This window comes from Gardnerella sp. c23Ub_4 (assembly GCF_055804115.1).
The window spans coordinates 56,794-114,464 of record NZ_JANUYO010000001.1 but is presented as its reverse complement, the minus strand read 5'-3'; the positions used below and the strand labels follow the sequence as shown (position 1 = coordinate 114,464).

The window sequence follows — 57,671 nt, the reverse complement described above, 5'->3', positions numbered from 1 at the left end:
TTAGGATTTGCAAAGAAAAAGCCCACTGCGGTGGAATGAATGCAGTGGGCTTAGTGGAGCTAATGGTAATCGAAACCACGACCTCTTCGATGCGAACGAAGCGCTCTACCAACTGAGCTATAGCCCCAATGTTTTACACAACTCTGCACACTGTACTACAAAATGCGTAAAAGTACAACGCTAGAAGTGATGGAGTGTTGTAAAACACGATTAATTTTGCTTAAGTTATTTTGCTTAAGTTATTTTGTTAAGCTAATTCTGGTGCGCTTCGTTTTCTAAGCGTTTTTTGGCTTTGTTGGCAGCGTGAGCTTTGTAAAGCCCAATAAAAGTTGGAACAAGAGAAATAAGCAAAATCGCCACTATAACAAGCTCAAAATTCTTTTGAACAAAAGGAATATTGCCAAAGAAGTAGCCGAGAAGAGTAAAAAGCGATGACCACACTATTCCGCCAAGAACAGAAAAAGGAGTAAAACGAGTCCAGCGCATGCCAGAAATGCCAGAAATAAATGGCATAAATGTGCGTATAAATGGGAAGAATCTGCCTAAGAACACGGCAATTGGTCCCCACTTATCAATCATTTGCTCTGTTTTAGCAATGCGTTCTGGTGTTAAGGCCTTAACTTTGCCTGATTCAACGATTCGCCTGCCAAAAAAGTGGCCAATAAAGTAGTTGCATTGGTCACCAATAATGGGCGCAATCCAAACAACGGCGAGCAAAATCGCAAGTGGAAGCGAGCTTTTACCTGTTTGTGCATCTGGTGCTGCAAAGAATCCAGCAGCAAAAAGCAAGGAATCGCCAGGCAAGAATGGGAAGAACACAACGCCTGTTTCAATAAAGATGATTAGAAAAATCAATCCTAGTGCGGGTGCAGTTCCCATAGCAATCCAGCCAGCTATAGCAGAGCGCGGATCTTTAAGAAGGTTAAGAATAAAATGAATAAAACCCATGTGTGTACCTAAATCTGTTTGTGATTGCGCATTTTGTTGCAATCGCGTGGAGTATCATTATATTGCACGCTTTAGATAGGGGAATGTGGCTGGTAAGGTATTCACTAAGATTTGCCGTTACTAGATTTGTTGTAACAAATTTAATCTAGTCTAATCAGCACTAAGAGTTTAGCACGTTAAAGGAGAGTGCAAGAGATGGATCAGCGTAAAGCAAACGCTAATGCTGCTAATGCTAACGCAGATGAAACCCTTGAGTCGCCTGGCGAATTGGAGTCGGAGCTTTCTATAGCAGATATCTCCAAGCGCCACTCAAATCCTAAGCGTTGGGTGCTTTATTTTGCGATTCTTCTTGTAGCGGTTGTTGTTCCTTATTGGGCAGGTAGAACTTTGGCAGTTCAACACACTGCTTGGGTTGTTAAGAATTTTTCTGGATTATCTGCGCAGGGAGTTGTGTTTATTGCTTGGGTTACAACAGTTGCAACCGCTACAGCTTTGGCAATGGCGCTAATTGAGTCTAGTAGATGGCTTTGGCGATTCTTGTTTGTTGTTTTTCTAACGATTGAACAATTTATTAGCGGATTATGCTTGTTGCGCTTAAGTTTTTGGTATTCAACATACGTTGTTTATGGGTCAGCAAGTGGACTTGCAAATGCTGCAAATCTTGGAATAATCTCTGCTGGATTTGGCGTTGCTGTTTATGCGATTTTATTTGTTGGATTGCTTGTAATGGTTCCTAAAAAGTCGCGATTAAACGTTTTGACTTGCAGCTGGGCTTCGTTAATAATGTTTTACGCTATTGAAGTTCTTGCGATTCTTGTTGTGATTTTTGGTGGATTTATTACTGCTATGTAGGCTTTATAAGCTTGTTTGGGCATAGTTGTAACATTGAAACTCGGCGTGTAACGCCCGCGGATTTGCAAGCGCTGTATTAAAGGATGCGGCACCGCGCAGTAACTACATAAGGAGGACGCCGTGGCATTAACGGCTGAAGATAAGAAGAACATTATCAACGAATACGCAACGCACGAGGGTGACACGGGTTCCCCAGAGGTTCAGGTTGCTTTGCTCAGCAAGCGCATCTCCGACCTTACCGATCACTTGAAGGAGCACAAGCATGATCACCACTCTCGTCGTGGTATGATGCTCATGATTGGTGACCGTCGTCGTCTTCTTGATTACTTGAAGCGCGTAGACATTAATCGCTATCGTTCTTTGATTGATCGACTCGGATTGCGTCGATAAGTCTTTTTGCCCGAGCATAAGCTCGGGCTTTTGTATTTATGCATCTGTATTTATGCGTATTGTTTATGCAATTCTAGTGAATTTAGTGTGTTTGAAGTAGAATTAAAAAGCTTGATTAAATGGCTGAATTTGAGGTTTGAAGATTTAAGTTTGAAGATTTAGGATTAACGATTTAGATTCTAAGCTAAATAATTTAAGAATAATTGATTTAAGGTTAAATGATTTAGTATTTAAGCGATTTAAGATTTAAGTGATTTAGTTTTAGCAAGTTCTTAAGTTTGTGGGATTTATAACTGAAGAATAAAACATAATTGAATATGGATGATTGAAGTAACCGAAACAAAAAACTACGAAATGTTGGTTATGCATTTTGCAAAGATTCGCGCGGATGTTAGGTAAAGGTAACAAAAAAGCGAGTCTGCCAATGACGACGCATGTTGGTTGATTAGGTAAGTTAAGAAAAGGAGGAACCCGTGGAGGGTCCCGAAATTAAGGCTGTAGAAGCCGTTATTGATAATGGTTCATTTGGAAAGCGTACGCTACGCTTTGAAACTGGTCGCCTCGCTCAGCAGGCTGACGGTGCTGTTGCCGCATACTTGGATGATGATTCCATGATTTTGTCGACGACGACTGCAGGATCTAGTCCAAAAGAAAACTACGATTTCTTCCCACTGACTGTGGATGTGGAAGAAAAAATGTACGCTGCTGGTAAGATTCCAGGATCTTTCTTCCGCAGAGAAGGACGCCCGTCAAATGAGGCAACGCTTGCGTGCCGTATTATTGACCGCCCATTGCGCCCGCTTTTCCCACACACTTTGCGTAACGAAGTGCAAGTTGTAGAAACGATTTTGGCAATTAATCCAGATGATGCTTACGACGTTATTGCTTTGAACGCTGCATCTGCTTCTACTATGATTTCTGGTTTGCCATTTGAAGGTCCAGTTTCTGGTGTGCGTTTGGCTTTGATTGATGGCCAGTGGGTTGCATTCCCTCGTTGGAGTGAGCGTGAGCGTGCTGTATTTGAGATTGTTGTTGCTGGTCGCGTTATTGAAAATGGCGATGTTGCGATTGCAATGATTGAAGCTGGCGCTGGTAAGAATGCTTGGAATTTGATTTATAATGAGGGTCAAATTAAGCCAGATGAGGAAGTTGTAGCTGGAGGCTTAGAAGCCGCAAAGCCGTTCATTAAGGTTATTTGCGAAGCGCAAAATGAGTTGAAGCGAATTGCGTCTAAGGAAACCAAGGAATTCCAGCTGTTCCCAGAGTATACGGATGAGCTTTATGCAAGAATCGATGAGATTGCTCATGCTGATTTGAACGAGGCTCTTTCTATTGCAGAAAAGCTTCCACGCCAAGACCGCATTGCGGAAATTAAAGAAGGCGTGCGCGAGGCGATTGCGCAAGAGTTTACTGATATGGACGAAGCCGAGAAAGAAAAGGAACTCGGCAATGCGTTCAAGGAGTTGCAGCGCCAGATTGTTCGTCGTCGTATTTTGACGGAAGATTACCGTATTGACGGCCGCGGCTTGCGCGATATTCGTACGCTTAGTGCAGAAGTTGATATTGTTCCTCGCGTTCATGGTTCGGCGCTCTTCCAGCGCGGCGAAACCCAGATTTTGGGCGTAACTACTTTGAACATGCTTAAGATGGAGCAGCAAGTGGATGCGCTTTCTGGCCCACAAACCAAGCGCTACATGCACAACTACGAGATGCCTCCATACTCCACTGGCGAAACGGGTCGCGTTGGTTCTCCAAAGCGCCGCGAGATTGGTCATGGTGCTTTGGCAGAGAAGGCTTTAGTGCCAGTTTTGCCAAGCCGCGAAGAGTTCCCATATGCTATTCGTCAAGTATCGGAAGCTATTGGTTCCAACGGTTCTACGTCTATGGGCTCCGTGTGCGCTTCTACGCTTTCTTTGCTCGCTGCTGGCGTTCCTTTGAAGGCTCCAGTTGCTGGCATTGCTATGGGCTTGGTTTCCGGAGACGTTGATGGCAAGCACATCTTTAAGACTTTGACCGATATTCTTGGCGCAGAAGATGCGTTTGGAGATATGGACTTTAAGGTTGCTGGTACGTCTGAATTTATTACTGCTTTGCAGCTTGATACTAAGCTTGATGGCATTCCAGCAGACATTTTGGCTGCTGCTTTGCAGCAAGCTCACGAGGCGCGCACGACTATTCTTGAAGTGATTAACGAGTGCATTGATTGCCCGGCGGAGATGAGCCCATTTGCTCCACGCATTATTACAACTACGATTCCTGTAGATAAGATTGGCGAAGTTATTGGCCCTAAGGGCAAGATGATTAACCAAATTCAAGAAGAAACTGGCGCTGAGATTGCTATTGAAGATGATGGTACTGTTTACATCTCTTCCGAAGGCGGCGAAGCTGCCGAGAAAGCAAAAGAAATCATCGATTCTATTGCAAATCCGCGCATTCCAAAGGCTGGTGAGACTTTTACTGGCAAGGTTGTTAAGACTACGAGCTTTGGTGCTTTCGTAAACTTGACTCCTGGAAGCGACGGCTTGTTGCATATTTCCCAGATTCGTAATCTTGCTAACGGTGAGCGCATTGACACTGTTGAAGATGTGCTTAAAGAGGGAGATACCGTAGAAGTAATCGTGCAAAGCGTAGATGAGCGCGGTAAGATTTCTTTGGCAATCCCAGGTTTTGAGAATCAGGAATCTTCTGCTCCAGCGCCTCGCGAAAACCGTGGTCGCGGATCTCGCGAAGATCGAGAAGATAGGGATGATCGCAGAAGTGATCGTAGGCGTGCTCCACGCGACGATAGGGATGATCGTGGAGACAGAGGAGATAGAGATGATCGTCCTCGCCGCCGTAGCGTTCGCGATGATCGCGATTCGCGCTATGACGATAGGGAAAATCGTTCTGATCGTTCCAGCCGCTACGATGAACGCTCTTCTAGAAGGGATGATCGCAGAAGCGATCGCTACGATAACAACGATTATGAAGACCGTCCTCGCCGCCGTAGCGTTCGCGACGATCGCTATGACGACCGAGATGATAGCTCAAGCGAGCGCGCAGAGCGTTCCGATCGTTCCGACGACCGCGCAGAGCGTCCTCGTCGCGGATCGGATCGCAGAGTGAGCGACCGCAATTTGCGCTACGCTGCAGACGACGATCACTACGATGAGTACCGCGCTGCTCGCGAGGAGCGCTCTGAGCGCCCTCGTCGCAGAATCCGCCGCGATTTTGACCCATTTGACGAGGATTAATCGCAAGATAAAGACGCAAGCGCATAAGCGCCTAGTCGTATAAAATAAAAAATCTAAATGCCTTCAAGTTGCTTTTTGCGCTTGGGGGCATTTTGAAACATTTGAAGTATTTGAACAGGAGCAAAATGGCCATGAATCGCACTATAGGATCGTTTAACACTACAGCTATCGGCTTTGGTGAGATGCCATTAACGATTGAAAACAATCTTGGACACAGTATGGGCATTGAAACAATCCATGCGGCTCTAAACGCTGGATGCACGCATATAGATACGGCATGGGCGTATTATTGCTCGGGCGGCGAGGAGCAAACTGGCGAAAAGCTTGTGCGCGAGGCATTGGATAGCTGGAATGGAGACAAGTCTTCGATTCTTGTTGCAACAAAAGTCGGTCACTTCCGCAACTTTACAGATGGCAAGCCAACGTGGGGTAAAGATGGAAAGCCAGAGCATTTGATTGCGCACGCTAAAGAGTCGGCAATGGCTCTTGGCGTAGATACGATTGATTTGCTTTACTTCCACAGGCCAGATCCAGAAGTTCCATACAACGAGTCGATTGAAGCAATGCAACAGCTGCTTGATGAGGGAGTCGCGCGAGAAATCGGCATTTCTAACGCATCTGTTGAGCAGATTGACATTGCGCGTGAGATTTTGGGAGAAAATCTTGTTGCTGTTCAAAATCAGTATTCGCCAGTGCATTTAGAAAACGAAGACACGTTGCAATATTGCAAGAAGCTTGGAATTGCGTTTGTTTGCTGGAGTCCGCTTGGAGGGTTCCGTCACCCGTATGACGAACATCTTTTTGACCCATTCCGCAAAGTGGCAAATGATCACAACGTTAGCTATCAGCAGGTTGTTTTGGCTTGGGAGCTTGCCAAGGGCAGCAATGTTTTTGTTATTCCAGGCGCGCATAGGCCAGCTACGATTTTAGATAGCTTAAAGGCTGCAGATTTGCAATTAAGCGACGAAGAATTAGCTTATTTGGGTTAACTTAATTTTGATTAACTTATTACAGCGAATAAGTTGTTATTGCAAATAATTTGTTACATAAAATAAGACAAAACGAAAGCGAATAATATGCAAGAAACTAGCGTAGCAGGAATGCCACTTGCGCACGAAGACGAAGATGGCTTGCCAATTCCAGTGACGATTCCAGTGCCACTGGGCGCACGCGCTCATGCCGTTTTTACAACGCGATTAGGTGGAATTTCCGAAGGTGCGTTTGCTTCGCTTAATTTAGGAGGCAAAGCTGGCGACGATTCTAAATCTGTGTTTAGCAACCGTTGTGCTTTGCAACGCGCGCTTAAATCTGACTTGTGCCTTGTTAGCCAAGTTCACGGAAATAGCGTATTTGATGCAGATCCAATAGTTGATTCGTGGAACACTCCGTACGGTTTTGATGCTACAGGTTTTGCAGATTCACACGCTAGAATCGAAGCAGACGCGCAAGTTTCAACTGCTTGCTCGCTTGCTTTAGGAATGTTTGCTGCAGATTGCTTGCCAGTTTTGCTTGCAGATAGTGAATCTGGCGTAATTGCTGCAGCGCATTGTGGCAGAAAAGGCTTAATGGCTGGAGTGCTTGATTCTGTTATTGAGGCAATGTGCGAAAAGGGAGCCGAACGCTCGAATATAACGGCTGTTTTAGGGCCATGCATTTGTGGTGATTGCTATGAAGTTGGCGAAGAAATCGCGCGTGACTTTGAACGCCGATACCCACAAACTGTAACGCAAACGCGTTTTGGTGGACTTGGAATTGATATTGCAGAAGCTGCTCGCATTGATTTAGCGCTTGCAGGAGTTGCAAATATTGTTGAAGCTTTGCCACGCGTTACTGCTGCCACACAATATTTGGCTAAAGATGAAGAGTTGCAAACGATTTGTAAGGTAGACGGCGAAGGCGAAGCGCTGGAAAGTCGCCTTAAGGCGTTGCAAAACCCAATGTGTACGCTGGAAAATCCATTATGGTATTCTCACAGGCGCGCTGGTCTTGCAGGAAAATCTCACGAAGGACGATTGCTTGCGCTTGTAGTTAAAGACAAGTAAAAGCTATTGTTAGAAAGCTATAGAAAGCTATTGTTATGAATCAAATTAACGTAGTGATTTCTGGGTTTGGGCCATACGAGGATTTAAGCATAAATCCTTCGCACGAAGTGCCGCTAGTTCTTGAACACGCCAAAAATGGCGATTTGCTTGCGGATTTTGATCTTCCAGAAGATGTTAGCGTAAAAATCACGTCTGTAATGTTGCCAATCAGCTTTGCAAATGCTTGGCCGCATCTTTTAGAAACGATTAACGCGCAAGACGCGGATATTGTAATTGCAACAGGCGTAAAACACGCGGCTCGTGGAGTGCAACTAGAACGATGCGCTACAAACATAATGGATGCAAATAAGCCAGACGTAGATAACCACACTCCTCAAAGCGTACCAATCGTTGAAAATGGGCCTGCTGCGTACTGGACTAGGCTGCCGCTAAGAATGATTCTAAACGATTTTGCTCATAGTGGGATTGCTTCCACGCTAAGCTCGGATGCAGGAACATATGTTTGCAATTCGCTGTTTTATAGATTGCTAGATTGGGCGTCGAATAATTCTAAAAAGCGCATAATTGCAGGGTTTGTAAGTTTTCCGCCAGTGGTTGCGTTGCATGATGCACGCCACGGGCTGCCATTAGACGCGCAAATAAAAGCTGGAAAAAGCATAATTTGCGAAGCTGTAAATTACTATATGAAACCTTCGTCTTCGGGAATATTACTCAAGTAGTTTGCGCGACACGCTCGAGTGTTTTAGCAACTAAAGTGATAGCGTTATTGCTGATGGAGTGTGCACGATAAGTAGTAGTCGTGCGGGGGTTTGTGAAAGGAATAAACATGGTGCCAGATCGTTTCCCAACTGCTTTGCGAGGGTACGACAAAGATAAAGTCAACGAAGCCTTTACCAACTATGAGCGCACAATATCACGTTTGCGTGAACAAGTGCGATCTAGTGACGAATCTATTCTTCAATTGCAAGCACAGTTGCAAGAAGAAAAAAATAATGTAAAACGCGCAAAAAGCGGAAATACTTTTGCATCTTTGGGCGCAAATGCGCAACAATTACTTGCTTCGGCAGAACAGACGAGTGCGCAATTAATTGAGCGTGCAAAGCAAGACGCTGCGTCTATTAAAAAGACGGCTCAAGCTCAGGCAGGAACTTTACTGAATAATGCAAAATTAGACGCGGAACATTTGCTTCAAGAAGCGCAAACTAAGGCAGATACGCTGCTTTCTACGGCAAGCAATAAGGCAAATCAGATGACAAGCGCTGCGAAAGAGGATTCAGAGCGTTTGCGCGAAACAACGAGTAAAGATGTTAATGCACAAAAAGATGCTGCAACGCTAGAAATCAACAATGCGCGTGAAGAGCACACGAAGCGAATGGCATCCGAAAAATCCGAGCAAGAACGTGCAATTGCACAGCTAAAGGCGGATGCAGCGCAAAAAATCGCGGAACAAAGGTCGGCTGCAAACGCGGAAATCGCACATGCTAAAGCAGAAACGAATGATCAAATTGAATCGGCTTTAGCAGAAGCGAATAAGAAGCTTGCAGATATGCAAGAGCGCGCAACAAAGATGATGGCGGATGCTCAGCGCAAGGCTGGAGAAATCACGGATGCTGCAGCTGCAAAGGCTCAGGAGATTGCAGACGAAGCGCAAGTTGAGCGTACGCGTACACTGAGCCAAGTTAGTGCAGAAGTTGAGCAAATTAGAAACGATATTGCTGCTCAACAAGAAGAGGCCACAAAAAAGGTGAATGAGCTTATTTCTGGTCTAAAAGAGCGTGAGCGTGCTGCGCAAGAAGAGGCGGATGCGCTTGTTGCGAGAGCAAAAACTGTGCATCAAGATGCGGATGATTATGCTGCTCAAGCTCATAAAGATGCGGATGCTCAAGCTGCGCAAATCGTTCGCAAAGCTATGCAAGACGCTACTGCTCAAGTGGAAGAGCGTAGGGCGGCAGCTCAGAAGGAGCTTGACGGTATGACGGCGCGCTTAACGCAATTGCAGCATAGGGAAGCGCAAATCACGCAGCGCGTTACTGAGCTTAGGTCGCTTTTTGCAAACGCATTCTCGGGATTTGATTTTGGAGATGCTGCTTCTGGACAGGGGCATTCTGGCGATTCTGCAGATGCGGATGCTTCGGAGCGTAGAGATGCGGATGCTCAAAAGCAGGCTAGAAAAGATGCTCAAGCTCAAGTGGAAGAGGCAATTGCGCAGGAGTCGTGATTTTCTGGCGTAGATGCGCGCTGAGTGATTTGGATGCGTGATTTGGATGCGTGATTTGCGCGGAAAAATCGCAAGCAAGCCGCAAGATTTACGAAAAAGCTAAAATAAACTATAAAAAATAAACATAAAACAAGGAAAACAAGAAAGGTTATACAGTGACTGAGATCTCTGAATTAAGTGCCGAAGCTTTGCAAGGTTTGCGTGACGATTTTGACGCAAATCCATTGAATCGTTTGGCAATGAACGGCGTTACGGCTGCTGGAATCGATAAAGTGGCGCGAAACTACGACCGCGCTCGCTTGCTGCAGCGCCGATTCTCAACGGTTGTGGATAATGGCGATGCAAGGCATCAAGATCATTCTGGTCGCTGCTGGTTATTTAGCTCTTTGAATGTTGCGCGATTTGTTGCTAAAAAATCGCTTAAAGTTAAGGATTTTGAGTTCTCGCAGAACTACGCAATGTACTTCGACAAGCTTGAGCGAATCAACTACTTCTTAAATGACGTTGCGGCTCTTGTTCGCTCTGGCGAGCCTTCTGATTCGCGTTTGCTGCAGCATTTGCTCAGTGACGTTATGGGTGACGGCGGCCAGTGGACTATGGCTATGAACGTCTACAAGAAGTATGGTGCTGTTCCTAAGGATTTGTATCCAGAAACAGAGTCTTCTAAAGACACTGGAGATATGAATACTCAGCTTAAAAAGCTTTTGCACACGGCTGTGGCTCATATGTATGCCAACGCTGCCGACATTGACAATATTATTGAGACGACTATGGCTGCGGGTCATAGGATTCTTACAATTCACTTGGGTGAGCCACCAAAGAGCTTCGATTGGGAGTGGACAGACGAGGACGGAAAGTTCCATCGCGATGGCGAAATTACGCCAGTTGAGTTTTGGAAGAAGTATGTTACTGCTGGTTTGGAAGACTACGTTTGCTTGGTGGACGATCCACGTGCGGAGCATCCAAAGGGCAAGAAGATTGCGATTGAGCACTTGGGCAATGTTGCTGGCGGAGACGCTACGGAATATTTGAACGTGCCAAACCAGTTTATGAAGGATTGCGTGCGTAAGATTCTTGTTGAGCAGGGCATTCCAGTTTGGTTTGGTGCGGATTGCCACCCTATGATGGATCGCGATAACGGCGCGTGGGCTACGGATTTGTTTGAGTACGATCGCGTTTATGGCGTTGATTTTGACTTGAACAAGGAGCAGCGCGTGCGTTTTGCTGATTCTGCTATGAATCATGCTATGGCGTTTGCTGGAGTTGATGTTGCGGATGACGGCACGACTACTCGCCGCTGGCGCGTGGAGAACTCTTGGGGGCCAGAGATTGCGGACAAGGGTTACTTTACGATGAGTGACGATTGGTTTACTGAGTACGTGTACGAGGTGGCTGTACCTAAGGCGCTTTTGCCAGAAGAATATAAGAAAGCACTGGAAGAACCAGCAATTGTTTTACCAGCGTGGGACCCAATGGGCGCGCTCGCCTAGGCTAATTTCACTAGGAAATTAGCCTAGGCGAGCGCGCCCGAGCTGCTTAGAGCAGAAGCATTGCTTCTGCTGCAGCGAGGACATTCGCGCGCGTAGACCGCGCGAATGCAGTGGCTTAACGCGAAGCTGCATAGCGCGCTTCGCGTTACTCCAAAGCGCCCGAGCCACTTAAGGCAGAAGCATTGCTTCTGCTGCGCTTTGACTGAGCTTGAAATTGCAAAGCGCGTTTCAAGCTCCTTCAAAGCGTGATTTGGCATGTAAAGTCCACTGGACTTTACATGCCAAATCAGCCGAGCGGCTACTAATAGCCGCGAGGAATAGCGTGCGGCTAATCCGCGCGAACGCAGTAGGCATCACGTCAAGCGCATCATTTTCCGCTTTTTGTTGTTCAACACGCCGTTTTGAACAACAAAATCGGGAGTCTTGTAGTGTGTTTGTATCTAAAATACGGCGTGTCGCGGTACAAACGCACTACAAGAAATGAACAAAAGATAACATAAGCACAAAGGTAAATCGGAGCGACTACATAAACTTGTAGTGCTTTGTAATTGCGTCAAATCTTGCCGCATTGAGCGCAGTTTATTCTATAGGATGGTGACAAATGGAATCTACGCCTGATCAGCGCATTTCAAGCGCAGTCAAGCAAGCTGTTGAAAACGGCATGAATCCGCTTGACTCGTCTAAATTCGAGCGCTGGGAAGACCAGGTTGGCGTAGATCGCATAATCAACCGTCGCGTGTTGGAGTTGGAGCCGCTTCCCACTCCTGCTCAAGTTCTTGGCGAGTTGCCACTTCCTCCGTATGCGCAAGATATTGTTGCCGAGTCACGCGATGAGATTCGCGAATGCCTTAACGGAGATGACGATCGCTTGCTTGTAATCGTTGGGCCTTGCTCGGTTCACGACCCCGCTGCAGCTCTTGACTACGCGTCTCGTTTGGCTGATTTGCGCGCAAAGCTCGAAGGCGAGCTTTTGATTGTTATGCGCGTTTACTTTGAAAAGCCGCGCACAACAGTTGGCTGGAAGGGCTTGATTAACGACCCAGATATTGACGGCACGCACGATATTCACAAGGGTTTGCTTTTGGCGCGTCGCACGCTTCTTGGCGTGCTAGACGCTGGTTTGGCTGCAGCAACCGAGTTTTTGGAGCCGACTAGCCCGCAGTTTATTGCGGATGCGGTTAGCTGGGGGGCGATTGGCGCGCGCAACACGGAATCGCAGATTCATCGCCAGCTTGCTAGCGGTCTTTCTATGCCAGTCGGATTTAAGAACGCTACGGATGGCTCTGTTACAGCCGCCGTCAATGGTTGCCTAGCTGCCAGCCAGCATCACACTTTCTTTGGAATTGACCATCTTGGACGCGCGTGCGCTGTGCAAACGCTTGGAAACCCTGATTGTCATGTTGTTTTGCGCGGCTCTAGCAAGGGGCCAAACTACGATGCGGCTTCTGTTGCGGCGGCCGTTGCGTCGGTTCGTTTGAGGCTCGGCGCGGATTGCGTGGCGTCTAATGGCGTTGTAATCGACTGCTCGCACGGAAATTCAGGCAAAGATGAAAATCGCCAGATTCAAGTTGTGCAAGATATTGCGGATCGATTTGCGCACGGCGAAAAGGGCATTAAAGGCGTTATGATGGAGAGCTTCTTGCAAGGCGGAAACCAAGATCCTGCGCCTTTGAGCGAGCTTGAATACGGAAAGTCGATTACGGATCGATGCATTTCTTGGGAAGATACCGAGCGCTTGCTTAACACTCTTGCGCAGTCTGTTTCTGCTCGCCGACTTAAGTCTTGATTATCGCGCGCGACGACCTACCTTTTCGCTTAGACCGCGCTAACGGCGCGACACGCCGTGTTTTTTTTTAGTTGTAAACAATTACAATAAATCCTCAAATAGTCAGCATTTTTGAACAAAGGAGTGCAAAATGTGCGAATCGCCAGCCACCAATCGCAACAGTCTTCCTAAAGATAAAGATGGCGCTTTAAGCCGCGCTCTTCCAATCGCGCGATACGCGATTTTTGCGCTTCTGCTTGCTGGTGCGTTTCTTCTTGCGTTTGCGTGGTATCGCGGCACTCACAGCAAAGGCTACACTGTTGTTGCCTGTTCTGCACTATGGTTTAGTGTTATTGTTCCGTTTATTACGCTGATTGTACTTTGCATTTTTGTGCGCGGATGGCGTCTTGTTGTTGGCTCTATAATTTGCGTTTTGCTAATAGCGTCTTTCTTTGGATTTATTGCGCTTCAAGATCAAATCATGGAGTTTCTAAATATCCCCGCTACAAATCCTTGGTTTGAATTCACGTGCAGCGCTTTGCTAAAAATTGCAACCGCGTCTTTTGTTATTATGTGTTGTGTAAGCGTATTTTTGATTAGACGCAATTCAATGCACAAGATTAAAGGATGATTTGACGAATGCCTAAGTTTACAAAAATTGCCATTATTGGCGCTATGGAAGAAGAAGTTGCGCACATTGCTGCCTCGCTTAGCAATGTTAAGCACGATAAGGCGGCCAGCTTAGACGTATCTTGCGGCGTGCTTGAATGCGAAGATGGCGGAAAAATCGAAGTTGCTGCAACAGTTGGCGGAATGGGACTTGTAAATGCTGCTGCAACTGCGCAGTATTTAATTGATACGTACAAGCCGCAGGCTGTAATCTTTTCGGGAATTGCAGGAAATCTCAATAAAAATTTGCATACGAATGATGTTGTTCTTGGAAAAACATTAAGATATTTAGACACCGACATGCGCATGATTAGTCAGTGGAAACCGTTTACAAACGAGTACCATTCAGACGATTATCTTCTTAAAACAGCAGACAGTGTTTTAACAAAGATGGGCATTAATCACATTTTGGGAACAATCGCATCTGGTGGATATTTTGTAGACACGCCCGAAAAAGTGGCGGAAGTAATTGAGGCAACTCAAGCGGATGCTGTAGAAATGGAAGGCGCTGCGATTCTTCACGTTGCTGCAAGAAACGACGTTCCAGCGTTAGTTGTGCGCGCAATGAGCGACAATGCAGACACAAAATACGAGGAGTTTCACACTTTCGACATATCCGAATACGCGGATACGGCTGCAAAAATGACGGTAAATATTGCTAGAAATTTGTAGAATTCAACACGCCGATGTGGTCGCCGACGCGTTGCACCGTCAATCAAAAGGCGAGTAGCGCTAAATGCCGCCATTTTCTAAGCTCAATCAGATTTTGGCGGCAAGGTTTTTACCCCCCTCTTAATATTGGCATCGTTAATAGAAGAAAAAGGTAATAAGAAATAAAAGATGCCAGTTTTGAACATTAGTTTAATTAATTTAAGAGGAAAATTTGCGGTAGGTTATACGAGAAACGCAGATTGGCTGGCATAATGGCAATTCTTCTTGAAAGGAATGAAGAATATGCGTAAAAATGCAGTAAAAAATGCAGTAGAAAATAGTGCAGTAAAAAATCGATCAATCAAATTGAACACAAAGTGGAATATGCGCGCGATTGCAGCAGGATTGTTAGCGTCCGCAACTTTAGTAAGCTTTGCGGCTTGTGGCGACAATATTCCTGCAAGCAGTTCGCAACCGTCCACAAATTCTTCCGCAAAAATCGTAGGAAACTTCCAAGGATCTGGTGCATCTTCCCAGCAGGTTGCTGTAGAAGCGTGGATTGCAGGATTCCAATCCAAAAATCCTGGCGCTAAAATCGCCTATAATCCAACTGGCTCAGGCGCAGGAGTTACAACATTTATGACGGGAGCCACAGCTTGGGCTGGGTCCGATAAATCGCTAAGCGACGACGAAGTTGAAAAGTCTAAGTCGGTTTGCGCTAATGGCACTACAGCTTTCGACGTTCCAGTATACGTTTCTCCAATCGCAGTAATCTTTAATCTAAAAGGCGTTTCGGATGCTGGAAAGCACATAAATATGGACGCTTCTACAATCGCAAAAATCTTCGACGGCAAGATTACGCGTTGGAACGACGATGCAATTAAATCGCAAAATCCAAAGCTAAAGCTTCCAGATAAGCCGATTACAGTTGTTCACAGGTCCGACAAGTCTGGCACAACGCAGAACTTCTTAAGCTACATAAAAGACGTTGCTCCAAGCGATTGGGCGTACGATCTTAGCGAAAATTGGCCAAATAGCGTAGGCCAGGGCGCAAAAGGCACGTCTGGCGTTGTTTCCACAATCCGCATGGCAGACGGAGCGATTGGATACGCGGACTTCTCGCAAGTTGGAAAGCTTGGAACTGTTGCAGTAAAAGTGGGAGATTCTTACAACCAGATTAGCCCAGAAGGTGGCTCTATAACCGTTAACGATTCAAAGGTTGACGAAGATGCTGCAGCAAAAGCAAAGCACCGCGTTGTTGTTAAAATAAACCACAAAACGGAAGAAAAAGGCGCTTATCCGATTGTGCTAGTTTCTTACGATATTGTGTGCAATGCGTACAAAGATGCTGCGACTGCGCGATTTGCAAAGTCGTGGCTTTCGTACGTTGTTAGCAAAGATGGCCAGGCTGCGGCTCAAGGTGCTGCTGGAACTGCGCCTTTGCCAGAAAAGCTTATGGGCAGGATTAACAAGTCGATTCAGTCAATTCAGTCGATTGGCAAGTAAAAATAGCATTTTGCAAAGATTTTAGAGTAGTTAATATAGTAGTCAATATATTGCTGCTGATAGCATTTATATAATGACTACAAAAGGAGCATGAGTGAGTTCTAAACAAAGAACTGAAATCAGTAAAGATGCGCACAAAAGTGGCCATTTTGCAGGTGGTTTTGCAGGTGGTTTTGCAGACCGCTTGTTCAAAAGCGTAGCTCTTGCTTGCGGATTGCTGATTTTAATGGTGCTTACAGCTGTTGCATTGTTCCTGCTGTTTCAAGCGTGGCCTATTATAGGCGCAAACAAAAACCAAGTAAGTCAAGTATTTTTGGACTTTACGGGTGGCAAAGCGCACGATTTTCTAGGCTACGTAGCGCCAATGGTTTTTGGAACTGTTCTTATGTCTGCGCTCGCTCTGCTCCTTGCTTTCTTTGTTTCGATTGGAATCGCGCTGTTTATAAGCCACTATGCTCCGCCAAAAATCGTGCCACTTTTAAGCGGTGTTGTTGATTTGCTTGCTGCAATTCCGTCCGTAATCTACGGTCTTTGGGGCGGATTGGTGCTCGTGCCAGCAATATACCCGTTCTGGAAGTTTATCTCTCACATCTTTGGCTGGATTCCGCTTTTTGCAGGCCCTGCTGCAAGCCCTTCTCGTAGTGCTGCAACCGTTAGCATTGTTCTGGCAGTTATGATTTTGCCGATTATAACTTCTATGGCGCGAGACATTTTCCAGCAAGCGCCGCGATTGCAACAAGAAGGCGCACTTGCGCTTGGTGCCACAAAGTGGGAGATGATAAAGCTAGCGGTTTTGCCGTTTGCAAAGTCGGGAATCGTCTCCGCATCTATGCTTGGTCTTGGCCGCGCGCTTGGCGAGACAATGGCAGTTCTTATGATTTTGTCTCCAGGATTCACCTTTAAATTCAACATTTTGCAAGCTTCACAAAACCAAACGATTGCAGCAAACATAGCAGCGCAATACCCAGAAGCAAACGGATTGGGTGTTAGTGCGCTTATTGCTACAGGTTTGGTGCTGTTTGTTATTTCATTCGCTGTAAACCTTATTGCTCGCAAAATCACAGGAAAGGCGAGTGCATGATGCAAAATTCGCAATCGTTACAAGCTGGGGTTGTTGGGGTTGATCAGACTATTGAAGACAGCCTCGAATCTCCAAAAATCGACTTTAACAAGTTCCGCCCAACGCGCTCTAGAATCGCAAGTCGCAAGCGAAAAGACGCGTTTATGCGTGTTCTAATCTTTTTGTCTTTTATAGTTGCGCTAATTCCGCTTCTTTCTTTGCTTTTTACGACTATTGCAAACGGCATTAAGCGATTAAACCTTGACTTTTTAACGCATAATATGACTTATGTTGTTGGCGGCGCAGCCACTGGCACAGGCGGTTACGGCGGTATTTTGCACGCCATTATTGGAACGTTGGAGATTACTCTTGGAGCAATGCTGATTTCGATTCCGATTGGAATTATGTGCTCCGTGTATTTGATTGAGTATGCGCGTGGCAGCCGCCTTGCTAGAGTGATTAATCTTGTTGTAGACGTTATGAGCGGAATCCCTTCGATTGTAGCTGGTTTGTTTGCGTTTTCTAGCTTTACGATTTTTGTGGGTCCTGGAACAATCAACGGTTTTGAAGGGTCGGTTGCGCTTTCGCTGCTTATGCTGCCAACTGTTGTTAAGTCGTGTCAAGAAATGTTAAAAATTGTGCCGAACGATTTGCGAGAAGCGGCGCTTGCTCTAGGCGTTACAAAGCAGCGCATGATTACAAAAATCGTGTTGCGAACCGCTTTGCCTGGCATTGTTTCTGGCTGCATTCTTGCTGTTGCGCGAGTGATTGGCGAGACGGCTCCGCTTTTAATGGCAGCTGGGTTTATTGCATCCACGAATTTCAATCTTTTTGACGGGCAAATGACCACTTTGCCAGTGTACGTTTACCAGGAATATTCCAAGCTTTCGGCGAATTGCCCAGCTAACGCGCTATCTTCGTGCGTTACTACGATTCCGATGGAGCGTGCGTGGGCGGCGGCGCTTGCTTTGATTGTGGTTGTTTTGCTGCTGAATATTATTGGGCGAGTTGTAGCGCGCGTGTTCTCAGTAAAGGCGAAATAAAGCGAAGTGAATCAAGGTAAATCAAAGTAAAGCGAAGTAAGACGAAGTAAGACGAAGGATTTTAGAAAGTGAGGCGCAAATGGGTCAGCGCATTGATGTTAAGCATTTGAACATTTACTATGGTGATTTTCTAGCAGTAGAAGACGTTAACATAAGCATTGAGCCAAACAAGGTTACGGCTTTTATTGGGCCTTCGGGATGTGGAAAATCAACGGTTTTGCGCACTTTAGACCGCATGCACGAGATTACTCCAGGCGCTCGCGTGGAAGGTCAAGTGTTGCTTGAAGGCCGCGATTTGTATGGCAAAGATGTGGACCCTGTGGCTGTTCGCCGAGATGTTGGAATGGTGTTCCAGCGCCCAAATCCTTTCCCAACAATGTCTATTCGAGAAAACGTTCTTGCAGGAGTTCGCTTAAACAATCGCCATATTTCAAAGCAAGATGCCGACGACCTAGTTGAGTGGGCTTTGCGTGGCGCGAATTTGTGGAACGAGGTTAAAGATAGACTCGATAAGCCAGGAATCGGGCTTTCTGGCGGCCAGCAGCAACGACTTTGTATTGCACGAGCCGTGGCTGTGCATCCGCAAGTGCTTCTTATGGACGAGCCTTGCTCTGCTCTTGACCCGATTTCTACTCTTGCTGTAGAAGATTTGATTAACGAGCTTAAGCGCGATTACACGATTGTGATTGTAACGCACAACATGCAACAGGCGGCGCGCGTTGCCGATTACACTGCGTTCTTTAACCTTAAGGCGGTTGGAAAACCAGGGCATCTTGAGTATTTTGCAGATACCACCACTATGTTCAACAATCCGCGCAATGCGGAGGCGGAGCGCTACATTTCTGGCCGCTTTGGGTGATTTTTGCAGCGATTTCTGTGTGTTTTCTGCGCGATTTTTAGGCGATTTTTGCATAATTTTTGCGCGATTTTTCTTTGGTCAGCACGTGCGCGTAAGGTCGAACCTGTTCGGTTGTTCAAAGTTCTATAAGTCGTTTCTAATTCTCGCGAGTTTTCTAGAGTGTTTATTCGGCTTGTGCTTTGCGCGCCGAGCGAGTCGCAGTAACCTCTGCGTGAATGCCCAAATGTAATTGCGTCCGCGATTGCTCAAGTGCTCTCGCCACGCTTTTTATGGTCTTTTGCGCTGTAAAACCAAGGAACAGAGAGTTTATGGAAAAGTTCTTCCATCTCAAAGAAAACGGCACGAATGTATCAACGGAGATCACTGCAGGTCTCACTACATTCTTTGCAATGTCGTACATTATTGTTGTAAACCCAATGATTTTAAGCCAAACTGGCATGCCTAAGGGTGGCGTTTTCCTCGCTACAATCATCGCAGCAATTATTGGCACGCTCGTTATGGGCTTGTTTGCTAACGTGCCTTACGCTCAAGCTGCTGGCATGGGTCTTAACGCATTCTTCACATACACAGTGTGCTTTGGCTTGCATTTTACGTGGCAAGAAGCCATGTGTATGGTGTTCTTGTGCGGTTTAATTAACATTATTATTACCGTTACCAAGATTCGTAAGATGATTATTCGTGCCATCCCAACTTCGCTGCAACAAGCGATTGGTGGTGGCATTGGTTTATTCGTTGCATACGTTGGCATTATGAGCGTTGGCTTAATCACTTTTACTTCTAAAGATCCTGCCGCCGCTGCTAAGAGTAAGCCAACCGCTGCTATTCCAGGCCTTGCTGTTATTAACAATCCTATTTTGTGGCTATTCCTTATTGGACTTGTTTTGGCTATTGTTCTTACCGTTCTTAAGGTTCGCGCAAGCTTGCTTATTACGATTATTGCAACCTCTTTGATTGGTATTCCGCTTGGCTTAACTTCGTTAAATAATGCCGTTTCTGTTACGGATGCTTTTGCTCAGCTTCCAACCACCTTTGGTGCTATTTTTGGCCCGCAAGGTTTCCCTGCTCTCTTCTCTAATCCAGCACGCATTCCGCTTGTTTTGGTAACTATTTTTGCCTTCTCTATGTCGGATACTTTCGACACTCTTGGCACGTTTATTGGTACAGGCCGCAGAACTGGCATTTTCTCGGAGGCAGATGAGAAGGCTTTGGAAAACGGCTCTGGCTTTAGCTCCAAGATGGATCGCGCGCTGTTTGCTGATTCGATTGCAACTTCGGTTGGCGCAATTTGCGGTACTTCTAACACAACTACTTACGTTGAGTCTGCTGCTGGTATTGGTGCTGGTGGTCGCACTGGTTTGACTTCTGTAGTTGTTTCCGTGTGCTTTGCGCTTTCGATTGTTCTTGCGCCATTTGCTAGCGCTGTTCCTGCTGCTGCTACGGCTGGCGTGCTTGTAGTTGTAGGCTGCATGATGGCAAGCTCGCTAAAGGAGATTGCTTGGGATGATATTTCCGAAGCAATTCCTGCGTTCTTCGCTGCCGTGTTTATGGCGTTCTCTTACTCGATTTCTTACGGCATTGCCGCTGGATTCATCATGTACTGCTTAGTTATGACTTGCAAGAAGCGTGCTAAAGACGTTCATCCAATGCTTTGGATTGTTTCGCTTTTGTTCATTCTTGACTTTGTTGCTAACGCAGTTTTGTAAATCGAATAGTTAGATATTAGTTAAGTTAGATATTAGTTAGATATTAATTTAATTAATTATTTTAAGAGCGTATTTGATGCGTACGGCTGCTTGCGATTTTTCCCTTGCGATTTTTCCGCGTTAGTTTGGGATAAGTCGCCAGCAACCGCGCGTGTTGAGTGCGCTCTTAAATAATCCTAGATAAATAATCCTAAATAAAAATAAATTATAAAGTTTGCGAAAAAATATTGACATTGTCGCGCGTGGGTATTAAACTTGCCCAACGTAAACCACAGACCGTTGGTGGAGTCGCAAGATTCCTGAAAATGATGTGTCATGCCAGCACAGGTTGAGCAGTGATTGTTGCAGTTGATTTGCGATTTTTCACAAACTTTTTAACACTATGTGTTTTTTTGGATGCTCTGCCGTGCGCAGGGCTTTTTTGATATGTTATTTCCATTCCAGCGGCCAATTTAGGAAGGAACGCCATGAAGAGGCCCGAAAAGGAAGCGGTAGTTGCAGAGCTTACGGATTTGTTCCGTAACGCCGACGCTGTCTACCTTACCGAGTACCGCGGGCTTACAGTTCCGCAGATTTCTTCTCTGCGCGAAAAGCTAGGCCGCGATACTTCCTACTCTGTGGCTAAGAATACGCTTGCTCGCATTGCCGCTAAGGAAGCGGGCATTGAAGGTCTTGATGAGCTTCTTGCTGGCCCAACTGCAATCACCTTTGTAAAGGGCGATTTCATTGAGGCTGCTAAGACCTTGCGTGATTTTGCCAAAGAGAATAAGACCCTCGTCATTAAGGGCGGTTTCGCAGATGGAACCGTTTACGATGCCGAAGGCGCCAAGCAGCTGGCAGACCTCAAGTCTCGCCCAGAATTGCTTTCCGAGATGGCTGGCGCGCTCAAGGGCACCATGTCCAAGGCCGCCTACCTGTTCAACGCTTTGCCAACCAAGGCAGTGCGTACTATCGACGCTTTGCGCGAGAAGCAGGAAAAGGCCGCTTGATTCCCTTGCAGCTTGCTGCATGAGACCAAAAAATAATAAAAATGTTATGGCTCTAAGGCACAAGGTGTGTCTGGCCAAGTAAGAAAGGAAGCCATTATGGCTAAGCTCACTAGCGAAGAGCTTCTTGAAGCTTTCGGTGAAATGACCCTCGTCGAGCTTTCTGAGTTCGTCAAGGCCTTTGAAGAGAAGTTCGATGTTGAGGCTGCTGCTCCTGTAGCTGCTGTTGCTGCTGCTCCAGCCGCTGCCGCTGGCGCTGCTGAGGAAGAGAAGGACGAGTTTGACGTTGTCCTCGCTTCTGCAGGCGCTCAGAAGGTTGCCGTCATCAAGGCTGTTAAGGCTTTGACTGGCCTCGGCTTGAAGGAAGCTAAGGACATTGTTGACAATGCTCCAAAGCCAGTCCTCGAGAAGGCTAAGAAGGAAGATGCCGACAAGGCTAAGGCTGCTCTTGAAGAAGCCGGCGCAACTGTTGAACTTAAGTAGTTCTAGGCTCTTTTGTTAACTTTATTAACGCATGCGGCTGGTTGCTAGCGTGATTTGCTGGTTAGCGATTTGCTAGCGCATTAGTCGCGGATGCGTTTTGAATGCGGCAAGGTTTTTGTGATTATCACGAATTCCTTGCCGCTTTTGCTTTTGTTGCCAAAATCGTCGCGGCAAAGTGGCATAATAGGAAAGCTTGTGACTGGAGGAGTAATCCGCTAGCACAGCACAGCAATATAAGTTGCGGGAGGATCCTTAAAACGGCTTAATATCAACGTTTTAGGGCGCCGATTTAACCGCTTCAAAAGAAAGAAGAACCATATTATGGCTCCAAAAAAGAAAGTCTCTGCGCTTATTAAGCTCGAGATTCAGGCTGGTAAAGCAAATCCAGCCCCACCACTGGGTCCTGCATTAGGCTCCCACGGCGTAAACATCATGGACTTCTGCAAGGCCTATAACGACCAGACGAAGGACAAGATGGGTCAGATCGTTCCAGTAGAAATTACTGTTTACGAAGATCGTTCCTTTACATTTATTCTTAAGACTCCACCAGCTGCTGCTTTGTTGCTTAAGGCTGCTGGCATTCCTAAGGGCACCGAGAACCCATTGACCCACAAGGTTGGTTCTGTAACCAAGGCTCAGGTGCGCGAAATCGCCGAAATCAAGATGCCAGATCTTTCTGCACGAGATGTTGAAGCTGGTATGAAGATTATCGCGGGCACTGCTCGCTCGATGGGTATTACCGTTACCGACTGAAAGTGAGTGGAAAAAATGGTGAAGCGTTCTAAGAAGTATCGTGAAGCGGCTGAGAAGATTGACCGCAACAACCTTTATACCCCAGCTGAGGCTATTGCTTTGCTTAAGAGCATGCCAAAGTACGCTTTTGACGAGTCTGCTGAGGCTGTTATGCGCCTTAATGTGGATCCTCGCAAGGCAGATCAGTTGGTTCGTGGCGTTGTAAACTTGCCTAATGGCACTGGTAAAACCGCTAAGGTTTTGGTGTTTGCTCGTGGCCCAAAGGCTACTGAGGCTCAAGAAGCTGGCGCAGACATTGTTGGCGATGACGAGCTTATCGAGAAGGTTGCCGGTGGCTTCCTTGACTTCGATGCCGTTGTTGCAACCCCAGACATGATGGGCAAGGTTGGTCGCCTTGGTCGTGTGCTTGGTCCTCGTAGCTTGATGCCAAATCCTAAGACTGGCACCGTTACAATGGATGTTGCAAAGGCTGTTGCCGATATTAAGGGCGGTAAGATTGAGTTCCGCGTTGATCGTCAGGGCAATCTTTCCTTCCTGTTTGGCAAGCTTTCCTTCGACGATAAGGCTCTTGAAGAGAACTTCAAGGCTGTTGCCGATGAGATTCGCCGCTTGAAGCCTACAACCATCAAGGGTCGTTACATCACTAAGGTAACGATTACCTCTACAATGGCTCCTGGCGTTCCAGTGGATATTGCAAGCATTGCTGCGTGATTTTAGCCAAGCATAGCTGAGTAATTTTTTAGCGCTGAAAATAGTGTGTTCTTTTTTAGAGCACATTGTTTTCGGCGCTTTTGCTTTAGAGCGCAGAATCGCGAATGCGCCCAATCGTAATCGCAGTTTGCAAAACGTATGCTTCTCGTGGATCGGTGGCGTCCCATCCTGTTGTTTGCGCAACTTTGCGCAAGCGGTATCGTATTGTGTTTGGATGCACGTTAAGATTGTGCGAAGTTTGATCCAGCGCGCCGCCAAATCGCAAGAAAGCGTCTACTGTTTGCAAAGTCGGGTCATCTGGGTTGTACGGCGCCAAGCTTTGATACACCTTGGTGTACAAGGTTTCTACGGCAGTTTCGTCGCCTATAAGTGCGCGCTCTGGAAGAACGTCGTCGCAGCGGATTATTTGCGGTAAATGCGTTACAGATGGCGCAACGGCAAGCGCTGCTAGGGTTGCTGTGATTTCTTTGCATATTTTTTGCGCGCCGACTACAACTTCGCTTATGCAAACGGGTTTTCCCGACTTTGCAAACACTTCGCACATCTTGTTTAATGCTGTTGGATTTGGGTTTTCTCTTAGCGCAAGAATGATTATGTGCGAAGGCGCTGCATCTTTGCGCGAGACGCTTTCTTGCGATTTTCCGCCGATTTTCCACGTTTTTGCACGCGCGCTAATGGCGTCTAGCTGCACTCTGTCAACTATTGCATCGTATGCGCCGCATGCGCCAAGTTGCGTCCATATTGCGCGTCTTAAAGAGTCTGTGTTGTTCTGCGCCGCATGCGCGCCTGCGTTTTGCGGTGTTGGATTTGGGTTGTCGTCGTTTGAGTTCAATTCCGTTTTATACGTGCCTGCAATCGCCACGAATCGCGTATTTTCTTGCCATTGCAAGAGGTGCATTAGCGCGCTTACGCGACTATCTGCAATGCCGTTCATAAGGCACGTTCCGATTAGCGCGTGCAATCGCAAGCGCGTTGCCGCGTCAAAAATTTTGCCGTCTCGAATGTCAAAAATTCCGAGTGCATCTTCGCTTTTTGGAGCGCATGGCATTGGCGTAAAGTTTGGTGTGGAACTTGGTGTAAAGCCTTGTGCGCTAGATTCTTCGGCAGATTCGCATGCTTCACTGCGTTCGTCATCTGGCTTTACGCTTGTAAGAATTGTAAGAAAGTCAGCGTTTTCGTCCATTCACTCCCTCAATTCTTGTGCGAATCCTCGTGTGTCTTGTAGTGTGTATTGTTGTGCGAATCCTCGCGCGTACTATCATTCACCAAATCGCAATTTATTTTATCACTTTGACGGCATGTGTTATCGCACGTATTACGGCATGAGCTGCAAGCGCTATCCCTTATAAACATTAGAACCGTAAAGAAGAACACAAACGCAATCGGCAGCATGTGTCGCTCAAAATTGTTTGCAGGAGCTAGCACCATTACGCCCATCAAAAGCGCAAGAGGCGCGTGCAAAACCAGCGTTTTCCACCTGCGCAATGCTATTTCGGCAACGCCAATCAGCAGCGTTGCAACAACATACAAGTTTCCGTGAATAATCCACCCAAGAATCGGCGTATTACTCCACGATTCGGCGCTGCTCGATACAGTGCCACGCCACTCTGGCAGCCAGTAGCGAATCCACTCGGAATTCTTTATATTCTCGGTGTTTACGTAGTATTCTGGTCCAACATAAGGCACGTCTAGAATGTCGAAGTAGCCGTACGACTTTGCTAGCAGCGCATCCGTTGCAACAATCGGGCTGTGTGTAATCATAAGCAACCATGCGTGGTTAAACTTTTTCATGTCGTCTTTTGTAATATAACGCCAACGGTAGCTCACTTTTTTAGACTGCAAGCCAGAAGATTTTACAGGATCCGCGTCTTGAGGAGTGTACGCTTCTGCAGTTTGACTAAGATTAAAAATTGGCGATATTGCGCGCTTTGCTGCATGCGGTATGCTTTTTGGATCTAGCTTTGCGATTCTTGCGATTTGCTGAAGTTGCACTCCGCGGCTTTCGATTGGGTCGCCATTTATAATCGCGCCGCTAGAAATGGCAAGCATAATTGCGCCGTGTATAAGAATTGTTGGGAGCAGAATGCATAAAACCCATATTTTCCAACGTTTTCTGTTAGATATAATCAGCAACACAAATTGAATCGCAAGAATGTACCACGCGTATTTTGCGGCAATTAGCATAATGCACACGCTGATTATTAATTCGACGATTGTGTGTGCGGCTGGTTTTTGCTTGAATTCCAGGCGATTAAGCTCGTACATTATTCCAAACCACCACACAAATGCAAACGCGAACAGTGGCGATTTTGTAAGCGAAATCGTTGAAAACACTACAAGTGGGCTGAATAAAAATGTGATTATTACTGCTGCGCGCAAGGCGATTGGTGTTGATGCGATTGGTGTTGATGTGCATACAGCTTGCGATTCGCTTGTTTTACCCTTAGCCCACGGCGTGTTTAAGAATCGGTTTGCGGTTGCAGCGCAACAAAATGCCGCGAGCACAAATTGCATAACGGCAAGAAGCACGATTCCTGCATCGTTCGATTCGGTAAAATAGCGCGAGACTGCGGCTGTAGCTCCGTAGATAAGCGTTAAAACAATGTTGTGCTGGTCGCTTAAATACGTAGGTTTTGCAGGCCAAAGATAGTGTGCTGTTGGGTAAATGTCTGCTGGAACAAAGCTAAAGAATCCAATGTATGGCTGTTTTAAGCCAGTAACTTGATTCCACGCCCAGCTGTATTCGCGGATTTGCGAGCAAATGTCGGCTCCGTAGGCAGCGAGTAGTGTTACGGGCGCCCACAGCCAGCCGATAATCAGCGTTAGGAAAATGTTTCGTTTTCGGCAGGTTGAGCGGTAAAAACACCACTTTGCAGCGCGTTTTGCGTTAAAAAATGCGGTGCGTAGGGTTGTTGCGATTTTTGATTTCGATTGTTTTGGCTGTGATTTTTCTGGCGATAATTCTGCTTGTGATGATTTTTCTTGCGATGCTTTTGCGCGTATAAATCTTGCGATTTTTGGCATAACTTCGTTTTTGCCAAAATAAATAAGAACCCTCAAAATTGCGTAATATGCGCAAAATGTGATTACAAAAATCAGCGCATTTAGCCAATTAAAATCTGTTAAAGATCCTTGCGCGCGGTAGATTACGCCCAGACTTGTGCAGGTTGCAAGGAAGATACATGTAAAAACGATTAGCGAGTTTGCGGCGATTTTGCTTGCCGCGTTTGTGCTCGTGTTAATTCGTTTCATGTTTCACCTAATGCTTGTGTTTTGTTTGGTCTGTGTTTTGTTTGCACTCTAATTATACCCGCTATGCTTCGCTCCGTCCTGCCTTCGCGCAAACTCTGGAAAAGTTGACGGTGTTTGTACCAAATTTGGCTTAAATCGCGTACAAAGTCGGGAAAATAACTCCGCATTTTGTACCATATTTGACCTAATTCACGTACAAAATGCGGGAAAGCTGACGGGTTCTGTATTGAGTTTACGGTGTGTTGCGAGTGAATCGCACTTGATATTTTCATAGGGGGGGGGGTATATTATTAATGGCTTATGATAAGTGCCCATTTACTGGCCGTAGTTAGCAGATGATTATTTAATCTGTAAGTTTTGCATTTTGCTTTGCAAGCTTAGTAAATACGCGGAGAGGGAGGTGTGCCGATGCGTAATTTACATTGCGGTGGCCATTTCCTTCGATTATTGCGCTCAATTTGCGCTAAAACTGCGTGCGCTCGCCGTGCGATTGTTGCGCTTTTTGTTGTTGCTACTATTCTTGCTACTTTTATGATTGCTCCGACTTATGCTTTAAGCGCTGGCGAAGGTGCTGGTGAGAAAGTTAGCGCTGAGAAGGTTGTTGATGCGCAGTCTGGTTCTGCTAAGAGTGAGGGAGAGAATAAGCAGCAGCCTAATCAAAGTGAATCTAATAGTACTGAGATTAATCAAGGCAATAATACTGGCTCTTCTAGTAGTTTAAAGAAGAATGATGGTGAGCTAAAGTCTGTTGAAAAGCAGCAGCCTGATAGTAACAATGGTGTTGATAAGGCTAAGGCTGAAAAGTTTGCAGATGAGACTGATGCAAAGCAAAAAGCTGAAGGTGCAAAGAAGGAATTCGCCTCTAAGGAAACTGCTCACAGAATGAACAGAAGTGCGAAGGAAGAGCCTCAGTTTCCAAAAGAGTGCATGGATAAAGGGAAAAATACCTTATCTTCATGTTATAAGATTGACTACTATAATAGTCGGTCTATTGTTAAAAGTAGTAATCCTATTGGAGTAGAACGTGGTAGGTCTATAACTATTACTCCAGAATTCAAATTCAGGTTTGGTAAAAAACAAAAAACCACTGTGCCAGAAGGCGTGTGGTTTAAGTTAGAACAAGATGGTGAAGATCCTGTACCAAGTTGGGTGAATTTTGAAAAAACAGAAAATGGTAAAACTATCCCAGTTCAGAATACTGAAAATCAAAAAGGCTTTAACGGTTCTGTTACATTGCAACCAGGCAAATGGGATCGCGGTAGTCATAAATTCAAAATTGGCATATACTACCCTGCTGATATAAAAGGTAAAAAAATTTATGTAAATGTAAAAATTGCCAGATCTGTTAGTGGTGATTTAACACTTAATGTTTACAATCATGAGGATTCTGATTCAACGCGTTCAGAAATAAACGATAAAACTGGAATAACTTTTGAATCAGGCGAAGATGGCAAATATAGCGAAATTACACCTATCTTTATTGATTCTCAATCCAAAAAAGAGCCTGGTTTTATTTATCACCATATGATTTGCCATAAAGATGGTAGTGATGGTAGTGGTGATTCTAATGAAAATTACACGGTAGATAAAGTTAACGGCTTGAGCTTAAGCGCTAAAAATAGCAACTCAGGCATACAGACTCAGTTCAAGCATGTGGAAAATAATAAGCCTTCAACTGGTGCAGATGCTTACGCTGTGTATGAAAAAGGGGATGACAGTATTACTGAGCGTTCCCAAAGCTGGATTACTGGCAAGCCGCAGGCACAAAGTGATGGAACTTTTGAGTGCAAAGTGTTTGCTGTTAAGGATACTAAGTTAATTCACATCAGGAATCAATACGTACCTAAGGAAGTAAAAGATTCTTCGGTGTCAGACGAATTCAGCAGTAAAATTAAAGATAAAAAATCTATTGCGCAATTGTTTGCTAATCCAGAAAGCAATATGGTTGATAGTAGTTTGTGGACTAATAGCAACGATATTACAAAAACCATCGACTGGGATTATAAGACCATTAAGATTGTTTTTAAGTCGAAGAAAAAGAAGCAGCTTGAGGTTAAAGATGGAGATCTTAAGCTGAACGTGTATCCGTTTAAGAGCAATGATTATGGCTCTGGTGGTGCTTCTTCGGCGTTGGCGGATGGCGACACTGTTTCTGTTATGAAGGGAATAGAGCTTAAGCCGTTTATTGAAGCTACGTCTAAGGCGGATTCCACAAAACAAATTAAGCTTAAAATGTTGTGCTCGAAGGGTGAGAAGCCGCAAAAAACTAACGCAGGCGCTGCAGGCGGCGCAAGTAACGCATCCAAAACAGGCGCTGCAGATTTTGAGTATACAAAATGGGTAGATCCAAGCAGCCTTGGCTTTAATTTCCCAGATAGTGATAGTCAAACTAAGTGTACTTCAAACGAAGGCGAGCAGTCTTGCACTCCTGATGGAGCTACTACCAAGTTTGCGGCTAGGACTTACGCTAGCGCTACGTTTAAGTCAACGGAAGCTGGCGATTATAAATGCGTTGTGTATGCGCTTAAAAAACCAGATGCGCTTAATAAGTTCAATGACGAAGCAACTAAAACAGACGTAACGCCAGAGAAAATATCTACCTCTTTTAAGGGTGCGAATCTAACAGCCAACAAAGACTTTGCGCAGTTAGCTTTTAAAATTCACGTGCCAGAAAAGTTTATTCTGCCGCACACGGGTGGGCAGAATTGGAACTTGCAGCTGGGTGCTATAGCTGCAGTCATGGTGAGTGTGCTTGCCGCGGGATTTGTGGCAAGTCAAAGTGAAGCATGCAGAAAGCTGCTTTACGAAAGGCGGCGATGCTAATGTGAAAGCTGCCTACGTAATCAAGTTGTGCTCGCGTATTAGTGCAGTGCGCGTAGCAAAAATAAAAACATAATTAGATTAACTAAACCAAGATATTCCAGAAGATATTTCAGGTAGTCAAAAAACAAAACAAACACACAAACACAAACAAGTATCGAGTAAGTACGTAAACAAGTGCTAAATCGGTACTAAAACAAACACACAGTAACAAACACAAAAACAAAACAACTTAACTCAACTGCTCTTAGAAGCATCGAGTAAAGGAGATAATATGAATAAACTAACAAGAAAGTGCGTTGCGGCTGTTGCGTCGCTCGCGATGGCTGGCACGCTGTGCGTTGCTGGCGCCGTAACAATGGCAAGCGTTGCGTGGGGTGTGCCTAAGCCTGGACCTGTTCAAGCCCCTGCCGATAACTCTCCGTGGGGTAAGAAACAAGATAAAACAGGTACATTAACGATTAACAAGTTTAAGTACGCAGATGCTGTAGATAGCGAGGGTCACCACAAGGGCGAAGCTCTTAATGACGCAACATTTACGCTTAAAAAGGTTACCAAGATTGATGGCGTTGATCTTGATTACACTAAATTCGAAACCTGGTCCAAGATTGCTGGCATAGTCGGTGCGCTGAATCGTGGTGATGAGGCTAGCGCAAATCTTACGTTTGATAATTCAAATCCTACTTCTACAGTGAGTAACAACACTACAACGTTCGAGAATCTTCCAGAGGGCTTGTACAAGGTTGTTGAAACTCCTCCTGCGGGGTATGGTGCTGCGGATATGACCGAGTTCTACATAACAATGCCTTTGATTGAGCCTGCTAATAAGACTAACCCTTACAACTGGAATCCAACAATCAACCCAAAGAACAAGGATATTTCTAAGACATTTACCAAGAAACTAGACGACGGCAAAGATCACAACTCTGTTCTTGCAAAAGATAAGACGCTTTACTACACGATTAGCGCTTCTGTAAACCGTACCAAGTCTGGCACTTTGAGCGCAGATGATCTTAATGGATTTGCTGTGTTTGATGATTTTCCTACTGCTGCATTTGCGTCACCAACGGATGCCAGCAGCGCTGTTGAGTCTGTGAAGATTGGCGATGGTGATAGTGCTACTGAACTAACTAAGAATACTGACTACAACGTTTCTATCGTGAAAGCTAGCTCTGAAGCCGACGGCAAGAATCTTGAATCTGGTCGAAATCGCATCTTAGTTAAGTTCACCGACGCTGGTTTGAAGAAAATTGCTGAAAAGCTGAATGACGTTACCAACGGCCAAGACCCTAAGGTAAACGTTGCTATTAAGCTCGATCTTAGTGATACTTACCAGAACGGTAATGCTCCTACCGACACAACTTCAACAGAGACAAATGGCAAGAACGAAGTCGTAAATAAGTCTGGTTACTTCCAAGCAAGTCCTAAGGGCACGCCAAATCCAGACCCAATCGTGTCTGGATATGATGACGGCGGTACTTCTAAAGTCAAGTATGGCTGGTTCGACGTGTTCAAGTACGATGCTGCAGACGAAGGCAAGAAAGATAGGACTGGCCTTCCTGGTGCTGAGTTCAGACTTTTCAACACTGAAGAGAAAGCGAACGCTTGCGCTGAGAAACTTGTCGACGCAAGTAAGACTGCAGATAATATCGCCGAATGCAAAGCTGGTTCTTCTACGTTTAAGGGCGAAGAGGCTACAACTCAAGAAACTACTGGTAAATTGAAGGCGGCTGTTAAGGTTCAAGCTGGCACAAACATTTACCTTGTTGAGGTTAAAGCTCCAAATGACTACATGCGCTTGCCAGAAGTTAAGGCTGTGAATGTAGAAGAAGGCAAGCTCAAGATTGTTGACTTCTCTAACACAAAGAAGAACACATTTGGTACATGGTTCAACCTTCCTGCAACTGGTGCTACTGGCGTGATTATTTTCGCGCTTGCTGGCATGGGCTTGATTGCAGCAAGCGTGTTCCTCTACATGCGCAATCGCAAGGAAGAGGAGCAGGCAAAAGCCTGATGCGCTTTTGCAAAGTAGCTGCTTCAGTAATCTAGTAGTCTAAAAGTAAAGTGTGTGAGTCTAGGGTTTGTATGTAAGCCCTAGACTCGCGCATATTTGCGCTTTTGCTGCTTTTTGTTCAATATTCTGTTCATTTTTTGTAGTGCGTTTGTATTTGATTTCGGTGTTTTTTGGTACAAACGCACTACAAGGCAGGTCGTGCCGTTCGCGCGGTCTGAGCGCGCGAACGTCTTCGCCGCGCAGAAGCAATGCTTCTGCTCTAAGCGGCTCAGCGAATCGAAGTGCATTCGCGCGCTACGCTTTAAGCGCTCATGCAAGTCGATTCGCATTGGAGGAGGAATGAAGGCTAAGAAAAAGAAAAGCCCTTTGCATCGAGCGCTAGAGCCAGTTGTCTTGGCAGTCGCCGCAATCCTATGTTTTACGTACCCAGTGGCATCTACTCTTTGGAACAATCACGCTTCGAAGCAGCTCTCTGCAATTTACGACAAGCTTAGTCGCGAGCAGCCTAAAGACGCGCGTGCGATTAGCTTAGAAAAGGCTCGCAAGTATAACGCGCATCGCAGCGCGATTTTTACGGCGGATCCGTATAACGGAACGGAAGATTTTAAGAAAACACCCGAGTATAAAAAGTACAGTAGCGTGCTGGATGAACCAATGGGCATTATGGGAATCGTAAAAATCCCAAAGATTGGTGTAAAACTTCCTATTTATCACGGCAGTTCGCAGGATGTTTTAGCGTATGGCGCTGGTCATTTGTACGGCACGGATTTACCAGTGGGCGGCAAAAATAGGCATTCTGTTATTACTGCGCACACGGGTTTGCCGCATGCGACTATGTTTGACGACTTAATCTACCTTAAAAAAGGCGATTTTTTCTATTTGGATATTCAAGGCGAGACGCTGCGATACAAGGTGTTTCGCATTAGCGTTGTAGAACCTAACGACATCAGTTTGTTGCAGCGCGAGAAGGGTCGCGATTTGGTGACTTTGCTCACTTGCACGCCGTATGGTGTTAATACGCAAAGGCTGCTGGTAACGGGGTATCGCGTGTTGCCAGATCTTGTTAAGGCTCCAGATGACAAGCTGCAGTGGCCTCTTTGGATGACGCTGTTTGTTATTGCGCTTGTTGGGTGCGCGGTGATTCTTGCGACTATGGTTGTTGCGGATGTTAAAAGAAAGCGCGGCAGGTTTGATTTGCACGCTAAGCATTTGATTAGCATTTAGCGCAATATACACAAAGCATGACACAATAGTGTGTAGTGTGTTTTTTGAAGGGAGCAGGTTCCGTGAGTGTTCAACAAACCTTGCAGCGCTGGATGATTACGGTAGGTGGAGTGGAGCAGGCACGCGTTGGTGCGGGTCGGTCTGTAGAAATTGGCAGGAAGCCTATACGCCCTTTGCGTGAAGATGGTTTTATGCGCGTAGACGTTGTAGACAATAAGCGCTCTATGTCTAAAAGGCACGCGCTTTTTATTGTTGATGCAAGCGGCGCGGCTACGATTCGCGATTTAAACTCTACAAACGGAACTTACTTGGTTAGCGAAAGCGGCGATTTGCTGCGACTAGACCCAGGCGTTGATTTTCACATGCCAGACAGCATTGTTCGCATGCAATTTGGCGACGTTCCAGTTGATTTTGTGCGCATTGAAGAAAAGGCGCCGCAGGGAAGTGATGCGGGTGCGCAGCCAGTGCGCGATTTGTTCTCTTACGCGCCAGATAATGATATTAAGGAGCCAGATGCGGCGGATTTGTCGGTAGATGATATTCTTGACATTCGCGCTGGTGAGCCAACGGGCGTGTTTCATGCGCAGTCGGTTTCGCGGCCTGATTTGGTTTGGGATAGTCAAAAGCGGCTTAATGATGCTGCTGCTGCGGATGATCTTGGTAGTGCTTCGGCGGCGGATGCTGGTGCGGATGCGGATGATAATGCGGATAATAATTCTGCTGTAACTTCTGCTGAGCCTTCAAGTGTTGAGCCTTCAAGTGTTGCGGATGTTGCAAGCGTTCTAGATGTTGCAAGTGTTGCAGAAAGCGTTGCAGAGCAAATTAAGCCTGTTATTGCAGGTCAGGTTGTTTTGCCTGTTGTTCGAGATGAGTTTGAATCGCCTGTGGAACCGCGCAATTTATTTGACGATGCTGCTAATAATGATGCTGCTAGCGATTCGTCTAATAGTGATTTGTCGAATAGTGATTTGTCGAATAGTGATTTGTCGAATAGCAACTATGCAACAAATAGTCAGAATGTAGAATCTCAAGCGGATTCTAAAGAAGATTATAAAGAGGATTTGCAAGCAAGCGTTCAATCAGATATGCAAGATGTTGCTCAAGATCAAAGTGTTGCTCAAGGTGTTGCTCAAAATTATGCCCAAGAAGAAGTGCAATACAATGATTCTGCAGATGCTGTTAATAGCGTTAATGATGCAAACGATGTAAGTGATGCAAGCGCTGCCATAGCAAGCGATTCCGCGCAATTTACACCAGCTTTTGAGCCAGGATCCGTGTTTGAAAAAGTTTCAAATGGCGAATTTAGCGCTCGCAAAGAAGTGGTTTCTGCTGGAGGATTTACATCGGAAGAAGCGCAAAAAACAGACGATTTTGCCGAGCAATTTGAGATGGCAAAGTACCAAGAGTTACTGCCATTCTTGGCAATGAACACAAATTTGTACGACGATTTGTATGCGTGGCTTTCGGCGCAGGGGAACGCAGACGTGGATCAAGCGTTGGCGCAAAATAGCGGATACAGCGCGTATCGCAATGCAATCGGCTTGTAAACAAGGGAGTTGAGTAGTATGAGCGATAATCAAAATGACTTTATGCACAGCCAGCAAGGCCAGGCAAGTCAGTTAAGCCAGCAAAATCAGCAAAATCTTTCAGATAAGCCAGATAAGCCAGACCAGGCAGACCAGGCTGAGTCTAGCCAATCTGCGCAATCTTTGCGCGCCGAGAAACTCGAGCGCATGAACAAATGGCATGAAAAATACAAGTCGCAGCTTGCTCCATCTCCGCTAGAAGACATAACAAAACTTTGTGCGCAACTAGAGTTGACTCACGCGCATCCTTCGGGAATCGCCCAGCTTTTTGCCAGTGGAAAGGCCACTCTTCAAGCGCTTTTCCGCGATTCGGGAATGCTGCGCGCGGCAGGTAGAAGGCTAGACAGAGTTTTTGAAGACAGAGACAACAAGGCGCACGAAAATGGCGTTTCGGAGCTTTCGCTTGTTGTTGGAGTTGCGTCTTGGAGCGGAAATCATGTGCCAGTTTTAACATACCCAGTACGCGTTTTGCGAGAAGCTGGAAAAGACGAGACGGCTGCAACGATTTACTTTTCGGGAAACGTTCGCCTAAACCACGCTCTTGTTCTTAGGCTGCAAGAAAGAGGCGTGCACCTTAGCGAAGACGCGCTTTTTGATGGCTCAAACTACCAGAGCGGCACGCCAGAAACATCTGCAGTTTTTGACGCGATTTGTGCTGCTGCGCAAAGAGTCTTCCCAGATTTCGACATTGAGCGAGATATTGTGCTCGGTTGTTTTACGGACTCGGGATCTAGATTCTTAGCAGAAAGCGGCCAGATTTTGCGCGCGCTTAAGCTGGGGAACGTTGGAAATACAATGATTGACGCGATTGCGGGAGATGATATTGCCGTTGAATCGCTGGGCGCAAAAGCTACTTCCGACTATTCTCCACTAGATGCAGACCCACACTACGAATACGAAGTTGGTGACGTTAGTAACGATGTGCGATACGCTGCAGGAATGGCGGCAAATGGCGCTTCTTTGGCAATAGACGCAGATGCTGGATGTGATTCCGCTTTAATCGCAGCTGCGATCTCTTCGCGCTGCGTTCTTGCAGGAAAGTCCGTTTTGTACGTTCCAAACGTTATGGAGCAGCAGCGCCGATTCCGCCACGCTCTTAGCGCAAACGAGATTTCTTCTCTTTCGCTAGACGTTTCGGATTCGCATCTTGCAAAGCACGTTGATGCGCAGCTTATAGCGGCAGTTGGGTCTCGCCAAAGCGTTGCTTCTAGCCGCTTTGAGCAAGTTTGCGACGAGCTTGTTGGCGTTAAAACGCGATTAAACCGCTACTTGGGAGATTTGCACGGAGTAAACGAGCGATGGGGTGTCTCTGCTTATCAGACTATGCAAAATCTTGCAGGAATCGCCATGCTACCTACGCATCCTTGCACGCATGTTCGTCTTAGTGTAGATGCTGCGCGCTCGCTTTCTGGTCATTTAGACGAGTGGGCGCAAAAGCTGCATGAGGCAGATTCTCTTGGCGAATTTACTACTAATGCCGAAGATACGCCGTGGTTTGGTGCTTCGCTGTTTAGCGAGAACGAGGCTGTAACGGTGTATCAGCGCGTTGTAGATGTTCTTACAAAGCTTTTGCCAGCCGCGCGCGAGCACGTTAAGTCAACTGTGCAAAATTGCGGTTTCCCTATTCCTTCTACGGCGCGAGAATGGGGTAGGCAGGTTACGGTTCTAAAGAATCTTCGCCGCGTTTTAGACGTTTTCCAGCCAGATATTTTTGAGCGCGATCTTAACGCAATGATTGAAGCGAGCAAGCCTAAAGCTGTTCGCAAGCGCGAAGGCACGCCAATGGGCTTTTGGGAGCGCAGGCATCATATTAAAGAAGCGCGCAGCCTTTTGCGTGTTGGCGCAAAGGTAGACGATCTTCACGAAGCATTAAAGATTGTTGCCGCGCAAGCTGCGCAATGGCGTACTTTTGTGCCTCATGGCGGTTGGCCAGTATTGCCTCCTAAGCTAGACGAAATCGTTAGTACGCAGGAGCTTTTAGACCGTAATCTTGTAGCGCTTAACGCTGTGCTTTCTACAACGCGCCTTGGTGCAGACCTTGAAAACATTGAGTTTACTAAGCTTGACGAGCGCTTGCAAGCCTTGCACGATAGTCGCGAATCCTTAGATACGCTACCAGGTAGGTGTGTTATTGAGCGCGAATTGCGCGGCGTTGGTTTAGAAGATCTTGTTTGTGATTTGCGTAGGCGTAAAGTTACGGGCCAGGCTTTAGATGGCGAGCTTCATCTAGCTTGGTGGACTACCGTTTTTGAAGATATTGTTAATTCTTCCGAGATTATATCTAATCAAGACGGTTCCGCGTTGCAAGACGCTTCTGATCGTTTTGTTCAAGTAGACACAGAGCATGTGCGTTCTGTAGGACCAATGGTTCAGCAAGAAGCACTTAAAAAGCTTTGCGACTTGCTTTTTGCGCGTTCTCAAGAGGCAAATCAGCTTCACACTGCTCTTGCAAGCAATGGTTCGGGTGTAACTTTTGCTAAGTTGATGAACTCTTACCCAGATTTGCTGCTTGCTGCTAAGCCGATTCTGGTTGCAATGCCGTCTACTTTAACTATGATGACTGAGTTTAAGCCGATTGTAGACGTTGTAATCATTGATTCTGCAGAGCATATTAACAACATTGAGCTGCTTAGCATTCTTGCGCGCGCACGCCAAGCCGTTGTTATTGCGCACAAGCAAACTGTTAGCTCGCAAAGCGTAAGTGACCTTATTAGTGTTTTGCCTACTATTTGCGTTAAGTCGCGAGCAACCAGGCGATCCACGTATCTTGCTGATTTCCTTGAAAATCATGGCTACGGATTGCTTAGACACGATGTTCCTGTAGAAAAAATGCAAGGCAAGGTTAAGCTTCATCAAGTAGAAGCCGCTGGCGTTCCAGTTATGGCAACGGGTCTTATTGAAAGCAGCCAGCGCGAGATTGATGAAGTTGTGTCTTTGATTAAGCAGCGCGCTAAGACTTTTAGCATTGTTCCTTCTAGCTACGTGCTTGCAGTTGTGACTCTTACAAGCGTGTTTAGAAACAGGCTTGGTGCGGAGCTTAAGGCGTTGGCTGTTAAAGACGAAAATATGGGTAGATTCCTTAGGCATGTTCGACTTGTAAGCGTAAATGAGGCTGTTGGAGCAGCTGCAACGGATGTTATTCTTTCGCTTTGCTATGCAAAAACTTCTCATGGCAGACTTTTGCAACAATTTGGCGTTTTGGAAGAAGAAGGCGGAAAGTCCATGCTTCTTGACTCCTTGGCTTTGGCTCGCAGAAATCTGGACATTGTTTGCGCATTTAAGTCTAGCGATATGGAAGATGATCGTTTGCATCAAGACGGACCTAAGCTTCTTAAGGATTTGCTTATTTGGGCAGAGGCTTTGGGCGATAATCCAGTAGATGCAGTAGATGCAGCGGCTGCTGGCGATTCTAGCGATGCTGGAGATGCTGGAGACGAGGGTAGCGAGGTCGAGCCTACTAAATCGCAAGCTGCTGGCGATTTTTCCGCAAACGGCTTTAGCAACGTTTTGTTTGCTGATCTGGCAGAACGAATTCGCTCTCGCGGCCTTAATGTTGCAGTGAACTACGGTTTTAGTGAAGATCATAGCATTCCTCTTGTTGTTGGCTTGCCAAATAAGCCGTTTGCTTTGGCTGTTCTAACAGACGATGCGCGTTTTATGAGCATTGAGTCCACTCGTGAGCGCAATCGCGTACTAGCTCAAGATTTGGAGTATCTTGGCTGGTCGGTTATGAACGTTTGGAGCGTTGGAGCATTCGTTAATCCCGAAAAAGAAGTTGAGCGGATTGTTTCTAGAATTGGCGAGCTTTATAAAAGCGGCGAGCAGCAATGAGTGAATACAACGCTAATCGCAGGTGTTCTAGGGGTCATTCGCGCGTGGTTCGTAAAGGTTCGGAGCTTTTCGACGCGGATGGCGTAAAACAAGAGCCAGGTGATGCTCAAACGATTGAGCAGCGCGCAAAAGACGACGATAATCGTATTCTTGGCGAGCTTCCTCCGCATTGGGCGGTTTTTAGCGAACGCGGTAGATAAACTTTGCATAGTTGCTGGCATGCGTTTATTTATTGCTTGCTAGTTTTGTACAGCTATTACCGCAAGGTTTGGAATAATCGCTTGCGTGTTTATGATTTGCAACGCGTTTTCTGCTGGCATTGCTAGCAGTGCGCTTTGTGCAGAATTGTTTACGTTAACAACGATTACGTTGTGAACAAGCGAAACGTTTTTGTCTTGCAAAGTAATGTTATCGGAAAAACTGGCGTCGCTAGATGTTTCTATTTGTGTTGGATTTGTTGAATGGTTGGCTGTATTTAAGCTGTTTGGAACTTTGCTAAACGCTATAGAAATAACGTCTCCTGGCGCAAGGCTGGCGCTACTGCTTGCAAGATTAACCGAAATCGTTGTAAAGCCAGGCGGAATTTTTGTTTGCTTTGTAACTTGATTGCTAAAAATCGGCGTTCCGTATTTAATGTTGCACGCAGCAATAATAGCGTTTTTAGAGGAATTGTTTATAGAAGTTTGGTTAAGAACATTGTTAAAAACGCTGCTTTTAGGCACGTTAACGTAATGCAGGTCACTTTGTTTAATCACGCTGCCTTTTGCTATGTTTCTAATGGCTACTGGCACGCTTTGAGTAGCTTGAAACGTTGAAATAAGGTGTATTGAAAACAATGTTGCAACACTTATAAAAAATATTGAAAGCATGTTTAAGGTTTGCGCCCTTTTTCTGCGCTTTATAAGCTCTACTGGCATTTTGTTTTCTGCTTTGTAGCCAACTGTTTTTAGTAAAAATGATGTACTCATATAAGCATCATTTATCACGCGTAGCGCTTTTGCAAGCTTTTTTGTGCAATGTGGTTAAAGGCTAGCTTAGATGGGGATTTTACAAGGATTTTACGCACATATAAACATTTTTGATGAATCTTAATAGTCACTTATACACATATTCACATAAATGGCCATTTTTGATTGGTGTTAATCCACATATCAACATAAGTGATTACTAACATACGCACACATGCGTAGCAAAATAAACGCCACTTACGCACATAAGCACATAAGTGGCGTTATAAAGTTTCAATTTATTCACATGCACACATAAGTAGCGTCATATTTTTTCACTTATGCACATATGCACAAATTTTAATGGGTTATTTGCACGTTACTTATCGGTGCGATAAAATCCGCTACCTTTAAAGCTGATTGGTGGTGCGCTAAAAACCTTACGAACTTCTTGCTTTCCGCACTTTGGGCACACGGTAATTGGCTCATCTTCAAACGATTGATGTTGTGAAAAATCATATCCGCATTGCTTGCAACGGTAATGATAAGTAGGCAACGGTTCCTCCAATCTATAATTCCATCACATATCCTAGCTCATAATATCGCCTCGTTAAAGCTGTTAATCGCTAATCGTAAACGCTTTTTCGTTTGTAAAATTTTGCGAAACAATCGCAAAAAATCCGACACGCCGACTTATTTTTAGCCTTTACATCCTTAATGCACTTTATATTTGTACGTATGGGTTATGAATCGGTGAGCGCGTTAACAGTATTGATCATCATCGTAGCCTTAATGTTTGGTTGGTTGCCTAAACGCACTGAAAACAGCATGAAGTCAATGCTGGAACACAGCGAAGATAGGTATTCACCTTCGTTGCACATTGTGGATTATAGCAGTGATTCGCTTTTCCACGCGTGTAGCGGCACGATGGCGAAAGGGGTTGGCATGCAGCCGTCGAAGATGCAAGCGAATACAAAGCCTAATAATGGCAAGTCCAGTCGCAATAGCGTGAATGCTAATAAACATAAGTGCGCTAAGCAGTTTAATGGTGTTTTTACGCCTGAACATGTTGCTCGTATTCGCGCGCTTCGCCGTGCAGCAATCCGCCGTCGCCGTGCGTTGGTGCTTTCTCTAGCATTTTTAACTCTTGTTGTGTTTGTTGCGGGTCTTTCTGGACTCTATAGCGCATGGTTTGCAATTATTCCTCTTGCTGCTGTTTGCACTGTTCTCTACTTTGGTTCTATGGCTGCTAAGCAAGCGCGTAAGTGGGAAGCAAAAGTTGCTTTGTATAACAAGCGTTCTGCAGCTTTTAATGATTCTGTTGTGGAGCCAATTTTTGACGCTGCCGTAAACTCAGTTGTTGAGCATGTTGAGAATTCAGACAATTCCATCAATCCAGACAACACAGAGACTTCAGTTATGCAACAGCGAGATATAAGCATGGCTTTAGCAGGAGCAAATAGGCAAGAGGCGGCAAAAAGCGCGGTTGCTGGCGATTTTTCAGCTGCTAATGATGTGCGCTCGCAAGCCGATATCTCCAACTCAAATCAAGATCTTATATCTTTCTCGTTTGGCGATGATTCCAGCGATTGCAAAATAAACGCCAATGATCCGCAAAGCTTAGAAATAAAGTCTACAAAGCAAGTTACTAAAGCGATTGCAGCAGGCGATTCAAACGAATTGGCGGCGGCTTTCGATTCAAGCAATCCAAACTCCGCGAGCGATTCAACCGAAGTTACTGTAGAACCTCCAGTTAGCACGGAAGATTCGCTTGGTAAAGCCGATTTAAGGGATGTTTTGGCTCGCCGCGCTGCTTAAAGTTTGTAAAAATTTTCTAAAATTTTAGCACTCTAGTTGGTAGAGTGCTAAAAACGCGCTATTATAAGGTTCAGTGCTCGATAGTTTTGACGTGATCGTCAGCCTCGTCAACATTATTCGCGCAAAGGTTACATTTCTCTAGAAAGAGGTACCGAAGTGTCGATTAAGCTCACACCTTTGGAAGATAAGATTATTGTTAAGCAAGCTCAAGCAGAAACTCAAACTGCTTCTGGCTTGTACATTCCAGATAATGCTAAGGAAAAGCCACAGCAGGGAGAGGTTTTGGCTGTTGGCCCAGGCCGCAGAGACGATAAGGGCGAGCGCATTCCTATGGATGTTAAGCCTGGAGACAAGATTCTTTACTCCAAGTATGGTGGCACAGAAGTTCATTACGAAGGCGAAGATTACTTAATCGTTTCGTCTCGTGACGTTCTTGCAATCCTTGGCTGATTTTGGTTAATCACTTGTATTAGTCAAGTAGTATTAAAGCTATTTATATAAAGCTATTTAGCGCTGAAAATGGCGACTTATCGCTGTTTTCAGCGTTTTTGTTTAATTTGTATAGCTTGGTTTAATTTGTATAGTTTTGTTTAATTTACTTATTTTGTCTAATTTTTCTTAATTTGTTTAAGACGCGACTATTATAAAATCATGGATTACAAACATCGCAGTATTTTAGATACTTTGCCAAATTACAAGCAGGGTAAACCAGCGCCCGCATTAGACGGCATTCGCGCATATAAGATTTCTAGCAACGAAAACCCATTTGAGCCGTTAGAAAGTGTGAAAAGCGCCATTTCTAGCCGTGCGCTTGGTGTTATTAATCGTTATCCAAACATGCGCGGAACAGAAGTCGTAGAAGAGTTAGCTAAAAAGTTTAACGTTACTCCAGAAGAGGTTGTTCTTGGATGCGGCTCTACAGAGGTTATTACGCAACTTGTAAATCTTGTTGCAGGCCCTGGAGACGAAGTCATATACCCGTGGAGAAGCTTTGAAGCGTACCCGATTATTGTTACGGGTGCTGGCGCTACAAGCGTTAAAATCCCTAATCGTGCAGATGGGTCGCACGATGTGGACGCAATGATTGATGCGATTAATGAGCGCACTCGTCTTGTTATTTTGAACAATCCAAACAATCCAACGTCTGCATCGCTTTCAGACGAGGAAGCTAGACGAGTGCTGGATGCTGTTCCAAGCAACGTTTTAGTGCTTATTGACGAAGCTTACGTGCAATTTAACAACGCAAAGGGAACGGCAGATGGCATGCAACTTTACCGCGAATATCCAAACGTTGTTGTTGCTCAAACATTCTCTAAAGCCTACGGATTGGCTGGTTTGCGTATTGGATACGCTATTGCTGCAGCAGATGTTGTAGAAGGCATGCGAAAAGTAGCTGTTCCGTTTGGTGTAAGCCAAATTGCACAAGTTGCAGCTCTTGCGTCTTTGGAGAATGAAGCGCTTGTAGAAATGCGAAATCGCGTAGATGCGCTTGTTAAGGAGCGTGCGCGCGTTGTAAGCGGTTTGCGTGAGCAAGGGTGGAATGTTGCCGAGCCATACGCAAACTTCTTCTGGATGCCGTTTGGTGAAGATACAGAGCGAGCTAATCAACGTTTTGTTGATGCAGGTCTTTCTGTGCGCGCGTTTGCTGGAGAAGGTATTCGCATTACGATTGCGGAGACTGAGGCAAATAATCGCGTACTTAAAGTGTGTGAGTCTTTAAAGAAAGATGGTTTTTCGCTTAAATAATTGCTTAATAATCGCTTAAAGGCATATAAATAGCATATAAATAATCGCATTTTTTAGATGCATTTAGATGTGATTTTTGCTTTCGGCGTGTCTTGAACTTGCATTAGTCGCGCGTTCGTGGCAAAATAACAAAGTTGCCGTTTGGAGATGTTCTTCTCCGCGCGGTTACGTTGGCGGGTTACCAGAGCGGCCAAATGGGACTGACTGTAAATCAGTTGCTTCGTGCTTCAGTGGTTCAAATCCACTACCCGCCACGCCTCGATAGCTCAGTGGTAGAGCACTTCCTTGGTAAGGAAGAGGTCGTGAGTCCGATTCTCACTCGAGGCTCTCTGGCGGGGTAGCTCAGCTGGCTAGAGCGTACGACTCATAATCGTAAGGTCAAGAGTTCGAGTCTCTTCCTCGCTACAATGGCCAGCAGGAGTTGGTCAACATACAATATTCTAGAGGTGAACAAAATGGCAAGTAAGAGCGCAGACATCCGTCCAGGCATTACGCTTGCATGCACGGAGTGCAAGGAGCGTAATTACATCACGACGAAGAATCGTCGTAATACGCCTGATCGCCTTGAGTTGAGCAAGTTCTGCCCACGCTGCGGCAAGCACACTCTCCATCGCGAGACTCGCTAAAAGCGTGAACTTCGGCGAAGTTTTATAGCTTTATTACCCCGCGTTTTGCGGGGTTTTTTGTTATTTATTGCTGTTAGGATTAGTCGTATGAGTATGCAATCATCCTTATTGGAATCTGATAATCCAACTTTTGCAAATCTTACAACAATCGGCGTTGGAGGCTCTATTGCTCGTTTTGTAGAGCCTACTAGCAGAGTGGCTGTTATTGAAGCTGTAGAAGACGCAGATTGCGCTGGATTGCCGCTTTGTGTTATTGGCGGCGGGTCTAACATGCTTGTAAGCGACGAACCGTTTAACGGAGTTGTTGTGCGTGATGCTCGTCGTGAGATTTGCGTTTTAGATGAGGCAGCTCCTGGCATAGACGGCGTTGATAAAACTAGCGGAGATTTTTTGGTTCACGTTAGTGCAGAGGCTGGCTGCAATTGGGATGATTTTGTGTCTCACACTATTGAGCTTGGATTGCAAGGCGTAGAAGCGTTATCTGGGATTCCTGGAACTGTTGGTGCGTCTGTGGTACAAAACATTGGCGCATACGGTGCGGAAGTATCACAAAGTGTTGATTCTGTAGAAGTTTGGGATCGTAAAGACAAAACCACTTTTTATATGAATCTTGCGGATCTTAAATTTGGCTATCGCACTTCTGTTCTCAAAAAAAGCATGTATAAGGCTCCTGGTGTTGCTGCTGATTGCTTCTTCCCAACGCCTAGATACGTTGTTTTATCTGTTACTTTTTGCTTAAAGCATTCAAAAACAGGTGTTGTGGCTCATTCGCAGCTTGCTCACGCGCTTGGCGTACAAGTTGGAGATAGGATGGAAACGTCTAAGATTCGTCGCGAAGTTTTGCGCGTTAGAGCATCTAAGGGCATGCTCGAAGATGCTATGCGCTACGCAAATAAGTGGATGTGCTACGCAAAAAGCGAAAACGGTGTTGAGTCTTCTATTAGGCTTCAAAATGAAGACTATGTTTGTGGTGATTTGCAAGAGGGCGATTCCAAGTATGCGGACCGCCATAGTTGCGGAAGCTTCTTTATGAATCCGATTTTGACTAAATCTCAAGCAGATTTGCTCCCAGAAGATGCTCCGCGATTTGACGCCACTTTGCCAGATGGGTCTAAAGGAGTTAAGACTTCTGCAGCTTGGCTTATTGACCATGCTGGATTCCACAGGGGATTTAGACTTACGCAAAGCGATGGCATAAAAAGTAAAGCTGGATTATCTTCTTTACACACTTTGGCGTTGACTAATCGCAGTTGTGCAAAGTGCTCGGATATTGTTGATTTGGCGCGCAAAATCATAGATGGTGTTTACGATTCGTTTGGTGTAAAACTTGTTCCAGAGCCTGTTTTAATCGGCGTTAGTGCGGATTGTTAGGACAATTGTTAACACAAATTTAGCATAATTTAACATAATAAATTGCGATTTGTGTTGTGATTTTCCGCTAGACAAAGTACTATGCTCTTTTAATATCGTAAAAATTATTGTTTGATGACGATTAATGCGAGTTGAACCGTATTTTTTGCGATTTATAACATATATACCCTTATATGGAATGTTTTAGACGTAGTTTTAGAGAAGGTTGGATTATGCAAATATGGAGAAAAAAGTCTGTTGAACAGACTATTGCAGAAACAATGGATGGTGATCGCCATCTTAAGCGTACATTAAATGCTTGGGATTTGGCAGTTATGGGCGTAGCTGTTGCTGTTGGCGCTGGAATCTTCTCCGTTGGCGCTCAAGCAGCAGCATTCCACGCAGGTCCTGCAGTGATTATTAGCTTTATTATTGCTGGAATCGTTTGCGGAACGGCTGCAATGTGCTACGCGGAGTTTGCTTCGATGATTCCTGTTGCAGGATCTGCATACACCTTTACGTATACAACAGTCGGCGAGCTTGTTGCTTGGATTATTGGCTGGGATATGATTCTGGAAATGCTTATGGCAGGATCTGTTATAGCCAAATATTGGGGCGTTTATCTTAACGATTTAATGCACTTGTTTGGTCTTAACGTATCTACTTCGGTAAATATTGGCGGTTTTACTTTTGATCTTGCTCCAGTAGTTATTGTTGCGTTCTTTACGATTATGCTTGTTGTTGGAACAAAGCTTTCTGCTCGTTTTGACGGTGCTTTAACAATCTTGAAGATTGGTATTGTTCTGTTTGTTGTTGTTGTTGGATTCTTCTACATTAAGGCGTCTAACTTCACTCCATTTGTTCCACCTGCAACAGACGTTGCTAGCGTTAAGGGTATTCACGTTTCTGGCACTATGAGCCAGCCGCTCTGGCAGTGGATTACTGGCATGCAGCCAGCTGTTTACGGCGTTACGGGTATTCTTTCTGGCGCAGCACTTGTATTCTTTGCATTCATTGGATTCGACGTTGTTGCAACTACGGCAGAAGAAACTAAAGACCCACACAAGAACATTCCTAGGGGCATTGGTCTTGGTCTTTTGATTGTGACTGTTCTTTACATTCTTGTTGCTGTTGTTACAACTGGTATGGTCTCTTACAAGGATTTGGCTAAGCAAGAGGCTCCTTCGCTTTCTACTAGCTTTGAGCTTGTAGGTGCAACTTGGGCTGCTAAGATTATTTCTCTTGGCATTGTAATCGGCTTAACAACTGTTGTTATGGTTCTTCTTTTGGGCCTTACGCGTATTGTGTTTGCTGTTAGCCGAGATGGTTTGCTTCCACGCAGCTTCTCTAAGGTTAGCAAGCGCGGAATCCCTGCACGTATTCAGATTGTTTCTGGCGTTGTAGTTGCTATAATCGCTTCTACATTAGATATTGGAATTCTTTCCGATATGGTGAATATTGGTACGCTTTCTGCGTTCTTGCTTGTTTCGGCAGGCGTTCCTATTATGCGTATGCGTAGACCTGATTTGCATCGATCATTTATGGTTCCATGGAATCCAGTTCTACCTATTTTCGCCGCGCTTTCTACGTTCTGGCTTATGCTAAACCTTTCTGTGCTTACATGGATTCGTTTTGCAATCTGGCTTGCAATCGGTTTTATTGTGTACTTTGGCTATTCTTACCGCAATTCTTTGCTTGGAAGGCAACTTCGTAAAGCTAAGAAGCTTGGTGTTCCAGTAGAAACCTTGTTTGCGCAAGATGCTGCTGCTGCAGAAAAAGTTGCGGAAGGCGAGTCGGAAGATCAAGCGCGAGCTGAGGCAGCTCAAGAGGTGGCTCAAGAGGTGGCTCAAGAGGTGGCTGTTGGGTCTGCTCAAGAGGATGCTCAATAGGCTTTTGCTTTTAGACGTTGATTTTTTGAGATGTTGATTTAATTGCGTTGAGTCGGTATGCGATTACGTATGCCGACTCAACGCGTTTTGCACTCGTAATGTGAACTATAATGGAAGAGTTAGTTTATTTTTGAGTGTGAAAGGGGGCGTTTGTTATGCCTTACGTTATTGCAGAACCGTGCGTTGACGTTAAAGATAAAGCGTGTGTTGACGAGTGCCCTGTTGATTGCATTTACGAAGGCGATCGTACGCTTTACATAAACCCTAACGAATGCGTTGATTGCGGTGCATGCGAGCCTGCATGCCCAGTAGAAGCCATCTTTTACGAAGACGATGTTCCAGAAGAGTGGGAATGGTATAAAGACGCTGCTGTGGAATACTTTAACAAACTTGGCGATTTAGGCGGAGCGCAAGAAGCTGGCCCATCTGGCTGGGATGAAGATCGCGTAGCTGCTCTTCCTAAAAAAGATGCTTAAATGCCCATTTGAGCAGCATCTTTACCATACTTTTTTCTTACTGCATCTAATACGTGTTCTGCGTGACTTATTCTTGCATGCGTATTTTTTATTGCGTTTTGCGCAATTTCTGTTGAATTTTTACGCATACCACTTATGGTGTTTTCTCTTTCGTTCTCTTCTAAGATGTCGCTAATCGTAGGCTGAACAAGCGCTTTGCTTTTATCTACAAGATTGCTTACGCTAATGCCAGCAAGCCTAACGGAGCTTAGTAAACAAACATGACTTCCGCCTAATTTGTGGTCATGAACCGTTGGATTTACTGATTCTAGTAAATCGCAAGCGTGCTTATAAATCTCTGTAGCGCAATCGGTTACATTCCTTAATGTTTTGCATCTTGTTGCATAGTGCAAATCGCTGAATCGCAATTTTAACGTTACTGTTTTTGCCATTGTGTTGCGATTGCGTAATTCTTGTGCCACTTCGTTGCAGCAGTGCCTGATCAGGTTTTTCACTGCTGCAATATCCGTGGTGTCTTTATCAAGAGTGCTTTCTGTTCCAATGGATTTTTCTGGAACGTGGGGCGTTACTTGCCGTGTGTCAATTCCGCGCGAAGTGTTATAAAGCATTCGCGCAAGAACTTTAGACCCAGCAACTCGTTCCAAAGTCTTCTCATCTACACCTCTAAGCATCTCAATGCTGTTTATTCCCCACGTAGCTAGTTTTTTAGCAAGCGCAGGTCCAATTCCTGGTATTGCTCGTAATGGCATTATTGAAACAAAGTCGGCATTGCGATTTTGGGGGATAATCAACATTCCATTTGGCTTTGCGTTCGTTGACGCCATTTTTGCGATCAGCTTATTTGATGCAATCCCCACAGAGCAAGTGATGTGAAACTTGCGCGCGACTTCGCTTCTTATCCACTCGCCTATGGCGATGGGCGTTTTCCAGCGCAACAACGCTGAGCTAACGTCCATGTAACACTCGTCTACAGAAACCTGCTCAACTTTATCTGTGATCTTTGAAAAGACCTCCTTAAAAATCCTAGATGAAATGGAAACGTAATATGGCATATCTACCGGCAGGAAAATGCCATTAGGGCACAAGCTTCGTGCTCGCGCTGTAGGCATAGCTGAATTCACGCCATACTTACGTGCTTCGTAGCTGGCTGCCGAAACTACGGAGCGCGAGCCTGTACCAATAATCACAGGTTTGCCAAGTAACCTAGGATTACGCGCCGCCTCGAGTGATGCATAAAATGCATCCATATCGATATGAAGTATTGTGCAGCCAGACGCATTGCGCCCCCAATCGCGTTTAGCTGCATTAACTCGCGGTGCTGTGCTCATGAATTTATAGTAGAACAAACGTTCGATTTTGTGCAATAGCGTGTCGCAATAAGTTTACGAAAAATAAGTGTAAAATACGCAAAATAACTACTGGCAAATATAACTACTGCCGTGTAGGGTATGCTTTATGAAACAAATCATAGTAAACGCGCTAAATCGCATGCCTGTTTTGCTAATCGTTGTTGTAGAAGCTGCAACGGTCTATCTAGCAACGTCTATAGCAAAGGTCGCGTTTAGCCAGCTCGATCCGCTTTATTCTGTGTGGTATCGCGTTGGGTTTATGTCTTTGTTTTTGCTTGCTTGGAGAAGGCCTTTTTCGCGTAAAAAGCGCGCTCGCAACTCTCTTCCTAAAACGTTAAAAGAATGGGCAATTGTTGTTGCTGTAGGCATTTCTGTTGTTCTTATGAACACAATGTTTTATTTAGCTATTAGTTGCATGGCTGTGGGGGTGGCTGTAACTATTGAGTTTGTAGGGCCTTTAATGGTTGCTGTTATAACGGGTAAAACATGGCGTGAGCGCGTTGGTATTGTTATTGCGGCTTGCGGAATTGTGCTTCTTGCAAGTGCATCGATGGGCTCTAACGAAAGCCCGCATTTTCTTGTTGGATTAGTGGCGATTCTTATTGGCGGATCAATGTGGGGAATGTACATTGTCTCTGGGCGCATGCTTGCAAGAGGGTCTAATGCAATTGACCGAGTTAGTATAGCTATTTTAATTGGTTGGCTTTTGCAATCGAGTGTTCTTGGAATCCCTGCAATTTTGCATGTTGTGCATCCTAAATCGAGTGCAACTTGGGCTGCTCAGCCTTATGGATCTTTGAAACTTCTTGGATTAATGGTTGTTATTGCGATTTGCGCGTCTTTTATTCCAACTCTTTTAGACCAGGTTTTGCTAAAGCGTGTATCTTCGGCAAGATATTCAGTTATGCAAGCGCTTTACCCTGCGATTGCGGCGCTTGTTGGCATGGGATTTGGTGAAATGCCAACGTTGATTGATGTTTGCGGAATGGCTTTAGTTATGTTGGCTGTTGTGATTACATTTTCGGGAGATCACAATCCCGCATAAATACTGTTGCGCGTTATATAAGCTTCTTTTGTGCGTTTGGTGTGTCGCTTAAGCATTGTGCACGTCCTCAAGAGGTGATATAGTTTGAACCTGTTGCTATCTTGAATAGTTACAAAGTGGAGTCATGCCTGAGTGGCCGATAGGGGCACCCTGCTAAGGTGTTAGTCGCGTAAGCGGCTCGAGAGTTCGAATCTCTCTGACTCCGCGGTTTAGCTCTAAATCGTTGAAAAATCAGCGGTTTAGAGCTTTTTGTTTTGATTTTTGGCCTATAACCCATAATCCGATTCACTGTATTCCCTGTATTCCCACTTAATCGTTGCAAATCGCCAGCAGCCGCCGTAATTGTGTGTAATTGTGCACAATTGTGTATAACAATGTGGATAACTACCCTCTAAAATAGCCTTTAACCACATTGAAAGTTTTTTATTTACAGATTGAAATTCCTAAATCATAGTTAGAGCATGAGCGAATTTTTCGTTCATCGTGGCTAGCAAAAACGTTTGTCACGTTAGAGAAAACAACGTTTTAAGGAGTTGATATGGGAAAACATGGATGTAAAGGGATTCCAATCTTTTTACGCAATAAGCGCACGCGAATGTTCTCTTTACTGACAGCGTTGCTGGCGACTATTGCAATTGTTGTTGGTAATGGCGCAATAAATGCTGCTTCTGCGGATATTTTTGCTCAATACTATACGTATAGTGATGCCTGTTCAAAAGTGAGTCCGAGCAGAAAAATTGTAAAAAAAGATGATGATGGTAATTACGTATTTTGCATTAATACGGGATCAACTGTAAAAGCTGATTCCGATTGGAGAGATATTCCGCTTGATGTTAACAATATTAATGAAATCACAGCAAGAATAGCTAAGTCTGCTATTGAAAATGATTTTACATCCCGAATGGAGGCTGCAGCATATTTAATTCATGAACATTATGATGAAGATAAACGCGGGTGGGAAGAAGCGAAGCGTAGGGGATTTGATGGTGCGTCTAACTTAAAGGAAGATGCAGAAAAACTATGGAACGAAGTAACCCAAAAAACGCCTAAGTGTATGGGATTCAAAATACTTGACCCTTATGCTACCTACTATGCAAGGAGTGGAAGGGTAGTTATTGATACACAGGGTGTTGATGAAAGAAATGTTACATATGACAGCGAAAATACAAAATTTAAAGTTACTGCAGTAGGCGATAAGTTGCGTTTTATAAAAGATAAGAAACAGGTTAAAGAGGTTAAAGATCACATTGGATCTTATAGTACGTTGTATGGAATTGATTGGGTTGCAACAGGAGAAGGTGAAGCAGAAATTAAGGGTGAATACTACATTCCATATTTGCAAAGAAAAGATATAGGGAATGGAGCAGCTTTAATACGAGTAGCAAAAGATGAAAAAGTCAAAGAATTTACAAATGTATTAACAGAGAGAGCGCACAGAAAGTTCCAGCCCTCGCTTTCTTCTAAGTCGACTGTAAAAGAGTTGAAAGTAGGCGATTCTGTAGAAGATACTGTTACTTCGTCGCTAAAGAATCCTACTGAAGGTGAGTGGGTAAGTGGTAAAGACGTTCGTGCTCGCGGATACTACTTTGTTGGTTCTTATAACGATATTATGAAAAAACGCGAAAATAAAAAAGACAAAGTAGAAGAGTATATAAAGGAACTACGAGAAGATAAGAATATTCGTCAAGTTGCTGCAGCTGATGTTTATTTTTCGGGAGAAAATCAAGAGGTTAAGGCGGTTGCGCACGAAGCAAAAGGTGACTTATCTAAAGATGAACTTGCTAGCGCAAAAGTTTATAAAGTGAACAAAGACGATGCAGGATTATTTGGAACGTGGGTTTGGTTTATTGATCCCGGAAATCAAAAAGACGACGTTCGAGAGTTTATTCCAGGAAAGTTTGTTGAAGAATTTGGAAACGTAAATTCAACAGTTTCGCATAAGGCAAAAATATCGATTGAACATGTTAAGAATCTAAAAAACAAAGATACAAATGACGTTTCGGATGCGATAGTTGTTAGTGGTGTTCCAAAAGACTACGGAAAATTTGATGGAAATACCGATTATGGGTTTAGTAAAGATGCAAAGATGAACATTCGTCTTTGGTGGGTTGGAAACAAAGATGGTTCAATGAGCAACGAAAATATGGTAAAGCTTGTTTCCAGCTCTGTAGAAGAGCCTAAAGAAGACGAAAATCATAAGAAAATAGATTCATGGGATGTTCCATTGCGTAATGGAACTTACACGCTTGGGAACGGCAAGATAATTCTTACTCATAACGAGTCTAATGGCAAAGAAGCTGGCAAAGAATCTGGCAAAGATAGCGATAGTGAAGATAACAAGGGCAGTGAAGATAACAAAGAGAACAGAAGTGCTGAGAATAAAAAAGAAAAGTTTGAAAAAGTTGGAGATATGATCGATCTTTTAGACGGCAATACGGCTAAAAGTGGAATGTATGTTTTTGTTTATGAATTCCCAGGTTCTTCTAGAGCGCAAGAGTTTAAGACGTCGTTTAATAACGAAGATAGTAGAAGCTTCTTTGATAGAAATAAGCCTGTTACTGTGACTGTTAATAAGGCGGAGAATGCTGGTGCGAAGGGTGAGCCTGGTAAGGGTGAGCCTGGAAAAGAGCAGTCTGGTAATGCGAATCCTGTGAAGAGTGAGCCTGGTGTGCAAAAGCCTGGTGGTTCTAGTGAAGATCCTGGTAAGCAAGATCCTGGTAAGCAGGATAATCCTGGAGGTTCTAGCGAAAAGCCTAGTAAACAAGATCCAGATAAGAGCGAGCCTGCTGGTAGTGGAAATGTTACGGGTAGTGAAGTTGATCCAAAGACGTCTTCTAGTGGTGGCGTTGTAGATAATATTATTTCAAAGCAGAATCCTCAGAATCCTCAGAATCCTCAGAATCCTCAGAGTCCTCAGAGTCCTCAGAATCCGCAAGGTTCTGGTGTGCAAGCTGGCAATAATACTCAGTCTGGTAGCACACAGGGTTCTGGGAAAAACGATCCTGGTAAACAACAGCAGCCTGGTAATGTGAATCCTGGTAAAGAGCAGCCTGGTGGTTCTAGCGAAAAGCCTGGCGGTACGCAAGGTTCTAGTGCGCAAAATGAAGTTGCTGGCACACAGTCTGGCAGCACGCAAGTTGGCAACAATGCGCAATCTGGTGTAAACGCTGGAGTGAATAATAATACGCTCGGTGCGCAAGTAGATGCTGGAACCAATAATACGGTTCATCAAAATGCAGATGCGGCTGGCGAGAGTAATGCTAAGAGTAATGCTAATAACGATAAAATTAATGAAAAAAACAATAAAAAAGATGATCAAAGTAATGTTAAAACGGATTCTCAGCATAAATCTGAGCATGTTGCAACCAAGGAAGATAGCAAGGAAGGTAAATATACAGCTACTAAATCAGGTACTATTCAGAGAGGTGATTCTAAGAAGGTTGATACTTACCAAAGTGCTACTCAGCAGGGAGATTCTAAACAGGGAGATTCTCAGTATGGAGGTAATCAACAAGTAAGCGACTCTAATGTAGAGCAGAATTCGCAGTCAAATAATCAATATGCAAGTGGAACAAAGAATTCAAAACGACGCCATGCTCGTCTAGGTGCTAATGTTGGGCATCTAGTAACAACTGGCGTAAAAGTTGAAACAACATTAATGTTCTCTCTGGCTATATTGCTTATTGCAGGATCTGTGATTTTGGCAAAACGCGTAAGTTACATTGCATAAAATCTCTCATAAAATATTTGATTCATATGTGCATAAATTTGTAAAACATGTATGTTGAGATATATTAATTGGGATATATTTAAAACAGATAAGAATAGTTGCGTTGTATAATATGCATAATTTATTCTATAAACATAGCTTTTTGGCGCTTATAGTTTTGCGTACTATACAACGCACAATTATTATGTAAATAGTATATAAAAGCACTGTTTTCAAATGAGGTTTTTTTATGAGTGACTACAACATAGATAAAGAAAAGATGTTGGTTCGCTTGCATAGAGTATGTGGGCAAGTTCACGCTGTTGAAAATATGGTTGAAAAAGGGGAAGACTACAACAACATTCTTATGCAACTTTCTGCATCTACGGCAGCTCTTAGGGCAGTTGCGCTTATAGTTGCTCATCAAGAAATATCAAAGGCATTAGAAGAAGCGCAAGACGCTGGAAATAAAAAGGTTACAGATAAGAAAGTTGCAGAGCTTGTAGACGTTGTAGATCACTTAATGCGTTACGATAAGTCGTGATTTGTGATTTGTGATTTGTGATTTGTGATTTGTAATTCTAGCGGTTGCATATAATCTTTTGTAGCTTTAAGACTGTTTGAATTGAAAACGATTTGAATATTGAATATTGAATATCGAATGTCGAATAATATTGAATATCGAATATGAAGAATATGCGAACCGTAACTGATTTATGTGAGAATCCTGCGCACTTTGCTTTTGTGGAAAAGAAGTCAGAGTTTATTTCGGACGCGTGCCACATTTCTAGTGCTGAAGAAGCGCTTGAGTTTGTAGAGTCAATTAGGATGATTCACCCCAAAGCAAGGCACGTTGCGTACGCTGCGATTTACGCAGATAAAAATGGCAGATTGTGCGAGCGTATGAGCGATGACGGCGAGCCATCTGGAACTGCAGGCAAACCAATTTTAGATGTTATTAGGTTTTCTAATGTTGTAGACGCAGTTGTAACAGTTACGCGTTATTTTGGTGGGATTTTGCTTGGCTCTGGTGGATTAATACGAGCGTATTCTGCTGCGGCTGCAGGTGCTATAAAGTCTAGTAAAATAGCGGATATTGTAGAGTGCAATTGTTTTTCTTGCAAAGTTGAGTACTCGCATTTAAGAATGTTTAAGCATTTATTATTAAAAAACAATGCGGAAGTTATAAGTGAAGAATACGGCGTTTCTATTGAATTAAAAGTATGCGTGCCGTGTAAAGAGTCAGATAGATTTCTTGAAGCAGTAAAAAATACGTTTTCTGGAGTAATAATTCCAGATTTTTGCGGTGTTTGCACTAGAATTTGCTGATTTTTATTTTTAGTGATTTTTTAGTAAGTTGTGTGTGATTTTTAGTGACTCTTGTGTTTTAAGATTTGTGTTGCAAAGCTGATAGATTAGATAAGTGACTAAGCAAAGGTTGGTGAGTCTCTTATGAATGATGCGCAAAAGCTTAATGGCGTTGAGAAAAACGAAGATTTAGGCAATAGTGCAAGCCATGATTTATCTAATGAGTCTAATGAATCTAATAATTCCAATGCTTCATACGAGCCATTAACCGCTGTTTACGAGCATTTAAGGCATTCCAGTGATTCTAAAGAATTGCATGAATTTGCTATAAAAGAGTTGCCAGATAGGTCGGATCAGGCAGGATTTTCTAGAGCGACTGCACTTTTGGAAGCTGTAGCAGGCAATTCAAATACTCCAGAAGAAGATCGCGTTCGATTAGCAACAGTAATGCCATTCCCGAATATCTTGGTTAAACTTTCTCAAGACGAATCAAGTAATGTTCGTTTAGCTGTTGCAAAGAACGAAAATGCTAAGAATTGGCTAGTTGGAAGGCTTACTAAAGATTCTTGCGCGCAAGTTAGAGATGCTGCTTTGTGTAATCCGCGAACATCTTGGAAAATGCGATTAGAAGGCGCGCAGACAAATGGTGTTAGCGCAAAAACGTTGGATTATCTAGCTTCTCTTGGTGCAAGCGAAGAAAGTAACGATTCGCCTGTGCTCTCTGCAATGGTAAGAAGAGCAGTGGCGCTTAATCCAGGTGTGTCGCAGCCAACTTTGATTGCTTTGTCTAAAGATAAGGACTCGGATGTATCGCTTGCTGCGTCAGAAGTCTTAAATAAGTCTTAAATATAAAAATAAGTCTTGAGTATAAAAGTAAAATGAATAATAATTGCATACGTTTGCATTAAAACCCCACAAATAGACTACGATGGAAACTATGAACACTAAAAATGAAGAAACAGTGCAACCAACAAGTCCGTTAAGGCGATTGGCTGAACTAATGGGCGTTCGTTCCAAATTCGTTGGATCGGATGGCGTAGAGCATCAAATCGCCGATAGCGTGCTTGTAAAAGTATTGCAATCACTATGCGTAGAAGCTCAAAACGATAAACAAATCGAAGAAGCAACTCAAAAAATCCTTAATGAGCGTCACACTCGCTTAGTTGCTCCAACAGTTTTGCACACTGTTGGTAAAGAAAGCGAAGTAAGCGTAAACACTGGGATTTTGGAGTATCCTACAGCAACACTTATTTTGGAAGATGGCAGTGAATACAAGGGTGATTTGCAAATTTCTCCTTCTAAAAACGATGTTGCAATTCCCGTAGACGGAAAGTTTGTAGCAACGTCTTTGCTTAAGATTCCTGCAGACGTTCCAATGGGCTATCATACTTTGCGCGTTAGTGTTGCCGACCGCGTAGAAGAGGCCACTCTTATTAGCGCGCCAGAAAGCATTGATACTATTGAGAAACTAGAAAAAGATGGCAAGCAAATTTGGGGTTGGATGGCTCAGCTTTATTCAATCCGCTCCTCTAAGTCTTGGGGAGTTGGCGATTATGCAGATCTGGCGGATTTGCTTGTTAAAGCTAAAGAAAAGTCGGGAGCGGACTTTGTTCTTATAAATCCGCTTCATGCTGGAGAGCCAGTTGCTCCGTTAACGCCTTCGCCATATTTGCCTGTTGCTAGGTCTATGGTAAACGTCACTTATATTCGCCCAGAAAGCATTCCAGAATATAATCTTCTTAGCGAGCAAGATCGCAAAAGCGTTGACGATTTGCATAATCAAGTAGAGCCGCTTAATAATGATGTGCAAATTATTGATCGAGACGCAATGTGGCGCGTAAAAATGCACGCTTTGTGGATTATTTTTAAGTCGGGCATGTCAGATAAGCGCGCGCAAAAGTTTGAAGCATTTAAGAAAGATATGGGAGACACGCTTGAATCCTACGCAACTTGGTGCCTTTGCTACGACAAGTGGGGTGCGCCTAATGGCGATGACTGCTGGGAGAAGCATCTTACTAAAGATTCCGATGAGATTAGCGCTTTAGCAAAGCAATTCCCAGACACGCTAGAGTTTTATCGTTGGCTTGAGTGGGTTGCGTTCGGCCAGTTGCACGACGCGCAAATGGCAGCTAAAAAAGCAGGAATGCGCATTGGAATTATGTCGGATATGGCTGTTGGCGTGCATCCTGCAGGCTCCGAAGTTTGGTGGAATCCAGAGCGATTCGCCAATGGCGCTTGCGTTGGTGCGCCTCCTGATTATTTCAATCAGCAAGGTCAAAACTGGTCTCAGCCTCCGCTTAATCCATTTGAGCTTGAGCGCACAGGTTTTAAGACATACAGAGATATGGTTCATGGCATGTTTGCTTCCGCTGGAGCTGTGCGAATTGACCATATTCTTGGGCTTTTCCGACTTTGGTGGATTCCAGAAGGATCTACTCCAGGAGACGGAGCTTACGTTTACTACGATGCAAACATTATGCTTGGCATTCTTGCTATTGAAGCCACGCGCGCAAATGGCGTTGTAGTTGGAGAAGACCTTGGCGTTGTGCCAGCTGAAGCTCTAGAAGTTTTGGCTAAGAATAAGGTTCTTGGATGCACGGTTGAGTGGTTTGAACAGAGAGATGGCGCGTTCCGCGAGCCTAAGAAGTGGCGCGAAATGACGCTTGCTTCTGTAAACACTCACGATTTGCCACCTGCTGCAGGGTACTTAAACTACGAGCACGTTAATATTCGCGAGCGTTTGAATCTTCTTTCTGGATCTGTAGAAGAGTTCCGCGCTGATGCTGTTAAAGAGCATAACGCAATGCTTAAGATGCTTGTTTCTGGCGGATTCTTAAGCGAAAGTGCGTTAGAAGACGAGTCGCAGCATGAGCAAGAGATTGTAGAAGCATTGTATAAAGCGCTTAAAGCTGCGCCTTCTAAGTTGCTTGCTGCGTCGATTGTTGACGCCACTGGCGAGCGTAGAGCACAAAATCAGCCTGGAACTAACGACGAATATCCAAATTGGCGTATTCCTTTGGCAGATGCCGATTGCAATCCCGTTCTTTTGGATGATTTGTTTGACTTGCCTAGAGTTAAGTCTTTAGCGCAAATCATGAATAAATAGAGGTATATGCGTGATTAATTGCGGGCTGCAGCGTTTGTTTTTGACTTGCGAGCGTTGTAGTCCGCATTTGCATAACGTTGTAGTATGCGTTGTAGTCCGCGTTGTATGTAAAATAGAAGTTTGCAAATAGTCGTCATGTGGCGATATACTTGCAGATTGTTGTGTTTCCCTAAGGGGTCCTTCAAAGCGCTTTTCCCACTCGCCATCGAGGAC

At 44.7% G+C, this 57,671-nt stretch carries 46 protein-coding genes and 5 tRNA genes (1 of these 51 running past the window's edge); 44 read left to right on the top strand and 7 right to left on the bottom strand.

Annotated elements, in window-relative coordinates:
• Positions 1 to 4: the 3' end of a serine/threonine protein kinase gene (locus NYP67_RS00560; RefSeq protein WP_473411055.1), read on the top strand. Its footprint begins 2,090 nt before the window's first position; 4 of the gene's 2,094 nt are visible here — the last part of the coding sequence; its start codon lies off the left edge, out of view; it ends in the stop codon at positions 2 to 4.
• Between the two features lie 50 nt (positions 5 to 54).
• Here the strand turns inward: NYP67_RS00560 and NYP67_RS00555 are convergent.
• Positions 55 to 127, bottom strand: a tRNA-Ala gene (locus NYP67_RS00555).
• A gap of 125 nt (positions 128 to 252) precedes the next feature.
• Positions 253 to 948 carry a DedA family protein gene (locus NYP67_RS00550; RefSeq protein ID WP_004131648.1) on the bottom strand — a complete coding sequence of 232 codons (696 nt, stop codon included), beginning with the start codon at positions 946 to 948 and terminating at the stop codon, positions 253 to 255.
• 195 nt (positions 949 to 1,143) lie between these two features.
• Between NYP67_RS00550 and NYP67_RS00545 the strand changes: the two genes are divergently transcribed.
• The 20 genes from NYP67_RS00545 (at position 1,144) to rplA (ending at position 23,362) form a co-directional block, all read left to right on the top strand.
• On the top strand, positions 1,144 to 1,800 hold the full coding sequence (locus NYP67_RS00545; protein WP_004131650.1) for a hypothetical protein: 657 nt from the start codon (positions 1,144 to 1,146) through the stop codon (positions 1,798 to 1,800).
• Positions 1,801 to 1,920: 120 nt separating this feature from the next.
• The gene (rpsO, locus tag NYP67_RS00540; protein ID WP_004131651.1) at positions 1,921 to 2,190 is read left to right on the top strand and encodes a 30S ribosomal protein S15; all 270 of its coding nucleotides are present in this window, start codon (positions 1,921 to 1,923) and stop codon (positions 2,188 to 2,190) included.
• Positions 2,191 to 2,663: 473 nt separating this feature from the next.
• Positions 2,664 to 5,423 (top strand): polyribonucleotide nucleotidyltransferase, encoded by a 2,760-nt coding sequence (locus NYP67_RS00535; protein ID WP_415696562.1) that lies wholly within the window; start codon positions 2,664 to 2,666, stop codon positions 5,421 to 5,423.
• Between the two features lie 125 nt (positions 5,424 to 5,548).
• Positions 5,549 to 6,412, top strand: a complete 864-nt coding sequence (locus tag NYP67_RS00530; protein ID WP_180963173.1) for an aldo/keto reductase — start codon at positions 5,549 to 5,551, stop codon at positions 6,410 to 6,412.
• Between the two features lie 87 nt (positions 6,413 to 6,499).
• Entirely contained in the window at positions 6,500 to 7,465 is a 966-nt protein-coding gene (locus tag NYP67_RS00525; RefSeq protein WP_473411054.1) for a purine nucleoside phosphorylase YfiH/LACC1 family protein, read from the top strand.
• Positions 7,466 to 7,500: 35 nt separating this feature from the next.
• Positions 7,501 to 8,184: a pyroglutamyl-peptidase I gene (locus tag NYP67_RS00520; RefSeq protein ID WP_473411053.1), complete on the top strand. Its 684-nt coding sequence runs from the start codon at positions 7,501 to 7,503 to the stop codon at positions 8,182 to 8,184.
• A 107-nt stretch (positions 8,185 to 8,291) separates the two neighbouring features.
• A complete protein-coding gene (locus tag NYP67_RS00515) occupies positions 8,292 to 9,683 on the top strand; it encodes a hypothetical protein (RefSeq protein ID WP_004131656.1) in 1,392 nt (463 codons plus the stop codon).
• A 155-nt stretch (positions 9,684 to 9,838) separates the two neighbouring features.
• Positions 9,839 to 11,173, top strand: coding sequence for a C1 family peptidase (locus tag NYP67_RS00510; protein WP_004131657.1), 1,335 nt, complete (start codon positions 9,839 to 9,841; stop codon positions 11,171 to 11,173).
• 601 nt (positions 11,174 to 11,774) lie between these two features.
• Positions 11,775 to 12,959: a 3-deoxy-7-phosphoheptulonate synthase gene (locus NYP67_RS00505; RefSeq protein ID WP_473411052.1), complete on the top strand. Its 1,185-nt coding sequence runs from the start codon at positions 11,775 to 11,777 to the stop codon at positions 12,957 to 12,959.
• 130 nt (positions 12,960 to 13,089) lie between these two features.
• On the top strand, positions 13,090 to 13,569 hold the full coding sequence (locus NYP67_RS00500) for a hypothetical protein (protein WP_415691429.1): 480 nt from the start codon (positions 13,090 to 13,092) through the stop codon (positions 13,567 to 13,569).
• Positions 13,570 to 13,577: 8 nt separating this feature from the next.
• Positions 13,578 to 14,279: a 5'-methylthioadenosine/S-adenosylhomocysteine nucleosidase gene (mtnN, locus tag NYP67_RS00495; RefSeq protein ID WP_353938424.1), complete on the top strand. Its 702-nt coding sequence runs from the start codon at positions 13,578 to 13,580 to the stop codon at positions 14,277 to 14,279.
• 273 nt (positions 14,280 to 14,552) lie between these two features.
• The gene (pstS, locus tag NYP67_RS00490; protein ID WP_081090829.1) at positions 14,553 to 15,764 is read left to right on the top strand and encodes a phosphate ABC transporter substrate-binding protein PstS; all 1,212 of its coding nucleotides are present in this window, start codon (positions 14,553 to 14,555) and stop codon (positions 15,762 to 15,764) included.
• A gap of 94 nt (positions 15,765 to 15,858) precedes the next feature.
• Complete coding sequence (gene pstC / locus NYP67_RS00485) at positions 15,859 to 16,845, top strand: phosphate ABC transporter permease subunit PstC (RefSeq protein ID WP_415694992.1); 987 nt, start codon at positions 15,859 to 15,861, stop codon at positions 16,843 to 16,845.
• A complete protein-coding gene (gene pstA, locus NYP67_RS00480; protein ID WP_415694993.1) occupies positions 16,842 to 17,867 on the top strand; it encodes a phosphate ABC transporter permease PstA in 1,026 nt (341 codons plus the stop codon). The genes pstC and pstA overlap by 4 nt, the downstream gene beginning before the upstream one ends.
• A 79-nt stretch (positions 17,868 to 17,946) precedes the next feature.
• The gene (gene pstB / locus NYP67_RS00475) at positions 17,947 to 18,726 is read left to right on the top strand and encodes a phosphate ABC transporter ATP-binding protein PstB (protein ID WP_004131665.1); all 780 of its coding nucleotides are present in this window, start codon (positions 17,947 to 17,949) and stop codon (positions 18,724 to 18,726) included.
• A gap of 308 nt (positions 18,727 to 19,034) precedes the next feature.
• Positions 19,035 to 20,429, top strand: a complete 1,395-nt coding sequence (locus NYP67_RS00470; RefSeq protein ID WP_415694995.1) for an NCS2 family permease — start codon at positions 19,035 to 19,037, stop codon at positions 20,427 to 20,429.
• A 467-nt stretch (positions 20,430 to 20,896) separates the two neighbouring features.
• Positions 20,897 to 21,418, top strand: coding sequence for a 50S ribosomal protein L10 (gene rplJ / locus NYP67_RS00465; RefSeq protein WP_004112001.1), 522 nt, complete (start codon positions 20,897 to 20,899; stop codon positions 21,416 to 21,418).
• A gap of 96 nt (positions 21,419 to 21,514) precedes the next feature.
• Positions 21,515 to 21,898 carry a 50S ribosomal protein L7/L12 gene (gene rplL / locus NYP67_RS00460; protein WP_004112006.1) on the top strand — a complete coding sequence of 128 codons (384 nt, stop codon included), beginning with the start codon at positions 21,515 to 21,517 and terminating at the stop codon, positions 21,896 to 21,898.
• 321 nt (positions 21,899 to 22,219) lie between these two features.
• Positions 22,220 to 22,651, top strand: coding sequence for a 50S ribosomal protein L11 (gene rplK, locus NYP67_RS00455; RefSeq protein ID WP_004112010.1), 432 nt, complete (start codon positions 22,220 to 22,222; stop codon positions 22,649 to 22,651).
• A gap of 15 nt (positions 22,652 to 22,666) precedes the next feature.
• The gene (gene rplA / locus NYP67_RS00450) at positions 22,667 to 23,362 is read left to right on the top strand and encodes a 50S ribosomal protein L1 (RefSeq protein ID WP_115794021.1); all 696 of its coding nucleotides are present in this window, start codon (positions 22,667 to 22,669) and stop codon (positions 23,360 to 23,362) included.
• 85 nt (positions 23,363 to 23,447) lie between these two features.
• Here the strand turns inward: rplA and NYP67_RS00445 are convergent, their stop codons facing one another.
• Both NYP67_RS00445 and NYP67_RS00440 read right to left on the bottom strand, forming a co-directional pair.
• Positions 23,448 to 24,545, bottom strand: a complete 1,098-nt coding sequence (locus tag NYP67_RS00445; RefSeq protein WP_248901387.1) for a helix-turn-helix domain-containing protein — start codon at positions 24,543 to 24,545, stop codon at positions 23,448 to 23,450.
• A gap of 8 nt (positions 24,546 to 24,553) precedes the next feature.
• A complete protein-coding gene (locus NYP67_RS00440; RefSeq protein WP_473411051.1) occupies positions 24,554 to 26,614 on the bottom strand; it encodes a DUF6020 family protein in 2,061 nt (686 codons plus the stop codon).
• 408 nt (positions 26,615 to 27,022) lie between these two features.
• Here NYP67_RS00440 and NYP67_RS00435 point away from each other — a divergent pair, with 408 nt between their 5' ends.
• The 6 genes from NYP67_RS00435 to NYP67_RS00410 all read left to right on the top strand — a co-directional run bounded on the left by NYP67_RS00435 (position 27,023) and on the right by NYP67_RS00410 (position 38,289).
• Positions 27,023 to 29,437 carry a hypothetical protein gene (locus tag NYP67_RS00435; protein WP_415694997.1) on the top strand — a complete coding sequence of 805 codons (2,415 nt, stop codon included), beginning with the start codon at positions 27,023 to 27,025 and terminating at the stop codon, positions 29,435 to 29,437.
• A 271-nt stretch (positions 29,438 to 29,708) separates the two neighbouring features.
• Positions 29,709 to 31,448 (top strand): SpaH/EbpB family LPXTG-anchored major pilin, encoded by a 1,740-nt coding sequence (locus NYP67_RS00430; protein ID WP_473411050.1) that lies wholly within the window; start codon positions 29,709 to 29,711, stop codon positions 31,446 to 31,448.
• Positions 31,449 to 31,787: 339 nt separating this feature from the next.
• The gene (locus NYP67_RS00425) at positions 31,788 to 32,672 is read left to right on the top strand and encodes a class C sortase (RefSeq protein ID WP_102704769.1); all 885 of its coding nucleotides are present in this window, start codon (positions 31,788 to 31,790) and stop codon (positions 32,670 to 32,672) included.
• A gap of 62 nt (positions 32,673 to 32,734) precedes the next feature.
• Positions 32,735 to 34,219, top strand: coding sequence for an FHA domain-containing protein (locus NYP67_RS00420; protein WP_427898072.1), 1,485 nt, complete (start codon positions 32,735 to 32,737; stop codon positions 34,217 to 34,219).
• An 18-nt stretch (positions 34,220 to 34,237) separates the two neighbouring features.
• Positions 34,238 to 38,089 (top strand): helicase, encoded by a 3,852-nt coding sequence (locus tag NYP67_RS00415; protein ID WP_473411049.1) that lies wholly within the window; start codon positions 34,238 to 34,240, stop codon positions 38,087 to 38,089.
• On the top strand, positions 38,086 to 38,289 hold the full coding sequence (locus NYP67_RS00410; protein ID WP_004131677.1) for a hypothetical protein: 204 nt from the start codon (positions 38,086 to 38,088) through the stop codon (positions 38,287 to 38,289). The genes NYP67_RS00415 and NYP67_RS00410 overlap by 4 nt, the downstream gene beginning before the upstream one ends.
• A gap of 39 nt (positions 38,290 to 38,328) precedes the next feature.
• Here NYP67_RS00410 and NYP67_RS00405 read toward each other — a convergent pair whose 3' ends face one another.
• Together NYP67_RS00405 and NYP67_RS00400 are read right to left on the bottom strand one after the other, a co-directional pair.
• Positions 38,329 to 39,057, bottom strand: coding sequence for a hypothetical protein (locus NYP67_RS00405; RefSeq protein ID WP_004131678.1), 729 nt, complete (start codon positions 39,055 to 39,057; stop codon positions 38,329 to 38,331).
• A 358-nt stretch (positions 39,058 to 39,415) separates the two neighbouring features.
• Positions 39,416 to 39,592: an FmdB family zinc ribbon protein gene (locus tag NYP67_RS00400; RefSeq protein WP_004131679.1), complete on the bottom strand. Its 177-nt coding sequence runs from the start codon at positions 39,590 to 39,592 to the stop codon at positions 39,416 to 39,418.
• Between the two features lie 182 nt (positions 39,593 to 39,774).
• Here NYP67_RS00400 and NYP67_RS00395 point away from each other — a divergent pair, with 182 nt between their 5' ends.
• From NYP67_RS00395 to fdxA, 10 genes are all read left to right on the top strand, one after another.
• The gene (locus NYP67_RS00395; protein WP_421781728.1) at positions 39,775 to 40,854 is read left to right on the top strand and encodes a hypothetical protein; all 1,080 of its coding nucleotides are present in this window, start codon (positions 39,775 to 39,777) and stop codon (positions 40,852 to 40,854) included.
• A 156-nt stretch (positions 40,855 to 41,010) separates the two neighbouring features.
• Positions 41,011 to 41,304 carry a co-chaperone GroES gene (groES, locus tag NYP67_RS00390; RefSeq protein ID WP_004131681.1) on the top strand — a complete coding sequence of 98 codons (294 nt, stop codon included), beginning with the start codon at positions 41,011 to 41,013 and terminating at the stop codon, positions 41,302 to 41,304.
• A 201-nt stretch (positions 41,305 to 41,505) separates the two neighbouring features.
• Positions 41,506 to 42,600 (top strand): histidinol-phosphate transaminase, encoded by a 1,095-nt coding sequence (gene hisC / locus NYP67_RS00385; RefSeq protein ID WP_020757821.1) that lies wholly within the window; start codon positions 41,506 to 41,508, stop codon positions 42,598 to 42,600.
• A 172-nt stretch (positions 42,601 to 42,772) separates the two neighbouring features.
• Positions 42,773 to 42,854, top strand: a tRNA-Tyr gene (locus tag NYP67_RS00380).
• Position 42,855: 1 nt separating this feature from the next.
• Positions 42,856 to 42,927: transfer RNA gene (locus NYP67_RS00375), tRNA-Thr, on the top strand.
• A gap of 4 nt (positions 42,928 to 42,931) precedes the next feature.
• A tRNA-Met gene (locus tag NYP67_RS00370) sits at positions 42,932 to 43,005 on the top strand.
• A gap of 50 nt (positions 43,006 to 43,055) precedes the next feature.
• The gene (gene rpmG / locus NYP67_RS00365) at positions 43,056 to 43,226 is read left to right on the top strand and encodes a 50S ribosomal protein L33 (protein WP_004114322.1); all 171 of its coding nucleotides are present in this window, start codon (positions 43,056 to 43,058) and stop codon (positions 43,224 to 43,226) included.
• An 87-nt stretch (positions 43,227 to 43,313) separates the two neighbouring features.
• A complete protein-coding gene (locus NYP67_RS00360; protein WP_415695002.1) occupies positions 43,314 to 44,597 on the top strand; it encodes an FAD-binding protein in 1,284 nt (427 codons plus the stop codon).
• A gap of 212 nt (positions 44,598 to 44,809) precedes the next feature.
• Positions 44,810 to 46,465, top strand: coding sequence for an APC family permease (locus NYP67_RS00355; protein WP_415695003.1), 1,656 nt, complete (start codon positions 44,810 to 44,812; stop codon positions 46,463 to 46,465).
• A 155-nt stretch (positions 46,466 to 46,620) separates the two neighbouring features.
• The gene (gene fdxA, locus NYP67_RS00350) at positions 46,621 to 46,941 is read left to right on the top strand and encodes a ferredoxin (protein ID WP_004131685.1); all 321 of its coding nucleotides are present in this window, start codon (positions 46,621 to 46,623) and stop codon (positions 46,939 to 46,941) included.
• Here fdxA and dinB read toward each other — a convergent pair.
• Complete coding sequence (gene dinB, locus NYP67_RS00345; protein WP_101889559.1) at positions 46,938 to 48,269, bottom strand: DNA polymerase IV; 1,332 nt, start codon at positions 48,267 to 48,269, stop codon at positions 46,938 to 46,940. The genes fdxA and dinB overlap by 4 nt on opposite strands.
• 127 nt (positions 48,270 to 48,396) lie before the next feature.
• Here dinB and NYP67_RS00340 point away from each other — a divergent pair, with 127 nt between their 5' ends.
• The 7 genes from NYP67_RS00340 to malQ all read left to right on the top strand — a co-directional run bounded on the left by NYP67_RS00340 (position 48,397) and on the right by malQ (position 57,458).
• Entirely contained in the window at positions 48,397 to 49,335 is a 939-nt protein-coding gene (locus tag NYP67_RS00340; RefSeq protein WP_018627604.1) for an EamA family transporter, read from the top strand.
• A gap of 118 nt (positions 49,336 to 49,453) precedes the next feature.
• Positions 49,454 to 49,540: transfer RNA gene (locus tag NYP67_RS00335), tRNA-Ser, on the top strand.
• Positions 49,541 to 49,873: 333 nt separating this feature from the next.
• Positions 49,874 to 53,065, top strand: a complete 3,192-nt coding sequence (locus tag NYP67_RS00330; RefSeq protein WP_415695005.1) for a peptidase — start codon at positions 49,874 to 49,876, stop codon at positions 53,063 to 53,065.
• A gap of 229 nt (positions 53,066 to 53,294) precedes the next feature.
• Positions 53,295 to 53,588 carry a metal-sensitive transcriptional regulator gene (locus NYP67_RS00325; RefSeq protein ID WP_004131689.1) on the top strand — a complete coding sequence of 98 codons (294 nt, stop codon included), beginning with the start codon at positions 53,295 to 53,297 and terminating at the stop codon, positions 53,586 to 53,588.
• A 143-nt stretch (positions 53,589 to 53,731) separates the two neighbouring features.
• Positions 53,732 to 54,373, top strand: a complete 642-nt coding sequence (locus tag NYP67_RS00320; RefSeq protein ID WP_101889562.1) for an IMPACT family protein — start codon at positions 53,732 to 53,734, stop codon at positions 54,371 to 54,373.
• A gap of 123 nt (positions 54,374 to 54,496) precedes the next feature.
• Complete coding sequence (locus NYP67_RS00315; protein WP_004131691.1) at positions 54,497 to 55,198, top strand: hypothetical protein; 702 nt, start codon at positions 54,497 to 54,499, stop codon at positions 55,196 to 55,198.
• 91 nt (positions 55,199 to 55,289) lie between these two features.
• Positions 55,290 to 57,458 (top strand): 4-alpha-glucanotransferase, encoded by a 2,169-nt coding sequence (gene malQ, locus NYP67_RS00310; RefSeq protein ID WP_415695059.1) that lies wholly within the window; start codon positions 55,290 to 55,292, stop codon positions 57,456 to 57,458.
• Positions 57,459 to 57,671: the final 213 nt, after the last annotated feature.

Bases quoted from the DNA above. Each gene is read 5' to 3' on its own strand.
- NYP67_RS00550 (WP_004131648.1), bottom strand. From the start codon at position 948: ATGGGTTTTATTCATTTTATTCTTAACCTTCTTAAAGATCCGCGCTCT.
- NYP67_RS00545 (WP_004131650.1), top strand. From the start codon at position 1,144: ATGGATCAGCGTAAAGCAAACGCTAATGCTGCTAATGCTAACGCAGAT.
- NYP67_RS00530 (WP_180963173.1), top strand. From the start codon at position 5,549: ATGGCCATGAATCGCACTATAGGATCGTTTAACACTACAGCTATCGGC.
- NYP67_RS00525 (WP_473411054.1), top strand. From the start codon at position 6,500: ATGCAAGAAACTAGCGTAGCAGGAATGCCACTTGCGCACGAAGACGAA.
- NYP67_RS00520 (WP_473411053.1), top strand. From the start codon at position 7,501: ATGAATCAAATTAACGTAGTGATTTCTGGGTTTGGGCCATACGAGGAT.
- NYP67_RS00515 (WP_004131656.1), top strand. From the start codon at position 8,292: ATGGTGCCAGATCGTTTCCCAACTGCTTTGCGAGGGTACGACAAAGAT.
- NYP67_RS00505 (WP_473411052.1), top strand. From the start codon at position 11,775: ATGGAATCTACGCCTGATCAGCGCATTTCAAGCGCAGTCAAGCAAGCT.
- NYP67_RS00500 (WP_415691429.1), top strand. From the start codon at position 13,090: ATGTGCGAATCGCCAGCCACCAATCGCAACAGTCTTCCTAAAGATAAA.
- mtnN (WP_353938424.1), top strand. From the start codon at position 13,578: ATGCCTAAGTTTACAAAAATTGCCATTATTGGCGCTATGGAAGAAGAA.
- pstS (WP_081090829.1), top strand. From the start codon at position 14,553: ATGAAGAATATGCGTAAAAATGCAGTAAAAAATGCAGTAGAAAATAGT.
- pstA (WP_415694993.1), top strand. From the start codon at position 16,842: ATGATGCAAAATTCGCAATCGTTACAAGCTGGGGTTGTTGGGGTTGAT.
- pstB (WP_004131665.1), top strand. From the start codon at position 17,947: ATGGGTCAGCGCATTGATGTTAAGCATTTGAACATTTACTATGGTGAT.
- NYP67_RS00470 (WP_415694995.1), top strand. From the start codon at position 19,035: ATGGAAAAGTTCTTCCATCTCAAAGAAAACGGCACGAATGTATCAACG.
- rplJ (WP_004112001.1), top strand. From the start codon at position 20,897: ATGAAGAGGCCCGAAAAGGAAGCGGTAGTTGCAGAGCTTACGGATTTG.
- rplL (WP_004112006.1), top strand. From the start codon at position 21,515: ATGGCTAAGCTCACTAGCGAAGAGCTTCTTGAAGCTTTCGGTGAAATG.
- rplK (WP_004112010.1), top strand. From the start codon at position 22,220: ATGGCTCCAAAAAAGAAAGTCTCTGCGCTTATTAAGCTCGAGATTCAG.
- rplA (WP_115794021.1), top strand. From the start codon at position 22,667: ATGGTGAAGCGTTCTAAGAAGTATCGTGAAGCGGCTGAGAAGATTGAC.
- NYP67_RS00445 (WP_248901387.1), bottom strand. From the start codon at position 24,545: ATGGACGAAAACGCTGACTTTCTTACAATTCTTACAAGCGTAAAGCCA.
- NYP67_RS00440 (WP_473411051.1), bottom strand. From the start codon at position 26,614: ATGAAACGAATTAACACGAGCACAAACGCGGCAAGCAAAATCGCCGCA.
- NYP67_RS00435 (WP_415694997.1), top strand. From the start codon at position 27,023: ATGCGTAATTTACATTGCGGTGGCCATTTCCTTCGATTATTGCGCTCA.
- NYP67_RS00430 (WP_473411050.1), top strand. From the start codon at position 29,709: ATGAATAAACTAACAAGAAAGTGCGTTGCGGCTGTTGCGTCGCTCGCG.
- NYP67_RS00425 (WP_102704769.1), top strand. From the start codon at position 31,788: ATGAAGGCTAAGAAAAAGAAAAGCCCTTTGCATCGAGCGCTAGAGCCA.
- NYP67_RS00415 (WP_473411049.1), top strand. From the start codon at position 34,238: ATGAGCGATAATCAAAATGACTTTATGCACAGCCAGCAAGGCCAGGCA.
- NYP67_RS00410 (WP_004131677.1), top strand. From the start codon at position 38,086: ATGAGTGAATACAACGCTAATCGCAGGTGTTCTAGGGGTCATTCGCGC.
- NYP67_RS00405 (WP_004131678.1), bottom strand. From the start codon at position 39,057: ATGAGTACATCATTTTTACTAAAAACAGTTGGCTACAAAGCAGAAAAC.
- NYP67_RS00395 (WP_421781728.1), top strand. From the start codon at position 39,775: ATGGGTTATGAATCGGTGAGCGCGTTAACAGTATTGATCATCATCGTA.
- hisC (WP_020757821.1), top strand. From the start codon at position 41,506: ATGGATTACAAACATCGCAGTATTTTAGATACTTTGCCAAATTACAAG.
- rpmG (WP_004114322.1), top strand. From the start codon at position 43,056: ATGGCAAGTAAGAGCGCAGACATCCGTCCAGGCATTACGCTTGCATGC.
- NYP67_RS00360 (WP_415695002.1), top strand. From the start codon at position 43,314: ATGAGTATGCAATCATCCTTATTGGAATCTGATAATCCAACTTTTGCA.
- NYP67_RS00355 (WP_415695003.1), top strand. From the start codon at position 44,810: ATGCAAATATGGAGAAAAAAGTCTGTTGAACAGACTATTGCAGAAACA.
- fdxA (WP_004131685.1), top strand. From the start codon at position 46,621: ATGCCTTACGTTATTGCAGAACCGTGCGTTGACGTTAAAGATAAAGCG.
- dinB (WP_101889559.1), bottom strand. From the start codon at position 48,269: ATGAGCACAGCACCGCGAGTTAATGCAGCTAAACGCGATTGGGGGCGC.
- NYP67_RS00340 (WP_018627604.1), top strand. From the start codon at position 48,397: ATGAAACAAATCATAGTAAACGCGCTAAATCGCATGCCTGTTTTGCTA.
- NYP67_RS00330 (WP_415695005.1), top strand. From the start codon at position 49,874: ATGGGAAAACATGGATGTAAAGGGATTCCAATCTTTTTACGCAATAAG.
- NYP67_RS00325 (WP_004131689.1), top strand. From the start codon at position 53,295: ATGAGTGACTACAACATAGATAAAGAAAAGATGTTGGTTCGCTTGCAT.
- NYP67_RS00320 (WP_101889562.1), top strand. From the start codon at position 53,732: ATGAAGAATATGCGAACCGTAACTGATTTATGTGAGAATCCTGCGCAC.
- NYP67_RS00315 (WP_004131691.1), top strand. From the start codon at position 54,497: ATGAATGATGCGCAAAAGCTTAATGGCGTTGAGAAAAACGAAGATTTA.
- malQ (WP_415695059.1), top strand. From the start codon at position 55,290: ATGAACACTAAAAATGAAGAAACAGTGCAACCAACAAGTCCGTTAAGG.